Source organism: Pseudomonas sp. Root71 (assembly GCF_001429045.1).
In the GTDB taxonomy this organism is placed as follows: Bacteria; Pseudomonadota; Gammaproteobacteria; order Pseudomonadales; family Pseudomonadaceae; genus Aquipseudomonas; species Aquipseudomonas monachiensis.
Genome location: NZ_LMHY01000028.1, coordinates 173,014 through 230,684 on the forward strand (window position 1 = coordinate 173,014; position 57,671 = coordinate 230,684).

Below are 57,671 nucleotides of genomic sequence, written 5' to 3' on the forward strand. Positions count from 1 at the left end.
GGCGCATGATTTTCCTTTACCGTTACGGCCTTATCCGAAGGTTTTTTCGTAAAAGGCCAGGGGGTCAGCAACAGCATCGAAGCGCTGTAGCGCCTCGGCGCCGCCCTCCGCCTGCCGCGTGACCCGCAAGGCCCGGTCGATCAGCTTCTGCAATTCGAGGAACACACTGTTTCGGGTGAATTCATCTTCGGGAGTCCTGCCGTAGTATTCCTGCATCTGCCGCTCGAACTTACGTCGCTGCACCTGCCGCTCCAGCAACGGCTCGCGCTCGGAATTGATCGACTCCATTAGCTGGTTGTGCATATACGGTTGGTACTGCGACATGTAGTGGTCACCTATGCGCAGCATCCGACCCACTGCCGGGTTGCTGTACGGTGGAAAAAACCTGGCGCGGCTTTCGGCGTTGAGCGATGCATGCAGACGCTCCTGGGCTTGCATGGCCTGCTGTTCTTCAGCCTCACTCAAGCTGGGCACCAGGTACAACTTGGCCTTTTCCTGCAATTTGTAGGAGATGGTGCTGCGATAGGGCTGGCCCTGTGGGTTGCGGTAGGCGGGATATGGCGTGATGGGTTGTTCCTGATGTTGTTCGGTGCGGAAAAACATGGCGACTTCGCCGTGATGGCTGAAGGGGTCGTCGTGTTTGAACAATGCACTGACCAATGCCTGGCGGGCCGACCAGCTAAAGCCCAGCAATGTACCCATCGGTCCATAGAGGTCATACAGATGATTGTCCAGCGCCGCCTCGGGAGGGACACGGGGGACGACGTCGGTGTCGTTGACATGGCGGAAATGCCAGATCTCGTTCAGGGACTGAATAGCCTTGAGGGTGAAGGTGCGAGGCATGCCGTAGGTGTACAAGAGTGGGTTGCGTTGTTTGAGCGACGCGGCATGAATCAGACCAAGAGCGCCACCCAGGCTATGGCCACAGATAAACAGTTCTTTGTCGAACGCATGTTCCAATATCGTCTCGCCCAAATCATTCGCATAACGCCTTGTGGCCACTTCGAAGGCATCACGGAAACCCATGTGCACGCTGCCTGCTGGAGTCAGGTCGCCACAAGGCACCTTGGCGTCACACTGGGCCGCAACCTTCGGCTCGGTTGGGCGGAAGGTGACATCGGTAATGAGATCGGCGAGACCGTCGGTTTCGGTGCCGCGCCAGGCGACCAGCACCTGAGTGGCGCTGATGGCATAAAACAGCTGCGTGTTGCCTTCCGGCGGCTCAGCTTGAGCCGTATTTATGGGCTTAACCGTTCCATAACGATCACTGAACGGTACGTCCGTGACCAAACAGGGCCACGCTTGGCCGTTATCCCAGACCCGCGGTGTACGCGACAGATCCAGGCATTGCTCCTCAAAAAGCTCCTCAACAGATCCACGGTCCTTTTTGGGTCGGTTGCTGTACGCCAGAATACTCATCAACCCCAGGTTGTAAGCATTGGCCAGGCTGTACTCCGCCTGGTGATGCAATACCAGTGACCAGGCTCGGAACGGGCAAACTTCCAGCACATGACGACGATCCAGTTGCTCATCGTCAACGGTAAAACCACTCAATATCCGCTCGGGAAAATGGAAGGCCGGGAGCTCAGCCGGGGCCTGCAGAGGCGGCACGAACGTCGGAAGTTGACCGCACAGCTGCCCAATCCGCAGGTAGTGATAACTATGACCGTCCATCAACGCCTGTTGCTCGATCGGCGAAAACCCCGAGCGCTGCGGCCCATACAGTGGCGTGCGGTTACCTAATCCCGGTCGCGGTGGTTCCGGCCGTACGCCACGCAGGCGCCGACCTTGCAATTGCTCGGCCAAGGGATCGGCCTGCATTTGCAGGGTGATGGCTAACGGATGCAGCCCGTCAATGCGGATCACCCCTTGTTCATCGCTCTGCCCGGCATATTCGGTAGCGATGCCACATCGAGTGGCCTCATTCACGGCGTGCCAGGGCAGGTTTGCCAGCGGCTCACCCTGCTCGTCCAACAACTGAAACTCGATCCAGTGCTTTTTTTGGGGTCCGCAAATAACGGTCTTGACGGGATTAAGCGTGTCCGTACGGTGCAAGGTGTCGTTCATGTCCGTCCTTTTACATTGGGTTAGCAGTGAGCCCGGGGTCGCGCTCTGCCATTGCCCGTTCGCTGCCCTCGCCAGTGAGGACAGCGTCAACACCGTAAACGTGTCGTTAATTGCAGCAACGGTAGAAGAAGGAGCGCAGGGGGATTGAGATAATCCAAACGCCCTGGGTCTGCATGAGGGATAAGGGGAGACTGGGAAGCCACCCTCGTTCAAGCGCACGCAAGCTTTCCCGAGGATGACGAAAACCGATATAAGCTGTTTCTGATAAGTGCGTAGGGCATTTCTGCACACTAACCAGATGATGGAAAAACACTCGTTGTCAGTGCATCTCCGGCAACACCAGACACACCGCACTCACCACCAGCAGCAACGCCATGGCGCGATTGAACAACCGCATACCCGCCGGGTTGCTCAGAAAACCGCGCAAAAACGTCCCGGCATACGCCCAGCAACCGACCGACACATAACAGATCACCAGATAAATCGCGGCGAACTGCCAGACCAGGCGCGCCTCGCCATCGGCGACGAACGCGCCCATGCCGGCCACGCAGGCCAGCCAGGCCTTCGGGTTGAGCCATTGCATGATGGCGCCATACAGCATCGATGGCGACTGGGCCGACTCACTGGCCTGCACCTGCCCATTGTCGGCCGCCAGCTTGTAGGCCATGTACAACAGAAAGGCCACCCCCGCCCATTGCACCACCTGGGTCAGTGCCGGCCAGCGTTGCAACACCTCATGCAGGCCCAACCCCATCAGCACCAACAGCAAGACAAACCCCAGCGTCGCCCCGGCCACGTGACGCTGGCTGGCCCGGAAACCAAAGCGTGCGCCGGAGCTCAACGCCACAATGTTGACCGGCCCCGGCGTGATGGAAGCGACCAGCGCAAACGCCGCCATGGACATCATCAGATTCATTGCACACCTTCTTCCATCGGATTGAACAAGGCCCCCAAGGTAAAGAGCCGAGCGGCTCGCGTATTGAAGAAAACTGCCCTGCAGCGCTATGAGTAATAGCCAACGATCTTTTCAACCTTGCCCAGGGCAATACGCAGCGAATCCATGTCCACCGAACCCAGGGCCAGGCGTATCGCGTGCGGTACATAGGCCGAAATCGCAAAGGGCTCGGCCGGCGACACCGACACCTGCTCGCGCATCAGCGCCATGGCGATCTGGTCGGCCCGGGCGTCTTCCGCCAACGGCAGCCAGATGAAATAAGAGTTCGGGTGGCTGACGGTCCTGAGCCCCGCCAGCACCTCGCGGGCCAGGGTTTGCCGGGCCCGGGCATCCGCGCGTTTTTGCGCCTCCAACTGGCTGACGGTGCCGTCGTCGAGCCAGGCCGTGGCGATGGCGGTCATCACGCCCGGGGTGTTCCAGGTGGTCGCCATGATCGTGCGCTCGAAGGCGGCGACCCATTGCGCGGGTGCGGCGATGAAACCGACGCGCAGCCCGGTGGCGACATTCTTCGACAGGCCGGACACGTACACCGTTCTCTCCGGTGCCAGCTCGGCCAGCGGTGGCGGTACGTCTTCGGCCAGGAACGCGTAGGCAGCGTCCTCGATGATCGTCAACTCATGCCGACGCGCAATCGCTACCAACTGCTCGCGCTGATCCAGATCCATCACCCAGCCCAGCGGGTTATGCAAGGTCGGCATCGAGTACACGGCCCGTACCGATCGGCTGCGGCAGAGTTTTTCCAGGGCAGGCAAATCAGGCCCGGTATCGGTGACCGGAATCGGCAAGACTTCCAGATGCAGGGTTTCGGCCAAGGTCTTGAAACCGGGATAGGTCAACGCATCGGCGGCAATTACATCGCCGGGCTTGAGCAGCGTCATCATCGCCACCGCCAGGCCATGCTGGGCACCGCTGACGATCAACACCTGCTCGGCCGGCACGCTCAGCCCGCGGTCAAGCAGATGACGCGCGACCGAGGCCCGCTCATGCAGGCGTCCCGCGTGGGGCTGATAGCGCAGGAGCGATTCCAGGTCCCCGGACAACGCCAGCTGACGCAAGGCCGTGCGCAACAGGTCGGCCTGGCCCGGCAATGACGGGTAGTTGAAATTCAGGTCGATCATCCCCGCCGCCACCACGTGCTGCGAGATGCCCTGCCCCGGCGGCAGCGAGGTTTCCCTGACAAAGGTACCGCGCCCGGTTTCGCCGCTGACCAGGCCCATGCCCTCCAGCTCGGCATACACCCGGCTGGCGGTGACCAGCGCCAGACCGTGCTCGGTGGCCAGTTGCCGGTGAGTCGGCAGGCGCGTGCCGGGCGGCAGACGCCCGGAGCGGATGTCGGCGGCAAAGGCATCCACCAGGGTTTTGTAGCGGGATCGAGGCATGTCGAGATGTATCCATGACAATTTTTTGATTGTATCGATAGTCGCTCATAGGATGAGTTTCGTGCAATCAGACAATGAGCGTGAGCCAAATGGAACGGACTTCGAACCTGCAACACCGGACGCTGGAAAACAGCACCAGCGGCTGGATCAACGGCCTGATCGGCGTGGTGATCTTCAGCGGCTCGCTGCCGGCGACACGGGTGGCGGTGCTGGAGTTTGACCCGGTGTTCCTGACCGTCGCACGCGCGACCATCGCAGCGGTCCTGGCGCTGTGCCTGCTGTGGCTGTTCAAGGAAAAACGCCCGGCGCGCCAGCAACTGATACCGCTGCTCATCGTTGCCCTGGGCGTGGTCATCGGCTTTCCCCTGTTGACCGCGCTGGCGCTGCAATACGTGACGTCCGCGCACTCGATCGTCTTCGTCGGCCTGCTGCCCCTGGCGACAGCGGTGTTCGGCGTCCTGCGCGGCGGCGAGCGGCCACGGGCGGCGTTCTGGATTTTCTCGGTGCTGGGCAGCTTGCTGGTGGTCGGGTTTGCCCTGTCCCAGGGGCTGACCGCTTCCCCCCAGGGCGACATCCTGATGCTGCTGGCCATCCTCGCCTGCGGCCTGGGTTATGCCGAAGGCGCGAAGCTGTCGCGCACCCTCGGTGGCTGGCAGGTGATCAGCTGGGCGCTGGTGCTGTCGCTGCCGGTCGTGGCGGTGCTCAGCTGGATGCGCATGCCGGCTTCGTTCAGCGGCATCAGCATGCCGGCCTGGTTCAGCCTGGCTTACGTCTCGCTGTTCAGCATGCTGATCGGTTTCGTGTTCTGGTATCGCGGCCTGGCCCAAGGGGGCATCGCCGCCGTCGGGCAATTGCAGCTGCTCCAGCCGTTTTTCGGGCTGACGCTGGCCGCCACCCTGCTGCATGAACATGTCAGCATCGGCATGCTGGGTGTCACCGTCGCCGTGATCCTCTGCGTCGCCGGGGCGAAAAAGTTCGCCAGATAGCCCTGTGTACGGTGGTTTGCGCCCATGACTGTATGGGTCTGGCCACCGCTGAGCCGTGATAAAAATAGCGCTCTTGCTACAGGAGCCCACCATGGACCTCGCCACCCTCACCCTGTTCCTGCCGGCCTGCTTCGCCCTCAACATGGCACCCGGCCCCAACAACCTGCTGTCGGTCAGTAATTCGACCCGCTATGGCTACCGCACCGCGTGTGTGGCGGGGATCGGCCGGCTACTGGCGTTCGCCGGGATGATTGCCCTGGCCTCGGCGGGGCTGGCGGTGGTGTTGCAAACCTCCGAGCTGCTGTTCTACGCCATCAAGATCCTCGGCGCGGCCTACCTGTTCTACCTCGCCTGGCAATTGTGGCGCGCCGATCCGGGCGTGGAAAACGTCGTGGCCTCAGCCCCCGTGGGCACGCTGGCGCTGGCCCGGCAGGAGTTCCTGGTGGCGGCCGGCAACCCCAAGGCCATCCTGATCTTCACCGCGTTCCTGCCGCAATTCGTCGACTCGACCCACGCCATCGGGCCGCAATTCGTGGTGTTGGGCGCGCTGTTTCTGGTGCTGGAATGGATCGCCATCGGCGCCTACGCCTACATGGGCCTGCACATGCGCCGTTGGTTCGCCAGGCCGTCGGGCAAGCGGATGTTCAACCGTTGCTGTGCGGGGTTACTGTCGGCGGCAGCTTCGGTGCTTCTGATGGCCAGACGCGCCTGAAGTCGATATTTTCCCCATGTGAGCGCGCTTGCTCGCTCCCACATTGACTCGCAGTGATCAAAGGAGCGAAATTCACTGTCGATTCTCCGGTGGAGGTCGCCCATGACGCGATCTATGCTGCGCCCATGAACCTACAGAAAACGCTGCTTCCACCCCGTGCCGAGATGGTTCGCGCCATGCTCGAGCGAGACACCTCCTACGAGGGGGTGTTCTTCACGGCGGTCAAGACCACAGGCATCTTCTGCCGCCCCGGCTGCACCGCCCGCAGCCCGAAGCCTGAGAATGTCGAGTTCTTTGCCAACGCCGAACAATGCCTGGCGGCGGGCTATCGCGCCTGCCTGCGCTGCAAACCGCTGGACACCGCCGCCAGCGCGCCGGACTGGGTGCAGACACTGTTCAAATCGCTAGACGCCGACCCGGAGCAGCGCTGGACCGACGCCCAACTACTGGCCCAAGGCATCGAACCACTGAAACTGCGCCGTTGGTTCAAGCAGCATTTCGGCATGACCTTCCACGCCTGGCTGCGCGCCCGACGCCTGGGCATGGCGTTGGGCGGGATCAGACAGGGCGACTCCATCGACGACGTCGCGTTCGATTCGGGCTACGAGTCCCTGAGCGGATTTCGCGATGCCTTCCAGAAATCGTTTCACATCACCCCGGGCCGCGCGGCCAACAGCGAGCCGCTGCTGTTCACGCGCCTGACCACGCCGCTGGGACCGATGATCGCCATGGCCGAGCGGCGTGGACTGGTGCTGCTGGAGTTTCTCGGCCAGGCCTCGCTGAACCCAGCGGTCGAAGCGCTGCAAAACCGTTTCGGTTATGCCGTGGCACCGGGGCACAACGCGCATTTGCAGCAGATCGAAGAACAATTGTCCGCGTATTTCGCCGGCACGCTCACTGAGTTCAGCGTGGCCTTGCACATGCCCGGCAGCGAGTTCTCCCGCCGGGTCTGGGCCGAACTGGCGAAGATCCCCTACGGCCGGACCACCACCTACGGCGCCATCGCGGCGAGCCTGGGCAAGCCAGGTGCCAGCCGGGCGGTGGGTCTGGCCAACGGGCATAACCGCTTATCGATTGTCGTGCCCTGCCACCGGGTGATCGGCGCCGACGGCTCGTTGACCGGCTACGCTGGAGGCCAGCCACGCAAGGCGTTTTTGCTCAGGCTGGAGAACGCGGCGGTGCAGCTCACGGAGCAACTGGCGTTCTGATCCCCACGACTTTTTCAAAAGGAAGGAAACCCGATGGACAGGCTCGACAATCAATTGCACCAACTGCATCACGAGGGTTTGCTGATCCTCACCAACGTCGCCGATGCCGCCGGGGCGCGGTTGGTAGAACAACTGGGCAACAAGGCCGTAGCCACCAGCAGCGCGGCAGTGGCCTGGGTGCATGGTTATCCGGACGGCAACACCCTGCCCCTTGAGCGCCTGGTCTCGACGGTCGAGTCGATTGCCCGGGTCATTTCGGTACCGCTGACCGTGGACATCGAGGCCGGTTATTCCGATGACCTGGAACGGGTGACCCAGGTGGTTGATGCGGTGATCGCCGCCGGCGCTGTCGGGATCAACATCGAAGACGGTTCCTCACCGCCGGAGTTGCTGGTACGCAAGATCGAAATCGCGCGCCAGGTGGCCGACCGGCGCAACGTGAACCTGTTTATCAATGCGCGCACCGATGTTTACCTGCGGGGCCTGGTGCCCGCCGAAGATCGCGTCGCCGAAACCCTCAGGCGCGCCGCGCTGTATCAGGCCGCCGGTGCCAATGGCCTGTTTGCCGCCGGCGTTACTGCAGAGTACGAGATCAAGGCGTTGTGCCAAGGAACCTCGCTGCCACTGAATGTGCTGGGGTTCCCCGGCCTGCCGTCCCCCGAAGCGCTTGAGGCACTCGGTGTACGCCGCCTGACCGCGGGTTCAGGCATCGCCGAATTCCTCTACGGTGCCATGGCCGGCATCGCCAAAAGCTTTCTGCAAACCGGCAAGTTCGATAGCCACGACCTGAAGGCCTTGACCTACGGCGAAGTGAACGCCCTGCTGCAACCGTCCGGGAAAGCCTGAGCCCATGGTCGACGGCTATCAGGCGGCCAGTGCGTTCCTGGCGGCCATCGATGATGACTGGCGCCGCCACATCGACGCCATCGGCCCGTGCCTGCACCAGCCGCATGCGGCACATGATCCGTATGAGTCGCTGGTGCGGGCGATTGCCTATCAGCAACTGCATGCCAAGGCTGGGGATGCGATTGTCGGCCGGTTGCTGGCGCTGTTCGGTTCGGGTTCGTTTCCCAGGCCGGAACAGATCATCGCCACGGATTTCGACCGACTGCGCAGTTGCGGGTTTTCCGCGAGCAAGATCGCGACTATCCAGGGCATCGCACAGGCGTCGCTGGACGGCGTGGTGCCGGATTACGCCACGGCGCTGGCCATGGACGATGAAGCGCTAATCGAGCGCTTGATCACCCTGCGCGGCGTGGGTCGCTGGACCGTGGAGATGCTGCTGATCTACAGCCTGGAGCGGCCGGATATCCTGCCGGCCGATGATTTTGGTGTGCGCGAGGGTTATCGACGACTCAAGGGCCTGGAGATGCAGCCGACGCGCAAGCAGATGATCGAGATCGGGTTGGCGTGGAGTCCCTACCGGACGGTGGCCTCCTGGTATTTGTGGCGGGTGCCCAACCGTTAGACCACATCGCGGTCCCTGTAGGAGCTGCCGAAGGCTGCGATCTTTTGATCTTGATCCTGAAAAACAAAATCAAAAGATCGCAGCCTTCGGCAGCTCCTACAGGGGTCGGCTTGACCTCACAACCCCGACTTCAACCGACTGAACGCCCGGATCAACGCCCGGTTGAACGCCTTGCCATTGTCATTCTTGCTGTACAGCGAAGCCCTGACCGCCGCCGGCGGATACGTCCCCGGATCGTTGCGAATCGCCGGGTCGACCAGGGCGTCCGCCGCCGTGATCGCATTGGCGTAATGGATAGTGTCGGTGATCGGCGCGATCACTTGCGGGATCATCAGGTAGTCCATCAATGCCAGGCCGGCCTTCGGGTGCGGCGCATCCTTGGGAATGACCATGGCATCGAACCAGATCAACGTGCCCTCCTTCGGAATGCGGTACTTGAGCGAATACGGCTTGCCCGCCGCCTCGGCCTGGCCCGCCGCGATGGCCACGTTGCCGTTCCACGACATCGCCACGCAGGTGTTGCCGTTGGCCAGGTCGCTGATGTTCAGGTCGTTGTCGAAATAGCGAATGTACGGCCGAATCTTCGCCAGTTGCTGCTCGGCCAGCTTCAGGTCATCGAGGTTCTGGCGGTTGATGTCCAGGCCCATGTACTTCATGACCGCCGCAAACACTTCGTTGGGATCGTTGAGCAGGCTGACCCCGCAATCGGCGAATTTCGACACCACGGCCGGGTCGAACAGCATCGCCCAACTGTCGGTCGGCGCGTCGGGCAGCCGCTGTTTGACCGCCTGCTCCTGATAACCCACGCCCGTGGTGCCCCAGGCGTAGATCCCGGCATGGCGGTTGCCCGGATCGAACACCGCCATGTGCTGGCGGAACTCCTCGCCGACCCCGGCGAAATGCGGCAGTTGCTGCTTGTCGACCGGCTGCACCGCGCCACTCTCGATGGCCCGGGACAGATGCTGCCCCGCCGTCAGCACCAGGTCGTAGCCACTACGACCGGTCAGCAGCTTGGTCTCGACGGTTTCCAGGGAGTCGAAGTGGTCGACCACCACATGGATGCCGGTTTTCGCTTCAAAATTCTTCAAGGTGTCCGGGGCCAGGTACTCGCCCCAGATGTACAGGTTGACCACCGGTTTGGCGGTGTCGGCGGCCTGCACACACAGGGGTGCAAGCACCAGCAGTATTGCTTGAGTCAGTTTGTGCAGGCCCACGGTCACGCTCCTTTCTTGTTGGAGTGGGGGGCGGCGTACTGCGGCATGGTGATGCACGCGACGTTGCCGCCACCGAGAAGGATTTCCCGGGAGTTTTCGATGCCGACGATGCTGTGTTTCGGGAACAGCTCGGCCAGGGTCGCCAGCGCCACCTTGTCGTTGCGATCACCGAACAGCGGCACCACGATCGAACTGTTGCCGGCGTAGTAGTTGATGTACGACGCGCAGATCTTCGTCCCGGCCTGGCGGGTATGGGTGCTGTCCTGCTGGTCCAGGCCTTCGGCTTCTTCGGCGGTCCACTCCAGCACATCCGGCTGCGGCAGCTTGTGCACGATCAATTCGCGGCCGCGACTGTCGCGGGTGCTGCGCAGGATGTCGTAGGCCTCCTGATAGATTTCCCACTGCGGGTCGTCGCGGTTGTCGGTCCATTGCAGCACCACTTCACCGGGGCGCACGAAGCACGCGAGGTCGTCGACATGGCCGTCGGTTTCGTCGAACTTGCAGCCCCGTGGCAGCCAGATCACCTGCTCGGCGCCGAGGTAATCAGTCAGGCGACGGGTGACTTCGTCCTTGCCCAGGTGCTGGTTGCGATTACGGTTGAGCAGGCATTGTTCGGTGGTCAGGATGCTGCCCTGGCCGTCGCTCTGGATACCCCCAAGTTCGGCGATCAACGGCGCACGATAGCGGTCGAAGCGTTCGATTTCGAGGATCTTGCCGGCGATCTGGTCGTCCTTGTCCCACGGGTAGTACAGGCCGCCATCGAGGCCGCCATAGGCGTTGAATTCGAAGTCGACGCCGCGCACTTCGCCGCTCTGGTCATTGACCACGAAGCACGGGCCGCTGTCGCGGAACCAGGTGTCGTTGCAGGTCATTTCCACCACGCGCACTTGCGACGGCAGCTGGCGACGCGCAGTGGCGAACTGTGCCGCCGAGGCGCACACGGTGACCGGTTCGCTCATGGAAATGGCGGTGACGATCTGCACCCAGACTTTCTGCGCAGGCTTGGCCCCGTTGCGCCAGACGTCGGTGCGCTCCGGCCAGCCGAGCCAGCAACCGGACTTGGTTTCGAATTCGCCGGGCAGACGGAAACCGTCCTGTTTGGGAGTGGTGTCGAGCAAGCGGGCCATGGTCAAACCTCTTCAACGGGGATTGGAATGACCACAGGCTAAGGGCGTTGGCGACTGGCTCGCCAACGATGATTATTTCGGAATACTTGAATCTAACTCATCAATCGAGCAACTGATCGTTGAACCACTCCAGCATCTGCGCCACCGCCGGGCGCTCCAGCCGCAGCCGCTCGCACACCAGTGCGTATTGCCCCAGCGCAGTCATGCTCGACGTAAACGGCCGTACCAGCCGCCCACTGAGCAAATCTTCCTGGGCTGTGAGGTTGTCGCCCATGGCCACGCCCTGCCCTTGGGCCGCGGCCTCCAGTGCCAGCCCGGCGTGGGCGAAATACAGTTGCCGGTCGGGGCGCTGGTCACCGGCATGGCTGGTGAGCCACGCGGTCCAGGTCTTGCCGTCCTGGTCGTCGTGCAGCAGACAGTGGCGAGCCAGGTCCTTCGGGGTTTTCAACGTGCCCTGGTTGAACAGGCCGGGACTGCACACCGGGAAGAACTGCAACGCCGGCAGTGGCCGGACGAAATACGCGGTGCTGTCCACCGGGCCGGTGCCGTAGGTGATCGCCAGGTCGATGTCTTCCCCCGGCGCCGTGGCATCGATCGGCTGCTCGTACAGATGCAAGGTGATATGCGGGTAACGCGCGTAGAAATCCGTGAGCCGACTCATCAGCCACTTTTGCGCCAGCTCGGCGGTCACCGCCAGCCGCAACACCGCCAGGGATGACGGATCTCGCAGCTCGTCGCAGGCATCGCCGATCAGCTCGAAGGCCTGCTGCAAGCTCTGCATCAGGCGCCCGGCGGCCAGGGTCGGGCGAATCTGCCGGCCCTCACGCACGAACAGCGACACGCCGAGCTGCTCTTCGAGCTGGCGAATCTGGTGGCTGACCGCGCTGTCGGTGACACACAGCTCGGCCGCCGCCCGGCCGAAATGGGCATGGCGAGCGGCGCATTCGAAGGTTCGCAGGGCTGCCAGGGAGGGTAGTCGTCGCATCAGGTCGTGTCCCGGTTTCGAGGGGGACATGCTGACTTGGCCTTTGGTGGGCGTCCAGTGGGACCGCGTTATCGTTCATCGCAGGCAAGCCAGCTCCCACAGGTTTTGCGGTCGAACATAGAGATTGTGTTCACCACCACTCACTGTAGAAGCGAGCCTGCTCGCGATGAGGCCAGCCCATTCACCACCAACCAACCAGCCCATCACCTTCCCTTATGGACCATGACATCCACCCGCACCCGGCGCATGTTGATGCTTCAACCGGAGGGATTCGCCATGCTCAACACACTCAAACAGATCAACGCAACCTCGGCCTTCAACCGCTGGGCCGGCTTCGAAGTCACCCGCGCCGAAAGCGGCGAAGTCGAACTCACCATGGCTTTTCGCAAGACTGACATGGCGCAATACGCCGGTTTCCTGCATGCCGGCCTGATTGGCGCGATGCTCGACACAGCCTGTGGCTTCGCGGCTGGAACCGTGGCAGGCAACGTGCTGGCCTCGCACTTTTCAGTCAACTGCCTGGCGCCTGCGATCGGTGAAGTGTTCATCGCCCGGGGCCGGGTGGTGAAGGCTGGCAAGAAGCAGGTGTTCGCCCGCGCCGAGTTGTTCGCGCAAACCGGTGATCAACTGAAACTGGTGGCGACCGGCGACGCGATTCTGGTGCCGGTCGAGTAGCCCTGACGGTCTAGGCTGTCCGGGGTACGTTCAAGACAGCCGGAGGCTCCCATGCAACTCGAAGGTTCCTGCCATTGCGGCGCGGTGTCGTTCAGTTTGACCTGCGCCCACCCCTACCCTTACCAGCGTTGCTACTGCTCGATCTGCCGCAAGACCCAGGGCGGTGGCGGCTATGCGATCAACCTCGGTGGCGATGCCGCGAGCCTCAAGGTTCGCGGGCGCAAGCACATCGCGATTTACCATGCGCGACTCAAGGAAGACGGCGACAAACGCGCCCACAGCAGCACCGCCGAGCGGCATTTCTGCTCGGTCTGCGGCTCGGGTCTGTGGTTGTTCAGCCCGGAGTGGCCAGAGTTGATCCACCCGTTCGCCTCGGCCATCGACACCCCGCTACCGGTGCCGCCGGAGCACACGCACCTGATGCTGGGTTCGAAGGCAACGTGGGTGGAAGTCGAGGCGCAACCCGGGGATAAACAGTTCGATGTGTACCCCGAAGAGTCCATCGCGCAATGGCATGAACGGCTGGGTTTGAGCCGTTCATGACTGGGTGGTGCAGGATTACGCCGCCGGCACACCACTATGAAAACGGAATTCCACGTCCGGCGACTCGATCAGTTCCTGCTCGGCGGCGCGGACCCTGTCGATCACCTGGGCGATGTCCTTGGCGTCTCCATATTGATAAGCCAGCTTCAGGTAACCCTGGAAATGCCTGGCTTCGCTCTTGAGCAAGCCGAAATAGAACTTGCCCAGTTCTTCGTCCAGATGCGGCACCAGCGCTTCGAAACGCTCACAACTGCGGGCCTCGATGAACGCGCCCACCACCAATGTGTCAACCAGCTTCACCGGCTCGTGACTGCGTACCACCTTGCGCAGCCCCGACGCGTAACGCCCGGCGGACAGCTGGCGCAGTTCGATCTTGCGCCGTTTCATCAGGCGCATGACCTGTTCGTGGTGCACCAGCTCTTCCCGGGCCAGGCGCGACATCATGTTGATCAGATCGACGTGAGAGTGATACTTGGCGATCAGGCTCAACGCGGTGCTCGCGGCCTTGAATTCGCAGTTCTTGTGGTCGATCAGCAGGGTTTCCTGATCGGCCAGCGCGGCCTGGATCCAGCCGTCGGGGGTGCGGCAGCCAAGGAACTCGTGAATTTCGGGAAGGATCATGGGGCTCACGGAAAAATAGGTTCAAAACGAAGGGCGCCGATTATACCGGCCTGCCCGCAGACCACCAGTCGCCAACCGTTGATATGCATCAAGTCCCCGAATCGCAGACAGCAACTATAGTTGTGCAACGCCGTGCTTTTTTATTTTCAGGAGATCCCGCACATGCAAGCCATTCGCAGCATTCTGGTGGTCATCGAACCCGAGCACTCGGAAAGCCTGGCGCTCAAACGGGCCAAACTGATTGCCAGCGTGACCCAGGCACAGTTGCATCTGCTGGTGTGCGACCGCAAGCATGATCACAGTGGCATGCTGGGTGTGCTCAAGGCCGCATTAACGGAGGACGGCTACGTCGTCACCACCGAGCAGGCCTGGAACGAGAGCCTGCACGAAACCATCATTGATGTGCAGCAAGCCGAAGGCTGCGGTCTGGTGGTCAAGCAGCACTTCCCCGACAGCCCGTTGAAAAAAGCCCTGCTGACCCCAGAGGACTGGAAACTGTTGCGGTCCTGCCCGACTCCGGTGCTGCTGGTGAAAACCGCCGGTTCATGGAAAGACAAAGTGATTCTGGCAGCCGTCGACGTCGGCAACACCGATCTCGAACACCGCCACTTGCACGACACCATCATTGATCATGGCTATGACATCGCCACCCTGGCCAAGGCCCACTTGCACGTGATCAGCGCCCACCCGTCGCCCATGCTGTCGGCGGCCGACCCGACGTTTCAACTCAGCGAAACCATCCAGGCGCGCTATCGCGAACAGTGCAAGGCGTTCCAGGCGGAATTCGACATCGACGATGATCACCTGCACATCGAGGAAGGCCCGGCGGACGTGTTGATTCCGTTCATGGTGCACAAGCTGCAGGCGGCGGTGACAGTGATCGGTACCGTGGCACGTAGCGGGTTATCAGGGGCACTGATCGGCAATACGGCGGAAGTGGTGCTCGATTCGGTCGAGAGCGACGTGCTGGTGCTCAAGCCGATGGAAGTGGCGGATCATCTTGAGGAGATTACCGACAAGCATTGAGATCTTTGCTGTTTGGCCGGACGCCATCGCGAGCAAGCTCGCTCCCACAGAGGATTTGTGAACGATACAGATCCCCTGTGGGAGCGAGCTTGCTCGCGATGCTTTTAAGGGCTACCCACCAAAGGCATCTTTCAGGAACCCCGGCGCAATGTAGCGCTGGTAATGGGCTTCGGAGAGCAGGAAAAATTCCCGATCAATGGCGTCGCGCAATTCCGGCAGGTTCCACTCCCGAAACTCCGGCAGCAGCACCATCCCGTAGGCTTCCAGGTTGTTGATCACCCGCGCGCCTCGCGCAATCAACTGATAGGCCCAGCAATATTCCGACTGATGGGGCACGAAGCGGATCTTGCGTTGCTCCAGCTGCATTCTGAGCAGCGCCGGATCGAAAATTTCCACCTTGGCGGCCATCACCTGGGACAGCAACTGCTCAAGACGCAGCCATACCGCGCGCTTTTCTTCCTCGTTGTAACCGTTCCAGTGGATCACTTCGTGGTGGAAACGCTTGCAGCCACGGCACACCAGGTCACCGTAAACGGTGGAGCAGAGGCCGACGCAGGGGGTCTTGATGGTCTGATTGGGCATAGATAGGCAAAAACGCGAGAAAGCAGAACAGGCCCGCATGTTAGCCCTTTGTCGGCCATTGATCACCCCTCAAAGTTCAGGGCCCATGGAGAATCGGGCTCTGCTGAGCGCCTCCACCAAAGTCCAATAAACACTGACTTACCTTTAATTTTTTTTTGCCGTAGAATCAGCCTGCCTTTTTAGGCGCCAATGTCCGTTAGAAGCTGTTTTCAAAGCGTCACGAGCACAGTCGTTCCTTCAGAGCGGTGTTGGCGAGGGGTTTTTCCAGCGGGGAAAAGCCCAACGCCAACCCTCATCAGCTCCCGTTCTGCAGGCGTAAAACTTTGAAAGCAGCTTCTGTAAGGAATTGCCGGTAATTCTGGCTAAGTGGCTCACAACGCCATGCAGCGCATGAGTACGGCAATTTCGGGATGAGCGTCCCGGACACCCATTTGGGACCACTGATGAGGGTAATAACTGTGCTTGAAGCCTACCGCAAACATATCGAAGAGCGCGCAGCACTGGGTATCGTTCCCCAGCCGCTAAACGCCGAACAAACTGCAGGCCTGGTCGAGCTGCTGAAAAATCCCCCGGCTGGCGAAGAAGCATTCCTCGTTGACCTGATCACCAATCGCGTTCCGCCTGGAGTGGACGAAGCTGCCTATGTAAAGGCCGGCTTCCTGTCCGCCATCGCCAAAGGCGAAGCCAAATCCCCCCTGATCGACAAGAAGCGCGCTGTTGAACTGCTCGGCACCATGCAGGGCGGCTACAACATCGTGACTCTGGTTAACCTGCTGGACGACGCCGAACTGGCTCCAGTAGCGGCTGAAGAACTCAAGCACACCCTGCTGATGTTCGACGCCTTCCACGACGTCGCTGAAAAAGCCAAGAACGGTAACGTTCACGCCCAAGGCGTGCTGCAATCCTGGGCTGACGGCGAGTGGTTCGTGAAGCGCCCGACCCTGGCCGACAAGATCAGCCTGCGCGTGTTCAAGGTCACCGGCGAAACCAACACCGACGACCTGTCCCCTGCGCCTGATGCCTGGTCCCGTCCAGACATCCCGCTGCACGCCCTGGCCATGCTGAAAATGGCTCGCGACGGCATCGTGCCTGACGCACAAGGCGTCACCGGTCCGATGAAGCAGATCGAAGAAATGCGCAACGCCGGCTTCCCTATCGCCTACGTCGGCGATGTGGTCGGTACCGGTTCTTCGCGTAAATCGGCGACCAACTCCGTACTGTGGTTCTTCGGCGACGACGTTCCTTACGTGCCGAACAAGCGTGCCGGCGGTTTCTGCTTCGGCAGCAAAATCGCTCCGATCTTCTACAACACCATGGAAGATGCCGGCGCACTGCCAATCGAATTCGACGTTTCCAACATGCACATGGGCGACGTGATCGACCTGTACCCGCATGCTGGCAAAGTCTGCAAGCACGGCACCGACGAAGTCCTGACCACCTTCGAAATGAAGACTCCGGTACTGTTGGACGAAGTTCGTGCTGGCGGCCGTATTCCGCTGATCATCGGCCGTGGCCTGACCGAGAAGGCTCGCACCGAGCTGGGTCTGCCACCTTCGACCCTGTTCAAGAAGCCTGAAGCTCCGGCTGAAAGCACCAAGGGTTTCACCCTGGCGCAGAAAATGGTCGGCAAGGCGTGCGGCGTAGCTGGTGTGCGTCCAGGCACCTACTGCGAACCGAAGATGACCACCGTCGGTTCCCAGGACACCACCGGTCCAATGACCCGTGACGAACTCAAAGACCTGGCGTGCCTGGGCTTCTCGACCGACCTGGTGATGCAGTCCTTCTGCCACACCGCGGCTTATCCAAAGCCGATCGACGTGACCACCCACCACACCCTGCCTGACTTCATCATGACCCGCGGCGGCGTTTCCCTGCGTCCGGGCGACGGCATCATCCACTCGTGGCTGAACCGCATGCTGCTGCCAGACACCGTCGGTACCGGTGGTGACTCCCACACCCGTTTCCCGATCGGCATCTCGTTCCCGGCCGGTTCCGGCCTGGTTGCTTTCGCCGCTGCCACCGGCGTCATGCCGCTGGACATGCCTGAGTCGATCCTGGTTCGCTTCAAAGGCGAACTGCAACCAGGCGTCACCTTGCGTGACCTGGTTCACGCCATTCCTTACTACGCGATCCAGGCTGGCCTGCTGACCGTAGAGAAGAAAGGCAAGAAGAACGCCTTCTCCGGTCGCATCCTGGAGATCGAAGGTCTGCCTAAGCTGACCGTCGAGCAAGCGTTCGAACTGTCTGACGCCTCGGCTGAACGTTCGGCTGCCGGTTGCACCATCCAGCTGTCCAAAGAGTCGATTGCCGAATACCTGCAGTCCAACATCACCCTGCTGCGCTGGATGATCGGCGAAGGCTACGGCGATGCACGTACTCTTGAACGTCGCGCTCAAGCGATGGAAGCCTGGCTGGCCAACCCTGAGCTGCTGCAAGCGGACAAAGACGCCGAATACGCTGAAATCATCGAGATCGACCTGGCCGACATCAAGGAGCCTGTGCTCTGCGCGCCAAACGACCCGGACGACGCCCGCCTGCTCTCCAGCGTTGCTGGCGAGAAGATCGACGAAGTGTTCATCGGTTCGTGCATGACCAACATCGGTCACTTCCGCGCTGCCGGTAAGCTGCTGGAACAGGTCAAGGGTCAGCTGCCAACCCGTCTGTGGCTGTCGCCGCCGACCAAGATGGACGCTCACCAACTGACCGAAGAAGGCTACTACGGCATCTACGGCAAGGCTGGCGCGCGCATGGAAATGCCGGGTTGCTCACTGTGCATGGGTAACCAGGCACGTGTAGAGCCGAACTCGACTGTGGTGTCGACTTCGACCCGTAACTTCCCGAACCGTCTGGGTGACGGCGCGAACGTCTACCTGGCTTCGGCTGAACTGGCGTCCGTGGCTTCCATCCTGGGTCGCCTGCCGACCGTCGAGGAGTACATGGAATACGCCGGCAAGATCGACAGCATGGCGGCCGATGTCTACCGCTACCTGTCCTTCGACCAGATCGCCGAGTTCCGTGAAGCTGCTGCGAACGCCAACATCCCGGTCGTTCAAGCCTAACGTAGCAACGCAATGAAAAACGCCGCCCATCGTGAGATGAGCGGCGTTTTTTTATGCCTTCAATTTGAACACCGCCCACACAGAGGGTCATGCATTCAACTGGAGGGCCTGCTGCACCGCCCCATCCACACTCAACCCACTCAGCACCACCCCACTAACCTCCGCCTGCGGCAACACCGCCAACGCCGCTTGTGCGTCGTCTTTCAGACGCGCCAGAATCAGCTGTTTGCCCCCCTGATGCACCCGCACAAAAAACTCCTGCAACGCCTCAATGCTGGTGCCATCCAGATCGGGCGATTCCTCAAGACTGAGGATCACCGTATGAACCGGCGTTTGCGAATGCCGGATCAAGTGCAAGGCACCGCCAAGAATCCGCTCGACGTTGGCAAAAAACAACGCCTCACCCGGCCGCACAATCAACACGCCCGGCACCGTTTGCGCCGTTGGATGGCGCTGCAGGTCGACAAAGTCGTGACCGCTATCGATGCGCCCCAGGATCTGGATATCCGCCGCCGACATCTGCTTGAGCATCAGCAACACACTGATCGCCACCGCCACCAGCAAACCGTCCAGCACCCCCAGCAGCAACACAGCCCCCACGGCGCAGATCACCAGCAAGCGGTCTCGGCGCCAGATGAAATAGCGTCCCAGCGGCTGCAGGCTCAAGCCCCGCCCCAGGGCATGAATGACGATGGCGGCGAGGATCGGTTCCGGGGTCAGGGCGATGTAAGGCAGCACCGTCAGGACAATGACCAGCACCACCAGCGCCGCCACGATACCGGCCAGGCGCGAAGTGGCACCGGCTGCCTCATTGGCCGACGTCGCCGAATACCCCGCGCCCGCCGGCATGCCGTGGAACAGGCCGGACAACAGGTTGGAAGCCCCCAGCGCCAGCAGGTCGCGGTTCGAGTTGACGCGGTCGCCATGCTTGAGCGCATAGGCACTGATCGAGCCATAGGATTCCGCATACAGAATCAACACCATGGCGAACGCCAATTCCCCCAGACGCAGCCAGTCGGCAAACGGCAGCACCGGCAGTTTCGGCACCTCCAGGCTCAGGTCGATCACGCCGATCAGCTTCACGCCATAGGCCGGCAGGTCCAGCCACTGTCCTGCCGCAATGCCGATCACCACCACCAACAAACCACCCGGCAAACGCCAAAACCGCGCAAACAGCCATAACAGGGCCAACGCCACGGCACCGACCACCGCTGCGGTCCGGTTCCATTGCGGCAATTGCTCCAGCAGTTGCGGCAGAAACCCCACCAGATTGGCATCGGTCAAATGCACGCCGACCACGCTGGCGACCTGCTTGAGGATGATGGTCAGCGCCAGGCCAAAGGCAAAGCCGCGCAGTACCGGCTTGGCAATGAACGAGGTCACGCCGCCGAGCTTGAACATCCCGGCCAGCAAAAAAAACACCCCGGTCACCAGCACCAGGCCGAAGGCCAGGGTCGAGCGAAGCCCGGGGTCGCCATTGGCCAGGGTGGCGGTCGCCGCAGCCAGTACGGCGGCGGAGGATGAAGTGGCCGAGACAATCGCAAAGCGGCTGGTGCCGAACAGGCCATAACACAGCAGCCCGGCAAACAAGGCGATCACCCCGGCCTGAGGCGCCAGTGCGGCGATGCTTGAATAGGCGACCGCTTCGGGCAGCAACAGGCCGGCAATCGACAAACCGGCCAACAGGTCCTGCCAGCGGTTGGGTTGCTCGGTGGGATTAGCCTTTGGGGCGTTCGACAATCCAGTGCCTCCAGGCGAAAAAAAACCGCTGCACGTATCACGTGCAGCGGCCACTGTAGCTGTCAATCCGGCACTGCGCGAGCAGGCCGGTCGATCATGCGGTCAGCGAGTAGATCAACGCCGTGATCGCCACCAGGCCCACCGCCGTCACGAAGACGTTGGATGCCTGACCGCGATAGCGTGCCATCGCCGGCACCTTGCGGATGGCGTACATCGGCATCAGGAACAGGATCGCCGCGATCACCGGGCCGCCGAGGGTTTCGATCATGCCGAGAATGCTCGGGTTCAGCGTGGCGACGATCCAGCACACCACCAGCATGAACGCGGCAGTCATGCGGTCCAGGGCCTTGGCGGACGGACGCTTGCCGCTCTTGACGATCAGGCCCTTGAGGCCTTCGCTGGCGCCGATGTAGTGCCCCAGGAACGACTTGGAAATGGCCACGAAGGCAATCAACGGCGCCGCAAAGGCGATAGTCGGGTTGCTGAAGTGGTTGGCCAGGTACGACAGGATCGACAGGTTCTGCGCCTTGGCTTCAGCCAGTTGCGCTGGCGACAGGGTCAGCACGCAACTGAAGACGAAGAACAGCACCATCACCACCATCAGCAGATGGGCGCGGGACAGGATCTGCGAGCTGCGCTCCTCGGCGTGTTCACCGTAGCGACGCTTCTGGTCCACGGCGAACGCCGAGATGATCGGCGAGTGGTTGAACGAGAACACCATCACCGGAATCGCCAGCCACAGGGTATGCAACAGCGCCGACGGCGCCGGCACGCTGCTCGCGGTGGTGAGGATGCCGCCGTTCCAGTGGGGAACCAGGTACACCGCCAGGAACAGCAGCGCGACGATGAACGGATAGACCATCAGGCTCATGGCCTTGACGATCAACTGCTCACCACAACGCACCACCGCCAGCAGGCCGAGGATCAGCACCAGCGACAGCACGGCGCGCGGTGGCGGCATGATGTGCAGTTGATGTTCCATGAAGCTGCCGACCGTGTTGGTCAGGGCCACGCTATAGATCAGCAGGATCGGGAAAATCGCGAAGAAGTACAGCAAGGTGATCAGCGCGCCGGCCTTGATGCCGAAATGCTCTTCCACCACCTCAGTGATGTCGGCGCCTTCGCGACCGGACAGCACGAACCGGGTCAGCCCGCGGTGCGCGTAGAACGTCATCGGGAACGCCAGCAACGCCAGGATCAGCAGCGGCCAGAAGCCGCCCAGGCCTGCGTTGATCGGCAAAAACAGGGTTCCGGCACCAATCGCCGTGCCAAAAAGGCCCAGCATCCAGGTGGTGTCCTGGCGATTCCAGCTTGAAAGCGTCGCGGGTGTCGCTTCTACATAGCGTTCGTTAACGCTATTGGCCTGATCATTCATCCGGTGGGATCTCCACATTCCGGTCACTTGCCACCCGGCCAGGACGCGTCGGAATACCCGACAGGCGGCGTCCGGCCGAAACAGGGGCGGCATTCTGGGGGATTAGTGAGCAGAAGCAAAGACTTAGGTGAGGAACGGTGGTACCAGATAGACGAAAATCCTCTGTGGGATATCCCCTGTGGGAGCGAGCTTGCTCCGGGCGGCGTTCCGACGATAGCGGTGTATCAGTCGGAGAATAGGTTGCATGTGCCGCAGCCATCGCGAGCAAGCTCGCTCCCACAAGGACCTGCGGTGCAACTGCGCGTCATCGCCAAAACGCAATGCGCGCTTGATAAAGGTCTACCATCATGTATTTATAACCGACCAGCATTCCTTCCGGAGTCTTCCCATGCCACTGGTTCGCGTCGACATCAAAAAACACCGGGACCCCACCCACGCCAAACGCATCGGGCAACTGATCTATGCCGCCATGCGCCAGACCATTGGCGTACCGGAACACGACAACTTCCAGATCCTGGCCGAACACGACGAGCAGCATTTCATCTTTGATCCCGAGTATCTGGGCATCAACCGCAGCGACAACCTGGTCGTCATCCAGATCACCCTCAACGAAGGGCGAACCCTGGAGCAGAAAAAAAACCTCTACAAAACCATCGCCGAAAGCCTTAACGCAGAGCTGGCGGTGCGCCTGGAGGACGTTTTCATTAATCTGGTGGAAGTGAAAAAAGAGAATTGGTCATTCGGCAACGGAGTTGCCCAATACGCCCTCTGATGTCCAACCTGCAAACCGAGAATGACCCATGCCCCGAGTTTCCCGCAAACAAGCCGACCTCAACCGCGAGACCATAGTCGATGCCGCCACACGGCTGTTTCGTGAACGCGGCTTGCACGGGATCAGTGTGGTCGATGTGATGGCCGCCGCGGGCCTGACCCACGGCGGTTTCTACGGGCACTTCGAATCCAGGGAAGCCCTGGCGCAAGAGGCCAGTGGCCGGGCTTTCGATCAGGCCGCGCAACGCTGGCTGGGACGGGTGGCCGAGCATGACAGCAAGGACGCCGCCCGCCGCGCCGTGCTCGAAACCTACCTGTCCAACGAAAGCCGGGACAATCCGGGCGACAGCTGCCCAGTGGTGGCGTTTGCCGGGGACATGTGCCATGAGGCCGCCGAGAGCGGATTGCGCCAAACCTATCTGCAAGGCCTGAACAACCTGCTTGATTCCCTCGGCTCGCTGCTGGACGCAGAGGACGAAGCCGGCAAACGGCAGCAGGCGCTGGTGCAGTATTCGCTGATGTTCGGCGCGCTGATGCTGTCCCGGGCCACCCGCGGCGATCCGCTGTCGGATGAAATTCTCGAAGCTGCCCGGGCCGCCCTCACGCCGTCGAAGTAAATCGCCCGCCCCCACGCAATAAAAAGATCGCAGGCTTCGCCAGATCCTACACTCAGCGCAGTGCCCTCAACGGCGCAGGAGCTGCCACGGGCCGCGATCGCTGGTGGTTGCCAAGCCACCCTGAAATCAGCAATCTCAAGTGACGTTCGAACCGATTTTTCGATGCCCAGGGAGCCAAGCATGCCCGTAACCGTTCTGGTACTGGTTGAAACCATCAATGATTACCTGCCTATCCTTGAACATCAGGGCTTTCACCTGATCCTGGCCCCGACGCCCACCGAGCGCGCCGAAGCCATCGCCCGCCACACCGGGCAGATCGACGCCGTCCTCACCCGTGGCCCTCTGGGGCTATATGCCGATGAAATCGCCGCCCTGCCCAACCTCAAGATCATCTGCGTGATCGGCGCCGGCTATGAACACGTCGACCTGCAGGCCGCGGCGAACCGGGGCATCACCGTCACCAATGGCGCCGGGGTCAACGCCTCGTCCGTCGCCGACCATGCCATGGCGCTGCTGCTGTCGCTGGTACGCGACATTCCTCGCTGTGACGCCGCCGTACGGCGCGGCGAGTGGCCGAAGATCATGCGCCCTTCCCTGGCCGGCAAACGCCTGGGCATCCTCGGCCTCGGCGCGGTCGGCATGGCGATTGCCAAACGCGCCAGCGCCGGTTTCGACATGGACATTTGCTACCACAATCGCCAGCGTCGCAGCGATGTGTCCTACACCTTCTGCTCGACCCCGACCGAACTGGCACGGGCCTCGGACTTCCTGATCGTCGCCACCCCCGGCGGCGTGGGCACCCGGCAACTGATCAATCGCCAGGTGCTGGACGCGTTGGGCCCCAACGGGTTTATCGTCAATATCGCCCGGGCCAGCGTGATTGCCACGGCCGACCTGATCGCCGCCCTGGAGCAACGCCGGATCGCCGGTGCCGCGCTGGATGTGTTCGACGCCGAGCCGAAGGTGCCGGATGCACTCAAGACCCTGAGCAACGTGATCCTCACTCCCCATGTCGCCGGGCTGTCCCCGGAAGCCACCCAGGGCACCGTCGAACTGGTGGGCAAGAACCTCGTGGCGTTTTTCTCCGGCCAACCGGTGCTCACACCGATCGAACTACCGTCGGCCGAGAGCCAGCTCGCCCATTGATGGCGAGTCAAACAGCTGTATCAAAAACAATGATTGGCCGGCAACACGCTCACCTATAAGAGCCGTTCGCGGTTGTAGGTGCGCAGTGTGCGCATTAGATTAGCCAATAGTTCAAGGCCTCCAGAATAAGCAGAAGGGATAAGCATGGCGCTTAACGACCAGTCCACCCGTATCCGCACCGGCGAAGAGCTCGATGCCAGCCTGATCGATCCGTATCTCAAGGCCCATATTCCGGGGCTCAGCGGCTTGCCACGGATCAGCCAGTTTCCGGGCGGCGCTTCAAACCTCACCTACTTGCTGGAATACCCCGAACAGGAATTAGTCCTGCGTCGCCCGCCCTTCGGCCACAAGGCCAAGTCGGCCCACGACATGGGCCGGGAGTTCCGCATCCTCAATCAACTGCGCGACGGATTTCCGTACTGCCCGAAAGCCTACGTGCACTGCACCGACGAATCGGTGATCGGTGCCGAGTTCTATGTCATGGAACGGGTCAACGGCATCATCCTGCGCTCAGACCTGCCGCCGGAACTGGGCCTGGACTCGGCGAAAACCGAAGCCCTGTGCAAGAGCTTCATCGACAAGTTCGTAGAGCTGCACCGCGTCGACTACAACGCCTACGGCCTGGGTGACCTGGGTAAACCCGAAGGTTACGTGGCGCGGCAAATCAAAGGCTGGAGCGATCGCTACGAAAAGGCCCTGACCCCCGATGCGCCACATTGGGACACGGTGAAGGCCTGGCTCAACGACAAGATGCCGGCCGACCATCCGACCTCCAGCATCGTGCACAACGACTACCGCTTCGACAACGTGATCCTCGACCCGAACAACCCGATGCAGATCATCGGCGTGCTCGATTGGGAACTGACCACCCTGGGCGATCCGCTGATGGACCTGGGCAACACCCTCGCCTACTGGATCGAAGCCGATGATCCGGCGCCGGTGCAGATGATGCGCCGCCAGCCGAGCCATGCACCGGGCATGCTGACCCGCCGCGAATTCGTCGACTACTATGCCGAACGCTCGGGCATCCGCATCGACAACTTCGACTTCTACTACACCTACGGCCTTTTCCGCCTGGCCGGCATCGTGCAGCAGATCTACTACCGCTTCTACCATGGCCAGACCCAGGACAAACGCTTCGCGCAGTTCATTCACATGAACAAGCTGCTGGAGCAGATGAGCTTGCAGGTCATTTCGAAATCCAGCCTCTGATCAGCTTCATCACAAGGCTTAATAACAAGGGAATCCCATGTCCAAGACTCAGTTGTTCGACCTCGACGGCAAGATCGCTTTCGTCTCCGGCGCCAGCCGTGGCATCGGTGAAGCCATCGCCAAACTGCTGGCCCAGCAAGGCGCCCACGTGATCGTGTCGAGCCGCAAGTTCGAAGGCTGCCAGCACGTCGCCGACGCGATCATCGCCGCCGGAGGCAAGGCCACCGCCGTTGCCTGCCATATCGGCGAAATGGAACAGATCAGCCAGGTCTTCGCCGGCATCAAGGAACAGTTCGGCCGCCTGGACATCCTGGTCAACAACGCCGCGACCAACCCGCAGTTCTGCAACGTGCTGGACACCGACCTCGGCGCCTTCCAGAAAACCGTCGACGTGAACATCCGCGGCTACTTCTTCATGTCCGTCGAAGCCGGCAAGTTGATGCGCGAAAACGGCGGCGGCAGCATCATCAACGTGGCCTCGATCAACGGCGTTTCACCGGGCATCTTCCAGGGCATCTACTCGGTGACCAAGGCGGCGGTGATCAACATGACCAAGGTGTTCGCCAAGGAATGCGCGCAGTTCGGGATTCGCTGCAATGCCTTGCTGCCGGGCCTGACCGACACCAAGTTCGCCTCGGCACTGGTGAAAAACGAAGCCATCCTGAACACCGCGCTGCAACAGATCCCGCTCAAGCGCGTAGCCGACCCGAGCGAAATGGCCGGCGCAGTGTTGTACCTGGCCAGCGATGCTTCCAGCTACACCACCGGCGTTTCGCTGAATGTGGATGGCGGTTTCCTGTCCTGATCGTCTGAACAGCACAAATCCCTGTAGGAGCGAGCCTGCTCGCTCCCACAGCGTAAAAACCCGATTTACTGCGTGACGCAACGCGTCGTGGTGGTGACTCGGGTCACCTGCCCGTCTTCAGCCCGTACATCGCCCAGGACATCGGTTTTATCCATGGCCTGGCAGGTGCGTTCAGGAGGGGGTGGAGTGACCACAGGCGGGGGTGGCGGACTGGAGCAGCCGCCGAGGATCGCCACGCACAATGCCAGCGACAAGGGTGAGATAACGCGTTTCCCAAGAGTTTTCATAGGTTGACCCGCGATAAGTGATAGACACATTTTTTGTGACAACAAAACCGGCGCGCAAAGTCCATACACCTGTCAAAAAAAATAAATATCTGCGAATCACTCATAGCGCAGCCCGTGGCCAACACCCGTAAAAGCTGACAGTTCTTACATCGCCGTATCAGGCCGTTGCAAGGAATTACTGTCCAGTTCGTAACGCAGTTCTTCGATCAATACAGTGACCGACTGCGCCGTCTGCAACGTGCTCATGTGCAGGCCACTGACCACCAGGTCCACCTGGCCCGACACCGGGTGGTAGAGCTTTACGGTCAGCGAATGGTCGCCGGTGACACTGCATTCGCAAGCCAGGGGTGAAAAACTGCGCTCGATCAGCATCCGCAGTTGCGCCTGGGTAATCATTGCAGCGAGGCCTGGCGGGTTGAAGCATCGGGTAACTGGCTCATGAGGCTGTTCCTTTTGGCGGTTTACCAAGGCGGCGCCGACGACTTGGAGCCATCTGCCGCACCTCCTCAGCCTAAAAACCACCACACCGGGTCGACACATGAATTTGCACCCTGCGCTCTAGTGCATTTGCACCTTAACGCTACCCCCTGGGTCGCCATTCACTGGAGAACAGTCCCCGCTCCCTCGCCCAGACAATCGCCTCGCTGCGGCTGTGCACACCGAGCTTGGAATACACCGTCGCCACATGGTTGCGCACCGTGTTCGGCGCCAGCTTCAGGCGCGCGGCGATTTCCTTGTCGGCCCGGCCTTCGCAGATCAGCCCCAGCACATCGCGCTCCCGGGCGGTCAGGTCGGCGAAGGACACACCGGGCAGTTCCGGTGAGTTGAAGCGCTTCACGTTGGCCAGTTTTTCAATCAGCGTGCGGCTGAACCATGAGGCGTCCTTCATCACCTCCTCGATGGCCGACACCAGTTCCAGCTCGGTGCGCTTGCGCTCGGTGATGTCCATCAGCACCAGCAGATAACAGGGGATGCCCTGAATGTTCACGGTGTCCGCCGACACCGCGCAATCGATCAGCCCGGCGTCTTTCCTGCGCAGGCGCACGTCGATGCGATCCAGGCTGCCGGTTTTCTCCAATGCGGCGAACAACCGAGTGCGTGCGCCCTTGTCGTCGATGAAATCGATCTGCGCGATGTTCTCGCCCAGCACCTCTTCACCCGGATAACCGAGCGTATCGAGGAACGCCTCGTTGACGTCCAGCACCACCTGGTCACCCGCGCCACACACCAGTATTGGCACCGGAGACAGCCGAAACGCCTTGGCAAAGCGTTCTTCGCTTTGGCGCAGAGCCACTTCGGCCTTGTGTCGAGGCTCCATGTCGACGAAGGAAAACAGCATGCAGGCCTCATCGTTGAGTTCCAGCGGCTGGCCGGCGACGATGACCTGCTTGCTGCCGCCATCCGGTAGCCGCAATTCGGCCTGCATCTGCGCGATGGTCCCCCCTTCGCGCAAACATTGCTTGGCCAATGCCTTGTTTTCGGCTTGCTCCAGTACATCCAGTTCATAGGTGGATGTGCCGATCACCTGATCGCGAGAGTAGCCGGTCATTTCAAGGAAGCCGGGATTGACCTTGATGTAGCGCAGATCACTGAGGCGACAGATCACCGCTGGCGCGGGGTTGGCAGCGAAGGTTTTCTCGAAGCGCTGCTCGGCGCTGGCCCACTCGGTGACATCGTCCATGATCAGCACCAACGACTCTGGTTCGCCCTGGCTATCGGCCAGTACCAGGCTGCGCACGCGATGGACCCAGCTGTGCTCTTCTTCATCGGCCGCCGATGCCACCACCACCAGCACGTCACTAAACGTCTCGCCACGGGCCACACGGTTGATTGGATAGCTGTCGACCGGCACCAGGTGATTGTTGCGATAGCGCAGGACGAAGCGCTTGGCGTAGGCCTTGGCATCGGGCCCCAGATCGCTGACCTGCGAGACGCCGTGCATGGCCAGGGCAGCCTCATTGGCCCAGCGAATGGTCTGGTCGGGGTCGAGCAGGATCACCCCGTCGGACAGCCCGGCGATGATCTGCTGCAACTGGCGACGATTGGTTTCGGTGGTCAGGACGTCCTGGCTCATTGCGACCCCACAAGTATGGTGACCCTGTGAAGAGTACGACCTTCGAGCTTAAGGTTAGTGCAACGAACCCTGTGGGAGCGGGCTTGCCCGCTCCCACAGGAATTAGTGTTCAGTTGGAGTTTTGCAACACCAGTTCGCGCAACGTATCGAGAAACAGCTTGAGCACCGGCGAATCATCGTCCGCGCGGTACGTGGCGTACAGCGGCACCTCCGGCAACGCCGGGGTCAGGCGCCGGAACACCAGGCCCGCCGGCGCCAATTGCTCGATGGATGCCGGCAGCAACGCCACGCCGAAACCTGCCCGCACCAGGCTGAGCAAGGTTTGCACCTCGATCACCTGCTGGCGGATCTGCGGGGTGAACCCGGCCTGGATGCAGCACTGGAAGAGAAAATCGGCGAACCGCGATTGCTTCAACTCCAGGGCGACGAATGGCTCCTGAGCCAGATCCGACGGCGCCAGGGTTTCACGCTTTGCCAACGGATGATCGACCGGCATGACCACCCGGATCGGCTCGTAGATCAGCAGTTCATTGCGCAACTGCGGGTCGTCATACCCGACCCGGAACACACAGGCGTCGATGCGTTTTTCCTTGAGCGCCTTGACCTGCGCCGCCGGGGTCATCTCATGCAGGCGCCAGTTTACTTGCGGATAACGCTCGCGAAACAGGTGCAAAGCCCGAGGCAGCACCCCGACCATCACTGAGCTGATCATGCCGATTTCCAGTTCGCCCAACTGGCCACGGCCGGTCTGGCGCGTCAGGTCCAGCGCGCGGTTGAGTTGTTCGAACACCAGCGGCGCCTGTTCCTTGAGCATCTGCCCGGCGGCGGTCAACTCGACCCGGTGATGGCTGCGCTCGAACAATGGCGTGCCCAGTTCCTCCTCCAGCAGACGGATCTGCTGGCTCAGGGGTGGCTGGCAGATATGCAAGCGGGTGGCGGCCCGGCCGAAATGCAGCTCTTCAGCCAGGGCCATGAAGTACCTCAGCAAGCGCAAGTCCATGCCCGTTATCCCAGGTTCAGCGGTGTAGAGCGCTGGCGCACGCCGATCAGGCTGAACAGGGCATTGGCAATGGCCGGGGCCACCGACGGGCTGCCCAGCTCACCGACACCACCGGGCTTGGCCGGATCGCCGTCGACCAGCAGGATGTCCACCGCCGGCATGTCCGACATGCGCGTCACCCGGTAATCATGGAAGTTGCTCTGCACCACCCTGCCTTGCTTGATGTCCATCCGATCGAACAACGCGTGGCCGAGCCCCCACATCAAGCCGCCGTAGATCTGCTCTTCAACGCCGCCGGGCGACACCGCCAGGCCGCAATCGACCACGCAGGTGAGCTTCTCGACCTTGATCACGCCGTCCTTTTGCGACAGGCGCGCGACCACCGCAATGAAGCTGGTGTAACCCTGGTTCGTGGCGATTCCCAGCGCCGTGCCTTCGGGCAGCGGCTGCCCCCAGCCGGCACGCTCGGCAGCGCTTTTCAAAACAGCGACATGCCGTGGCCGGTCCTGCATGTTGGCCAGGCGAAAAGCCAACGGGTCTTGCCCGGCGCCATGGGCCAGTTCATCCATGAAGCTTTCCACGGCGAACACATTGGGGATGAAGCTCACCGAGCGATACCAGCCACTGGGCACCTGGCTCTCGTGCCTGACCCATGTCAGGTCGAGGTTGGCCGGGCGATAGGCGAAATCCCAAGCGGTGATGGCTTCGGTGGTGCTGTAGTCCATTTTGTCGGGGCGCTCGAAATAGCCCGGCTCCCACTGCTCCGGCGAGGCCGGCGACACCGCGTCGAGCTGCAGCGCGGTCAAGCGACCCTGCGCATCCAGCGCACCTTTGGCCCGGTGCAGCGTGGCCGGGTGCATGAACAATGAACGCATTTCGTCTTCGCGGCTGTTCATCAGTTTCACCGGCACCCTGGCTTGCTGCGCCAGGTAGGCCACTTCGAACAACCAATACTTGGCTTCCCGCGCTCCGAAGCTGCCGCCGGACACCCGTTCGTTGATGGTGACTTTGTCCTTGGTGAACTTGCATATGACTTGCGCCGCTTCCAGCGCCGACGAAGGCACCTGCACCCCGCCCCAATAGGTGATGGCGTTGTCCTTGACCTGCGCGGTGACGCAGATAGGTTCCAACGGATTCTGCACCTTGTAGGGCATGCGGTAATCGGCTTCGAGCAGCTTTGCCGCATTCGGCCATTGTGCGTTCACATCACCCGCAGCCATGGCGGACACCCGTTGCGCGCCTTTGTCCGCCAGCGCCGCTACCTGGGCCTTGGCCAGTTCATCACTGTCGAAACCCGCCAGCGGCGAGTCGCTCCACTGCACCTTGAGCAATTCGCGCCCCTGATGCGCGGCCCAGTAACTATCCGCCAATACCGCCACGCCTTCGACGTTACCGCCGAGGACATCGGGACGCCCCGGCACCTTGATCACCTTACGCACGCCCGGTACCTGCAGCGCAGCCGCGCTGTCCACCGACACAACGGTCGCCCCCAGCACGGGAGCGCGTTGAATCACCGCCACCAGCATGTCCGGCAACACCACGTCGATGCTGTATTTGAAGCGCCCGCAGACCTTGGCCTGGGCATCGCGCTTGTGCCGCAGCTTGCCGATGTACCTGAACTGCGCCGGGTCCTTGAGCGTGACCTTGGCCGGTGCCGGCAGATGCGCGGCGACACCCACCAGTTCGCCATAACCGAGGCTGCGCTTGCTCGCCCCATGAACCACGCGGCCTTCTTCAGTGATGCAACTGTCGGGGCTGACTTTCCACTGTTTGGCAGCCGCCGTGATCAGCAACGCCCGGGCCGTGGCACCGGCCATGCGCAGGCGGTCGTATTCCAGCGAGACGCTGGTGCTGCCGCCGGTGGAGAAGACTTTCCAGATCGGGTGAATGTAGGTTTCGAAGAACGGATCTTCCGGCGAGATCACCTGCACGGTCATCGGATTGACGTCCAGTTCCTCGGCCACGCAGGCGGCCAGGGCCGTGTGTGTTCCAGTGCCGGAATCGTGTTTATGCACCACCAGCTTTACCGTGCCGTCGGGCAGGATACGCACCCAGGCGTTGGGTTCGAATTCACCGGCAGGTGCCGGGGCTTTCGGGTCAGTCGCGGCAAGGCTCGAAGGCAGGTAAAACGCAATGGCCAGGCCGGAAGCAACAGTCGCGGTTTGCTTGAGAAACACCCGTCGCGAAACATCCATCGGGGAGATCGTCATCACGCCTCCTTCGGCGCGTTGGCCGCGCGCTTGATCGCTTTGTTGATCCGCCCGTAAGTGCCGCAGCGGCACAGGTTGCCGGACATGGCATTGCGGATCGAATCGTCGGTCACCACGGCACCAGTGTTGAGCAACGCGGCGGCGGACATGATCTGACCCGATTGACAGTAACCGCATTGCGGCACATCTTCGGCAACCCAGGCCAGTTGCAGCGGATGCTGCTCAGTCGGCGACAAGCCTTCGATGGTGGTGATGCTGTGCCCCGCCACGGCGGCGACCGGCAGTTGGCAGGAGCGCACCGCGACGCCGTCCAGGTGAACGGTGCAGGCACCGCACAGGCCCATGCCGCAACCAAACTTGGTGCCGGTGAGTTTCAAGTGGTCACGCAGCACCCATAACAAGGGCATGGAGGGCGATGTCTCTGCCAGCTCGCGTCGTTCGCCGTTTACCGTGAATTCGATCATTGTCAGGCTCCAAGAGAGCGGCCCGTCTTTGTGCAGGCCTGGTGATCGATTATTGGAAGCCTTGGGAAAAACGGGCCAGCGACGATTTCTGCCATCCTGTGTAAGTAGGACTAACAGCATGTACAAGCGATACCCGTCGGTGCAGTCCATGAGCGCGTTCATCCAGGCGGCGCGCAGCGGCAGTTTCTCCAGCGCGGCGCGCAAACTCGACCTGACCCACAGCGCCATCAGCCAGCAGATCCGCTCGCTGGAAGACTTCATCGGCCAGCCGCTGTTCGTGCGCGAAGGCGGCGGCAGCAACCTGACCGATGCCGGGCAACTGTTCGCCAGTGTGTTGTCCGACGGCTTGGCGCAGATCGACCGGGCGCTGTCTTCGGTGAAGAACCGCAGCGTGGCCCAGCGCCTGACCCTCGACATCGACAGCGAACTGGCCCAGAGCTGGCTCAATCCGCGCCTGCCGCAGTTGCTGGACCTGTTGCCCGACCATGAGGTGGTGCTGTTGTCGATGCCACGCTCGGACCGCAGTGCATTCGAACGGGTGGACCTGGCCTTGCGCTACGGTTATGGCGACTGGGACGACTGCGAGATGACGCAGATTTGCGGGGACCGGGTGATGGCGGTGGCTTCACCGGAACTGCTGAAACGTCATGGTCTGGAACTGCCGTTGAGTCCGGCGCAGATCCTTCAACTGCCATTGCTGGGGTATACGCGACGGTCATGGATTCCGTGGCTGGATGCGGCCGGCATGCCTCCCGTCGAACCTGCGGCGCGGGTGGTGTTCGATAACGCAGCGAACCTGATTGCCGCTGCCGAGGCCGCCGTCGGTGCGGGACTGGTGCGTGGTTTGCTGGCCGCAGATGCCTTGCGCAGCGGTCGGCTGGTGGTGCTGAACGAGGCGCAGATTGCGGCGCATTACAACCTGTATGCGGTGTGGCCGCCGGGGCAGGCCGAGCGGGTGGCACCGGTGGTTGAGGCGGTCAAGCAGTTGGCTGAAAACACATTGCTTTAGGGTCAAAAGATCGCAGCCTTCGGCAGCTCCTGCACTCGTCTCCCGTAGGAGCTGCCGAAGGCTGCGATCTTTGATTTTCCTTCCCCCATATCGAACGCATATCAACCCCTCGCCCAATTAATATTGTACGAACCCGACACCCCCTTCCAATACTTGCCCCCAAGCAGCCAGCGTCCCGAGCCGGATGCGACCAGGCGAGGGAATGCGTGATGCTTTGCGCATAGAAATGGCCGATTACCCGGGACGTGGCTGCTGTGAACCGCAAGGTTCCCTTCCCCGCTATCAGGAGATCGACTTCAATGATCATCGATATCAGCTGCTATCCCACCGATCTGGTGGACCTCGCCTGGAGGCATGACGGTGACCCGTTCACCGGCGAGCGTCTGCTGGAGATGATGGATGGCCCGTACATGGTCAACGGCAAACCTCGCCGCATCGACAAAGCCTTCATCCAGCCACCCCAGGGCAACACCATCTACACCTGGACCGACGGCGATCTGACCGGCCGCGAGTCCATCGACGCCTACATGGCCTACACGCTGAAAATGGTCCAGACCTACCCGGACCGTTTCATCGGCTGCTTCGTCTACAACCCGCGCTGCGGCGTGGAGAACGGCGTCGAGGCCATCGAGCGCTATGTCAAGGAACACGGCTTCAAGATGGTCCAGATGCAGGCCAATATGCACGCCTACCGTCCGGACCGCGCCCTGGACTGGGTGCGCCCCGCCTTCGAGAAATGCGCCGAGCTGGGCATCCCGGTCAAGCTGCACACCGGCGACGGGCCTTACAGCATCCCGTCGGAATGGGTGCCGATGATCAAGGAATTCCCCAACGTCGATTTCATCATGGCCCACTTCGGCGTGCAGACCGGCGGGGTCTACGTGTTCGAGCCGATGCAATGGGCGATGGAATTGCCCAACGTCTACTGCGAATCGGGCTGGTGCCTGCAGTCGCGGATCGTCGAGTTCGCCAAGGTCCTGCCGACCCACAAGATCCTGTTCGGAACCGATACGCCGCCGAACGAACCCGGCATGTGGCTGCGCCTGCTGGAAGTGTTGTGCCACGAACCGCCGCAGGGCCTGAACCTCGACGAGGACACCCTCGAAGAGTACCTGGGCAACAACACCGCACGGATGATCGGCCTCGAACCGACCCCGCCACCTCGTTCCGTTTGCGAAGCAGAGGCGCAGCTCAAGCGCCCCGTCACCACGCAACTGGCCAGGAGCTGAACCGATGATTATCGATACCCATCTGCACCCTACCAACCTGGTCGACGAGGCCTGGCGCCACACCGGCGAACCCTTCACCGGCGAGCGCATGCTCAAGCTGATGGACGGCCCGTACATGATCAACGGCAAGCCGCGCCGCATCGACATGGGCTTCATCCAGCCGCCACCAGGCAACACTGGTTATCGCGACGGCAACCGCCGGGGTCGTGAGGGTGTGCGTGACTACATGTCCTACGTCGCCGAACTGTGCGTGAAATACCCGGACCGCTTCATCGGCAACTTCAACTTCAACCCGCGCTGGGGACCGGAAAACGGTGCGGCGGAGCTGGAATTCCACATCAAGGAATACGGCTTCAAGATGCTCAAGCTACACGCCAACATGCACGGCTATCGCCCGGACCGGGCGCTGGACTGGTTGCGTCCGGCGATGAAGGTCTGCGCCAAGTACAACATCGTGGTGCTGATCCACACCGGGGACGGGCCGTACACCATCCCGACGATGTTCTACCCGATCATCCGCGAGTTTCCGATGGTCAATTTCATCATCGGCCACTTCGGCATCCAGACCGGCGGCAACTACTCGTTCGAAGCGTTCTGGATGGCGATGGACACGCCGAACGTCTATTGCGAATCCGGTTGGTGCTTCCAGTCGCGGATCGTCGAGTTCGCCAAGGACCTGCCGCGTAACAAGATCGTGTTCGGCACTGACTCGCCGCCGAATGAACCGGGCATGTGGCTGCGCGAACTCGAAGTGTTGTGCTCGCCTGCGCCGCAAGGCCTGGGCATCGATGAGGATCACCTTGAGGACTACTTGGGCAACAACATCGCCCGGTTGTGCGGCATCGAACCGACACCGCCGCCCAAGGACCTGATCGAGGCGGACATTCGTCTGACCACGACTTACCTCTAGCGCCTCGGAACCTGTGGGAGCGAGCTTGTTCCGGGCGGCGTTCCGACGATGACGGCGTCACATTCAACACTGACGTCAACTGACCCTCTGCTATCGCGAGCAAGCTCGCTCCCACAGGGTTCTCGCTAGCTTCAAGAGTTACTTGAACGCACAGCATTGCTTTTCACGAGGTGAAACCATGACCCTCTCGACGCTCGGCGATACCCAGGATTTTCACGATTTTCTAGACGCCTATCGCCGGCAATACCCGGACGATGTGCTCACCGTCCGGCAATCCCTTTCAGCCGACCAGGACGTCACCGCCCTGGTCGACACCCTCGCCACCCAGGGCCGCGATCCGCTGCTGATCTGCGAAAAAGTCGGCAACTTCGGCGCGCCGGTGGTCACCAACCTGTTCGCCTCCCGCACCCGCATCGCCCGGATGTTCGGCGTTGCCCCGGCGCAATTGCACGAGACTTTCCAGAAGCGCGCCAACAACCCCATCGCCCCGCGCTACGTGGAAACCGGCCCGGTGCTGGATGAAATCTTCGAAGGCGAAGCCGTGGACCTTGCGCTGCTGCCAATGCTCAAGCACTTTGACAGTGACCGCGGCCCCTATATCACCAACGCGATCATCATTGCCGAAGACCCGGTCACCGGCATTGCCAACATGAGCTATCACCGCTCGATGCGCCATGCACGGCAGACCCTCGCCACCAGCCTGCATTCACGCGGTCACCTGTGGCGCATGCTGCAAACCGCCCGGGAGCGCGGCGAAGAATTGCGCGTGGCCATGGTGGTCGGCGCGCACCCGCTGTTCATGCTGGCGGCGGCGGCACGCTTGCCGTTCGGTAGCGATGAGCGCGCGGTGGCCGGCGGCTTGTTCGGCGCGCCGCTGGAGCTGGTGAAAACCCCGCGCTACGGCATCGGCGTGCCGGCCTTTGCGGAGTTTGTCCTGGAAGGCGCCATCGATCCGACGGCCTATGCCGAAGAAGGCCCGTTCGGTGAGTTCAGCGGCTATTCCTCGGATCGTTCGACCAACAATGTGCTGCGGGTCGACACCCTGATGCGGCGCAAGGATGCCTGGCTGGTGGACGTGGTCGGTGGGCGATATGCCGAACACCTGACCCTGGCGCGGCTGCCCCGGGAAGCGGAAATGAGCGAGAAACTCAAAGCTCGCTTCCCCGCCGTCACCGCCGTGCACTACCCCAATTCCGGCACCCATTTCCACTGCTACGTCGCCCTGGACCAGAGCCGCGACGGCGAGGCGCGGCAGATCATGCTCGCCCTGCTCGGCTGGGACCCGTACCTGAAGACCGTGATCGCGGTGGACAGCGACATCGACATCGGCGACGACAGCCAGGTGCTGTGGGCGCTGGCCACGCACTTCCAGCCGCATCAGGACATCTTCGTCATCGATGGCCTGCCCGGCAGCCCGCTGGACCCGTCGTCCTCGGTCAACGGCACCACCTCGCGCATGGGCCTGGACGCCACTCGCGGCTCTGGTTTCGACGGGATCAAGGCGCAGCTGGACCAGGAAGTGGTCGAGCGTGCCCGCCAACTGCTCGCAGGCCTGCAATCATGAACCGCCAGCGCATGGTGGTCGGCATCAGCGGTGCGTCGGGCTTTATCTACGGCGTGCGCCTGCTGCAATTGCTCGCCGAGTTGAACATCGAAACCCATCTGGTCATCAGCCGCGCCGCACTGCTGACCATGGCCCACGAAACCGACTACAAACTGGCCGACGTCACCGCGCTGGCCAGCCATTACCACCGTGCCGACGACGTGGCCGCCGGGATCGCCAGCGGTTCGTTCCGTTGCCTGGGCATGGTGGTGGCGCCCTGCTCCATGCGCACCCTGGCGGAAATCGCCACCGGCACCTCTTCGGGCCTGATCGGCCGCGCCGCCGACGTCACCCTCAAGGAACGTCGCACCCTGGTGCTGATGGCCCGGGAAACCCCGCTGACCCTCGCCCACCTGCGCAACATGACGGCAATCACCGAGATGGGCGGGATCATCGCCCCGCCCGTGCCGGCCTTTTACGCCCGCCCGCAAGACCTTGCGCAAATGGTCGACCACAGCCTCGGCCGTGTCCTCGACCTGTTCGGCCTCGACGCCGGGACAGCGCGACGCTGGAGAGAACACCCAACCCCCTGTGGGAGCGAGCTTGCTCGCGATAGCGGTGGGTCAGTCCGCATCAATGCCAGCTGATATGGCCTCATCGCGAGCAAGCTCGCTCCCACAGTTGAAAGCACTCCGACCGATCGTTACCAAGGAGCATCACATGAACACCCCATTCAACGCCCCGACCCCGAACACCAAAATCCCGGTGACCATCCTCACAGGCTTCCTCGGCGCCGGCAAAACCACCCTGCTCAACTACATCCTCAAGGAAAACCACGGACGCAAGATCGCCGTGATCGAAAACGAATTCGGCGAAGTCGGCATCGACGGCGACCTGGTGCTCAGCTCCGAAACCGAAGAAATCTATGAGATGGTCAACGGCTGCGTGTGCTGCACCGCCGAGGTCCGCGAGGACCTGGTGCGCATCGTCCGCGAACTGGTGGCGCGGCCCGTGCGGCTAGACCACATCCTGATCGAAACCAGTGGCCTGGCCGACCCCTACCCGGTAGCCCAGAGCTTCTTCATCAACGACCCGATTGCCGATGAAGTGGAACTGGACGCCATCGTCACCATGGTCGATGCCAAGCACATCGCCCAGCACCTGGAAGACCTGCAACTCGACGGCGTGGACAACCAGGCGGTGGACCAGATCGTCTGCGCCGACCGCATCGTCATCAACAAGGTCGACCTGGTCAGCGCCGCCGAAGTGGCGTCCCTGAGCGACAAAATCCGGGGCCTGAATGCCACGGCGGACCTGGTGACCTCGAGCTACGCCGAGATCGATCTGTCGAAGATCCTTGGTATCGGTGCCTTCGAGTCCACGCAGAAACTCATGGAAATCGGCGCCGAACACGACCACCACGCCGATGAGCATCATCACGACCATGACGAGCCCGACCATGAGCACGACCCGAGCGTGTCGTCGGTGGGCATCGCCGTGGACGGCGCGGTCAACCTCGGTGATTTCCATCGCTGGATCACGAAACTGCGTACCGAGCAGGCCGACAACCTGTACCGCATGAAGGGCGTGCTGGCGGTGGCCGATCAAGACCAGCGCTATGTGCTGCAAGGGGTGCACAGCCTCGTCGAGTTCCGGGCCTCCACTTCATGGGGCACCGAACCGCGCTCCAGCAAGATTGTGTTCATCGGCCGCGACCTGGACCGCGCGGCCCTGAACCAGGGCTTTGCCGCCTGCCTGGCAGGCTGAAAAAAGGCATCGGAGCCGGTGGATGGCGGTTCCGGGCACACGAATGACTGATGCCAATCGGTCAAGGCAACACAGAACCTGTGGGAGCGGGCTTGCTCGCGAAGAGGCCGTCACACTCAACATCTTCGTTGACTGACACACCGCTTTCGCGAGCAAGCCCGCTCCCACCGGGATCACTGTGAACCTGAACTCTCCGGCATCAGAACGAATACCCCTCTCTACAGCATAAAAACAGCAAGAGGTGATTCCCCATGTCGTCAGCCAATACCCCTGTAACGTCCACCATCCACCCCGTCGACCGGATTCTGCCGGTACGGCAAATGCTCACCCTCGGCCTGCAACACATGGCCGTCTCGTACATCGGCGCCATCGCCGTGCCGTTGATTGTCGCCAGCGCCTTGAAGATGTCCCAGGCCGATACCGTGGTGCTGATCAGCACCACGCTGTTCTGCTCGGGCATCGCCACCCTGCTGCAAACCGTCGGTTTCTGGAAATTCGGCGTGCGCCTGCCGATCCTGCAGGGCGTGGCGTTCAGCAGCGTGGGGCCGGTGATCGCCATCGGCACCAACCCGCAAGTCGGTTTCGCCGGAGTCTGCGGCGCGGTGATCGGCGCGGGGATTTTCACCATGCTGATGGCACCCTTCGTGGGTCGACTGCGGCGCTTCTTTCCACCGGTGGTCACCGGTTGCATCGTCACCGTGATCGGCTTGCAGTTGTTCCCGATTGCCTATGAGTGGGTCGGCGGCGGGCGGCATGCCAGCGACTTCGGGGCACCGGCGTACCTGGCTGTTGCGGCAGTGGTATTGCTCAGCATCCTGCTGGTCAACCGCTACGGCAGCCCGATGCTGCGCAATATGGCGGTGCTGGTGGGCATGCTGGTGGGCGCGGCGCTGGCCTACGGGCTGGGCATGGGCAGTTTTCACAGTGTGCAGGAGTCGCCATGGCTCACCGTGCCGTACCCCTTCTACTTCGGCTTGCCGACCTTCAGCCTGATCCCCATCGCCACCATGGTGGTGGTAATGATCGTGCAGATGGTCGAGTCCATGGGGCTGTTCGTGGCCATCGGCGACATCGTCGACAAACCGGTGGAAGAAAAACAGGTGATCAACGGTCTGCGCGCCAATGGCCTGGCCAGCACCATCGCCGGGATGTTCGCGGCGTTTCCGTTCATTGCCTTCATGGAGAACGTCGGGCTGGTGATCCTCACCGGCGTGCGCAGTCGCTGGGTCGTCGCGGTCAGCGGCCTGCTGATGTGCTCGGTGGCGCTGGTGCCAAAGGCCGGCGCGATCATCGCCTCGATGCCGACCGCAGCCCTCGGCGGTGCCGGGATCGCCATGTTCGGCGTGGTCGCGGCGGCGGGGATCCAGACCCTGGCCAAGGTCGACTACGAGCGCAATCGCTACAACGTGCTGATCGTCGGCTTCACCATCGCCGCCGCCCTGGTGCCGGTGCTGGCCCCGGCCCTGTTCAAGCAACTGCCCGAGTGGTCGCAGCCGTTCCTGCACAGCAGCGTGGTCATCGCCTGCCTGGTGTCGGTGTTGCTCAACGCCACCCTCAACGGTGTCAGCGTGCCTGATGCCGCCGCCAGCAAATCCGCCACCCACAGCCTCTGACCGGAGCCGACCATGACTGAACTGCAAAACATCCTGATCAAGAACCCGCTGGCGGTAATGACCGGCCTGCGCGGCCCACGGGCCCGGGCCGGCGCCGTGGATATCCGCATCGTCAACGGTCGCATCGCCGAAATGGCCGCCGGCCTTGACGCGCAACCCGGTGAACGGGTGATCGATGCGCGCAACTCGGTGGTGTATCCGGGCTGGATCAACACCCACCATCACCTGTTCCAGAACCTGCTCAAAGCCGTGCCCGAAGGCTTGAACCAGGACCTGCAAGGCTGGCTGGCCAGCGTGCCCTACCCGCGCCTCAACCGCTTCACCCCACAATTGGCGCGGATCGCCGCACAACTGGGCATGGCCGAGTTGCTACTGTCGGGGGTGACCACCTGCGCCGATCACCATTACCTCTACCATGCCAACGGCAGCACCGAGACCGGTGACCTGCTGTTCGACATGGCCGGGGAATTCGGCCTGCGTTTCGTGCTGTGCCGGGGCGGCGCGCTGGAGTCGGCCAGCGCCCATCCGGGTTTCTCGAAGACCGCGCTGCAACCGGAAACCCTGGACCAGATGGTCGGTGACATCGAACGACTGAAATCCCGTTATCACCAGGACACCCCGGACGCCTTGCGCCGGGTGGTCGTCGCACCGACCACGCCGACTTTTTCCCTGCCGCCGACGCTGCTGCGGGAACTGGCCCACACCGCCCGGGGCCTTGGCTTGCGCCTGCACACGCACCTGTCGGAAACCCAGAACTACGTGAATTTCTGCCGCGAGAAATATAACTGCCTGCCGGTGGAGTTCGTCGCCGAACACGAATGGCTCGGCCCGGACGTGTGGTTCGCCCACGCGGTGCACCTGCAACCCGGTGAAATCCGCATGCTCGCGCAAACCGGCACCGGCATTTCCCACTGCCCGGTGAGCAATGCGCGCCTGGGTAGCGGCGTGGCACCGGTGCCGCAGATGTTCGAAGCCGGGGTGCCGATTTCCCTCGGCGTGGATGGCGTGGCGTCCAACGAATCCGGAAGCATGGTCGGTGAAGCGAACACCGCGTGGTTGATTCACCGGGCCGGGCAAGGCGCCTCGGCCACCACCGCCGAAGATGTCATCCACTGGGGCACGGCGGGTGGTGCACAGGTGCTGGGGCTGGGTGCGGTCGGCACCCTTGAAATCGGTCAGGCGGCGGACCTGGTGATCTACGGTCTGGACCATCCGCGCTTCTTCGGCTTCCACGACATTGCCGTGGCGCCCGTGGTGGCGGGCGAACCGATTGCGGTGAAGTACAGCCTGGTCGGTGGCCGGGTGGTGGTCGATAACGGCGTGATTCCGGGGCTGGATGTGCAGCGGATGCGGGCCGAGGCGTGGGATGGGGTGCGGCAGTTGATGAGCGTGGACGACTGACCCACCACCAACACAAATCCCCCTGTAGGAGCTGCCGAAGGCTGCGATCTTTTGATTTTGCTTTTTTTAAGATCAAGGTCAAAAGATCGCCGCCTTCGGCAGCTCCTACAGGATCGCGTTCATTTTCAGGAAGAGATGCCATGTCCGGCCTCAATGATCTTCTACAAGCCATCGACACCGGCGCCCAGGCCGGCGAAGAAACCATCCTCGCCACCGTGGTCAAGGTCGAAGGCTCGGCCTATCGCCGCCCCGGCGCACGAATGCTCATTCCTCTGCACGGCCGCACCGTCGGCACCGTCAGCGGCGGTTGCCTGGAGCAGGACCTGGCGAAAAAAGCCTGGTGGCTGACCGACTCCGGCGAACCCGTGGTGCGCCGCTACAGCACCGGCGCCACCGAGGATGAGGACGATGAGCAAAGCGCCCTGACCTTTGGCCTGGGTTGCAACGGCACGGTATTCGTCATGCTTGAACGCCTGCACGCAAAGTCGCCCTCACCTGCAATCGAACTGCTGCGCCGTGTACGTGACAGTCAACAACCGGCCGCCATGGCCACGGTGATCGCCACGTCTCGCAATGCCTCGGCGCGGGTCGGTGACCGTCTGCTGTCCGACACCGATGGCACCCTGCGCAACCTGCCATTGAAAATCGCGATTCGCCAGGACCTGCGCAAGACACTGGCGCAAAAAAAATCATCGATACGCCTCTACACCGACGCCCGTGGTGAAGTCGAAGTGTTTTTCGAATACATCGCCCCGCCACCTCGTTTGGTGATCTTCGGTGCCGGCCACGACGCGCAGCCCTTGGTGCGCATGGCCAAACTGCTGAACTGGCACGTCTCGGTGATCGACAGTCGCAGCCACTTCGCTCGCCCCGAACGCTTCCCCCAGGCCGATGCGGTGATCTTCGCCAGCCTCGACAACCCGTTCGACCTGCGCCCCCTGACCGACGGCGCCGCCGTGACCGTGATGACCCACAGCTATTGCCAGGACCGGCACTGGCTCGGACAACTGTTGCAAGCCGCGCCCGCCTACCTTGGCCAACTCGGTCCGAAGGAGCGCACGGAGCGCTTGCTGGCTGAAATCGGTCCGGGTACGTGCGCCCTGCATTACCCGATGGGCCTCGACCTGGGTGGCGATGCACCGGAAAACGTGGCGCTGTCGATACTCGCGGAGATGACGGCGGTGATGAATCAACGCCAGGGCGGGATGCTCAGGCATCGGCGCAAACCGATTCACCCGGCGGATCTGTCGATCAGTGAAAAGCTTGAGGTCGTAGCGGTGGGTTGAAGATCAAAAGATCGCAGCCTGCGGCAGCTCCTACGGAGAATGCATCCCCTGTAGGAGCTGCCGCAGGCTGCGATCTTTTCAAGTTACTCGAAACAAACCGAAAAACCTCGGGCAAATGGAGCGAAAACTCTCGGCTAGTGTTCAATGATCCACTCGTTCAAAGAGGGCAACGGAATGCCTATCGCTGCAAAAGGATGCCGTCTGCGTAAAGCTCGGGTTTCCGAATCAGGGCGTATCTATCTGCTGACCGCAGTCACTCATCAACGTCGACCGGTGTTCTCAGACGTTCATTTGGGACGTCAGCTTGTCAGTCAACTGCGCAGTGCCGATGAAAGCGCCACCGTAAATTCCTTGGCCTGGGTAGTGATGCCGGACCATTTGCATTGGTTGGTCGAACTGAACCAAGGCACATTGGCCGAGCTTATGTGTCGCATCAAATCCAGAAGCAGCCGGTCGATCAATCTGATGTTGGGAGACTTAGGCCAAGTGTGGCAACGCGGCTACTACGATCGGGCACTGCGCAAAGAGGAAGACATCAAAGACGCTGCCCGCTACATCGTTATGAATCCCTTGCGCGCAGGGCTGGTGAAGCGAATTGGGGATTATCCGTTGTGGGATGCCATTTGGGTTTGAAGAATCACGATCAAAAGATCGCAGCCTGCGGCAGCTCCTACGGAGAATGCGTCCCCTGTAGGAGCTGCCGCAGGCTGCGATCTTTTGCCGATCAAGCAGCCAATGCCGCCGAAGCCGCCAGCATCGCCCGCAACAACACCGCACAACCGGCCGCGAGGTCATCCGGCGCGGCGTTTTCGATTTCGTTGTGGCTGATGCCGCCTTCGCAGGGCACGAAGATCATCCCGGCCGGGCCGAGTTCGGCGAGGAAGATTGCGTCGTGGCCTGCGCCGCTGACGATGTCCATGTGCGACAGGCCCAGGCCTTGGGCGGCGCCGCGCACGGCTTCGACGCAGCCTTTGTCGAAGTACAGCGGCGGGAAGTCGGCCGTTGGCGTGAGTTCGAAGGTCAGGCCGTGTTCTTCGCAGGTGGTTTCGATGACTTCGCGCACTTCGGCGATCATCGAGTCCAGGCGCGCCGGTTCCAGGTGCCGGAAGTCCAGGGTCATGCGCACTTCGCCGGGTATGACGTTGCGCGAGCCGGGATAGGCTTGCAGGCAACCCACGGTGCCGCAGGCATGAGGTTGGTGGCTCAGGGCGGCGCGATTGAGCGCACCGACGATTACCGCGGCGCCGACCAGGGCGTCCTTGCGCAGGTGCATCGGGGTCGGGCCGGCGTGGGCTTCGACACCGCGCAACTTGAGGTCAAACCATTTCTGCCCGAGGGCGCCCATGACCACGCCTATGGTCTTGTGTTCGTCTTCAAGGATCGGGCCTTGCTCGATGTGAGCTTCAAAGTAGGCACCGACTTTGTGGCCGCTGACGTTGCGTGGGCCGGCATAGCCAATGGCATTCAGTGCTTCACCCACGGTCACACCCTCGGCATCGACCTTGGCCAGGGTTTCCTCGAGGGTGAATTTTTCCGCGAACACGCCGGAACCCATCATGCACGGGGCGAAGCGCGAGCCTTCCTCGTTGGTCCAGACCACCACTTCCAGCGGCGCTTCGGTTTCGATGTTCAGATCATTGAGGGTGCGCAGCACTTCGACGCCCGCCAGCACCCCGAAGCAGCCATCGAACTTGCCGCCGGTGGGCTGGGTGTCGATGTGACTGCCGGTCATCACCGGTGGCAGGTCGGGATTGCGCCCGGGACGACGGGCGAAGATATTGCCGACAGCGTCGATGCTGACGGTGCAGCCGGCCTCCTCACACCACTTGACGAAGATGTCCCGGGCCTGGCGGTCGAGGTCGGTCAGGGCCAGGCGACACACGCCGCCCTTGACCGTGGCGCCGAGCCTGGCCAGTTCCATGAGCGATTGCCACAGGCGGTCGCGGTTGATGTGCTGATGGCTGGACTGCAGAACGTCTACGGCCGCGTTCATGATGATCTCCTCAGGCTGTTCTTGTGTGTTTCTTCAGGCAATTTGTTGGTGTTTGTGCGGCCGTCTTCGCGAGCAAGCCCGCTCCCACAGGGTTCTCGGGTGTTCACAAGACCTGTGGGAGCGAGCTTGCTCGCGATGGGGCCGGTGTTCACACCGCAGATTTCGCAACAGACGGGCTGGGCCGCATCACACTCAACCCGTAATAAATAATCCCACCCAGCGCCGAACCGGTAAACCAGCCATAGCTGTAGAACCAGCTGAACGCATCGCTGCCCAGGGACAACAACGTCAGCACCACCGGCACACCAAACGCGATGAACCCGCTCCAGTTCCACGCCGGATACACGTCATCGCGATACAGGCCCGCAAGGTCCAGTTGCTGTTTCTTGATCAGGAAATAGTCCACCACCATGATCCCGGCGATCGGCCCCAGCAGGCTGGAATAGCCAAGCAACCAGTTGGAATAGACGGTTTCAAGACTGACGTCCGAGACAATCAGGCCCAGTTTTTTCAGCAGCTCATGGGCCATCAATGCCAACCCGACAAACCCGGTGAGCAATACTGCCTTGGTGCGGTTGATCGCCTTGGGCGCGATGTTCTGGAAGTCATTGGTCGGCGACACGATGTTGGCTGCGGTATTGGTCGACAGCGTGGCGATGATGATCAGCGCCATTGCCAGTGCGACCCAAACGGGGCTCTGGATATGGCCGATCAAGGTCACCGGATCGGACACCGTCACCCCCACCAGTTTCACCGACGCGGCGGTCATCACCACGCCGAGGGACGCGAACAGGAACATGGTCAGCGGCAAACCGATGATCTGCCCGACGATCTGGTCCTTCTGGCTTTTCGCGTAGCGACTGAAGTCCGGGATGTTCAGTGACAGCGTGGCCCAAAAGCCGACCATCGCCGTCAGCCCGGCGGCGAAGTAGCTGGCCACGCCGGCGCCTTCGGGACGCTTGGCCGGAATTGCCAGCAATTCGGTCATCGACACGTTGGGCATGGCCCAGACCAACAGGCCTACGCCCACCAGCACCAGTAGCGGAGCCGACAGGGTTTCCAGCCATTTGATCGACTCGGCGCCGCGAATCACCACCCACAGGTTCAGCGCCCAGAACACCATGAAGCCGATGACCTCGCCGGTGCCGCCCAGGGACTTCCAGCCCTCGAACACCGAGCCGAGGAACAGGTGAATCGCCAGCCCGCCGAACATGGTCTGGATGCCGAACCAGCCGCACGCCACAAGGGCGCGAATCAGGCACGGAATATTGGAGCCGAGCACGCCGAAGGACGAGCGCAGCAACACCGGAAAGGGAATGCCGTACTTGGTGCCGGGAAAGGCGTTAAGCGTCAGGGGAATCAGCACGATGATGTTGGCAAACAGAATCGCCAGCAGCGCTTCACCGACGGACAGGCCGAAGTACGCGGTCAGCACGCCACCGAGGGTGTAGGTCGGCACGCAGATCGCCATGCCGACCCACAGCGCGGTGATGTGCCATTTGTTCCAGGTGCGTTCGCGCACCTTGGTCGGTGCAATGTCGTGGTTGTAACGGGGACTGTCGAGGACATCGCTGCCGGCTTCGAGCTCGAACAAGCCGTCGCGCTCGGTCACTTGCGATCTGATCTGTTGCATGGCCGCTCCACTGTTCTTTTGATTATTGTTGCTCATCGGGGGCTGGCGACATCAATAAACGTGCCGTGTACCCCGAATACGCATCGGGCAGTTCCATAAACACATTGCAACCCACTGATGTTTATCAGTTTTATTCGCTGACTCGACTATTTGTCAGGCCACTCAGGCCGAATGCCAGGCAAGTTGTCGAAACAGTCAGGACTCAAACTGGTGCATTGATCTTTTTTTCAATGGCTGCGCATCAACCATAGACCATACTCAAACAGCTGATTTCACATAAGAAATCTTGACTATTTTTCGATCCTGTCAAGTGCGTCAAAATGGTGAACAGCCTCACCATTTTGGTGATTCTTAAATTTAATACTTAAATATCAATTAGTTAGTAACAGAATAAGCTTATAAAAAATATTCTTGCCGATTCGTAAAACTGCAGCTAGCGTTTAATCCTGACAGCACTGACAGGAATCAATCTGGCCGGGCTGTTTTTTAAATAGAACATCTAGAACCGGCATAAGCCGGTCATTGCCTGCGAGGAACTCGGAATGTCTCTGTTGATCCGTGGCGCCACCCTTATTACCCATGATGAAAGTTATCGCGCCGATGTGTATTGCGCAGACGGCGTGATCAAGGCCATCGGCGAAAATCTCGATGTACCCGCAGGCGCCGAAGTGCTCGACGGCAGCGGCCAATACCTGATGCCCGGCGGCATCGACCCGCACACCCACATGCAACTGCCCTTCATGGGCACAGTGGCCAGCGAAGACTTCTTCAGCGGTACGGCGGCGGGACTGGCCGGCGGTACCACCTCAATCATCGACTTCGTGATTCCCAACCCGCAGCAATCCTTGCTCGAAGCCTTCCATCAGTGGCGCGGCTGGGCCGAGAAGTCGGCGTCGGACTACGGCTTTCACGTCGCCATCACCTGGTGGAGCGAACAGGTCCGCGAGGAAATGGCCGAGCTGGTCAGCCAGCACGGCGTCAACAGCTTCAAGCATTTCATGGCCTACAAGAACGCGATCATGGCCGCCGATGACACCCTGGTGGCGAGTTTCGAACGCTGTCTGGAATTGGGCGCGGTGCCGACCGTTCACGCGGAAAACGGTGAACTGGTGTATCACCTGCAACGCAAACTGATGGCCCAGGGCATCACCGGGCCGGAAGCGCATCCCCTGTCGCGTCCTTCCCAGGTTGAAGGCGAAGCCGCGAGCCGGGCGATCCGCATCGCCGAAACCCTGGGCACGCCGCTGTACCTGGTCCACGTCTCGACCAAGGAAGCCCTGGACGAAATCACCTACGCCCGGGGCAAGGGCCAGCCGGTCTACGGCGAAGTGCTGGCCGGGCACCTGCTGCTGGACGACAGCGTCTACCGCGATCCGGACTGGCAAACCGCCGCCGGTTACGTGATGAGCCCGCCGTTCCGTCCTCGCGGCCATCAAGAGGCGCTCTGGCATGGCCTGCAGTCAGGCAACCTGCACACCACCGCCACCGATCACTGCTGCTTCTGCGCCGAGCAAAAAGCCGCTGGCCGCGACGACTTCAGCAAGATCCCCAACGGCACCGCCGGCATCGAAGACCGCATGGCCGTGTTGTGGGAGGAAGGCGTGAACAGCGGACGCTTTTCGATGCAGCAATTCGTCGCGCTGACCTCCACCAACACAGCGAAGATCTTCAACCTCTACCCACGCAAAGGCTCGATACGCGTGGGTGCCGATGCCGACCTGGTGCTATGGGACCCGCAAGGCACGCGGACCATTTCCGCCAAGACCCACCATCAGCAGGTGGACTTCAACATCTTCGAAGGCAAGACCGTGCGCGGCGTGCCCAGCCACACCATCAGCCAGGGCCGAGTGGTCTGGGCCGACGGCGACCTGCGGGCCGAGCGTGGCGCCGGGCGCTACATCGAACGGCCGGCGTACCCGGCGGTGTTTGATTTGCTGAGCAAGCGGGCTGAGTTGCACAAGCCGGTTGCTGTGAAACGCTGAGAACGACCCATCCCTCTGTAGGAGCTGCCGAAGGCTGCGATCTTTTGACTTTGATCTAAAAAAGCAAAATCAAAAGATCGCAGCCTTCGGCAGCTCCTACGGGGGGGACTGAGCAAGATTCAAATAATGCCCATTCAGAGGCAGCACCTCAAATAACCGTGAGGCCAAAACCGTGATCAAGACCCTGGACCACCTCCCGCATCCCCAAGAGAATGCGGCCGCCCTCGCCGGCCACTTCACCGATCTGGCGCCGCCGCTCAACGAGCGCCAGGCGCACCTGGAAGCCTCGCGCTGCCTGTATTGCTACGACGCGCCCTGCGTGAATGCCTGTCCGAGCGAAATCGACATTCCCTCGTTCATCCGCAACATTGCGCAGGACAACGTGCAAGGCGCCGCGCAGAAAATCCTCTCGGCCAACATCCTCGGCGGCAGTTGCGCCCGGGTGTGCCCGACGGAAATTCTTTGCCAGCAAGCCTGCGTGCGCAACAACGCTCACGAATGCGCGCCGGTCATGATCGGCCTGTTGCAACGCTACGCCGTGGACAACGCCCACTTCAGCACGCACCCGTTCCAGCGTGCTGCCGCCACCGGCAAACGCATCGCCGTGGTCGGTGCCGGTCCGGCCGGTTTGTCCTGCGCCCACCGCAGCGCCATGCACGGGCATGACGTGGTGATCTTCGAGGCGCGGGAGAAGGCTGGCGGCCTCAACGAGTACGGGATCGCCAAATACAAACTGGTGGATGACTACGCGCAAAAGGAACTTGAGTTCCTGTTGCAGATTGGCGGGATCGAAATCCGCCACGGGCAAAAACTCGGGGACAACCTGACCCTCAGCGAACTGCACCAACAGTTCGACGCGGTGTTCCTCGGCCTCGGGCTCGATGCCAGCAAACAACTGGGCCTGGCCCACGAAGACGCGCCCGGCCTGCTCGCCGCCACCGATTACATTCGCGAACTGCGCCAGGCCGATGACCTGAGCCAACTGCCCCTGGCCGACCACTGCATTGTCCTAGGCGCGGGCAACACCGCCATCGACATGGCGGTGCAAATGGCCCGCCTCGGTGCCCACGATGTGAATCTGGTGTATCGCCGTGGCGTCGAGGACATGGGGGCCACCCATCACGAACAGGAGATTGCCAAGGCCAATCAGGTGCGGCTGATGACCTGGGCACAACCCGAAGAAGTGCTGCTCGATGACCAGGGCCGCGTGCGCGGCATGCGTTTCGCCCGCACTCATCTGCTGGAAGGTCGCCTGCAAACCACCGGTGAAACCTTCGAACTGGCCGCCGACGCGATCTTCAAAGCCATCGGCCAGGCCTTCGACGGCAGCGCCCTCAGCGATCCGCTGGCCCGGGAACTCAAGCGTCAGGGCGAGCGCATCGAAGTCGATGAAAACCTGCGCACCAGCATCCCCGGCGTGTATGCCGGCGGTGACTGCACCAGCCTCGATCAAGACCTCACCGTGCAAGCCGTGCAGCATGGCAAGCGCGCCGCCGAGGCGATCAATGCTCAACTGATGCTCAACGTGGAGGCTGCGTAAATGGCCGATCTGTCGATTGTCTTCGCCGGCATCAAAGCACCCAATCCATTCTGGCTGGCCTCCGCGCCGCCGACCGACAAGGCCTACAACGTGGTCCGCGCCTTCGAGGCCGGCTGGGGCGGCGTGGTCTGGAAAACCCTGGGTGAGGACCCGGCGGCGGTGAACGTGTCGTCGCGCTACTCGGCGCACTTCGGGGCTAACCGGGAGGTACTGGGCTTTAACAACATCGAGTTGATCACTGACCGCTCGCTGGAGATCAACCTGCGGGAAATCACCCAGGTCAAAAAGGACTGGCCGGACCGCGCGCTGATTGTGTCCTTGATGGTGCCTTGCGTCGAAGAGTCCTGGAAACACATCCTCCCACTGGTGGAAGCCACCGGCGCCGACGGCATCGAGCTGAACTTCGGTTGCCCCCACGGCATGCCGGAGCGCGGCATGGGCGCAGCGGTCGGCCAGGTGCCGGAATACGTGGAACAGGTCACCCGCTGGTGCAAGACGTATTGCTCGTTGCCGGTGATCGTCAAGCTCACGCCAAACATCACCGACATCCGCGTCGCCGCCCGTGCCGCCCACCGAGGCGGTGCCGATGCGGTGTCGTTGATCAACACCATCAATTCGATCACCAGCGTCAACCTCGAACGCATGGTCGCCAACCCCATGGTCGGCAACCAAAGCACCCACGGCGGTTACTGCGGCTCGGCGGTCAAGCCGATTGCCTTGAACATGGTCGCCGAAATCGCCCGCGACCCGCAGACCCAGGGCCTGCCGATCAGCGGCATCGGCGGTATCGGCAACTGGCGCGACGCCGCGGAATTCATCGCCCTGGGCAGTGGCTCGGTGCAGGTGTGCACGGCAGCGATGTTGCATGGTTTCCGGATTGTCGAAGAGATGAAGGACGGTTTGTCACGCTGGATGGACAGTCAGGGCTATGCCAGCATTTCGGAGTTTTCCGGCCGCGCGGTGGCCAACACCACAGACTGGAAGTACCTGGACATCAACTACCAGGTGATCGCGAAAATCGATCAGGAGGCGTGTATTGGTTGCGGTCGTTGCCATATCGCGTGTGAGGACACCTCGCACCAGGCCGTGGCCAGCCTCAAGCAAGCGGACGGCACCCACAAGTATCAAGTGATCGATGAGGAGTGCGTAGGCTGCAACCTGTGCCAGATCACCTGCCCGGTACAGGACTGCATCGAGATGGTGCCGGTGGAGACCGGCAAGCCGTTCCTGGACTGGAATCATGATCCGAGGAATCCGTATCACGTCGTGGTTTGAATTATAAGATCAAAAGATCGCAGCCTTCGGCAGCTCCTACAGGGGACGCATTTCTTTGTAGGAGCTGCCGAAGGCTGCGATCTTTTCTGCCTGTAAGATCTCAAGGCTCCAACCCGATCCCCCGCAAAATCACACTGGTCACCGTCTGCACCGCCTTTTCGAACTGCATGTCCGACAGCGGCTGATGATCGTTGAGAATGTTCACCTGGTGATCGAAGTCGGCGTAGTGCTGGGTCGAGGCCCAGATCATGTACAGCAGGCTCGAGGGTTCCACCGGCAGGATGCGTTTGTCGTCCACCCACTGGCGGATTTTCGCTTCCTTCATCTTGGCCCAGTCGTACAGGCTCGCATCCAGCGCTTCGCCGAGGGTCGGCGCGCCATGGATGATTTCGTTGGCCCAGACTTTCGAACCGTACGGCCGGCTGCGGGAATGGTTCATCTTGGCGCGGATGTAGCTGCTGAGCACCACACGCGGGTCATCGAACATCTCGAAGCACAGCGCGTCCTGCTTCCAGACTTCCAGCAAGTCGAACAGCACGGCGCTGTACAACTCGGTCTTGGTGCTGAAGTAGTAGTGCAGGTTGGAACGCGGCAGTTGCACTTCAGCGGCGATGTCGGCCATGGCGGTGCTGCCGAAGCCCTTTTCAGCGAAGACTTTTTCCGCCCCCAGCAGGATTTTTTCGACGTTACTGCGACGTATCTCGATCTTGTGATTGCCCATGCGGATCCCCGACCCCAACGTTGAGCAAGACTAGCATCCGCTCTAGCTCGCGGCGACAGAGTCAAACCAAACATTTCACTCCCCATCTGCCAGACAGGTCATCGTATAACTTCCGATTGACAACACTGAAGCGGCCTGTAAATAATCGCCGCCAATGTTGTACGACGACGTATGACAAACAATAAAAACAAAAAAGAAAGGGAGCGTCACAGTGAGCAAGCTCGCCCGCAATTCGTCAATCCGTAGTTCACGGCCTACCCTCACCCGTCGCCATTCTCTCAGCCTGATCGGCTGCAGCGGCCTGGCCCTCGTCCTGCCCATCACCTGCCAGGCCGAAGGTTTCACCGACGACGCCAAGGCCACGTTGAACCTGCGCAACGCCTACATCAACCGCAACTACACCAACCCGGCCTACCCCCAGGGCAAGGCTGAAGAGTGGACGCAGAACTTCATTCTCGATGCCCGCTCCGGTTTCACCCAGGGTCCTGTGGGCTTCGGTGTCGATGTGCTTGGCCTGTACTCGCAGAAGCTCGATGGCGGCAAAGGCAGCGGCGGCACCCAACTGTTGCCGATCCACGACGACGGCCGCCCCGCCGACAATTTCGGCCGGCTCGGCGTGGCGCTCAAAGGCAAGATCTCGAAAACCGAATTGAAGGTCGGTGAATGGATGCCGGTGCTGCCGATCCTGCGTTCCGACGATGGCCGCTCGCTGCCGCAGACCTTCCAGGGCGCTCAGGTGACCTCCAGCGAAATCAGCGGCCTGACGCTCTATGGCGGTCAATTCCAGAAAAACAGCCCGCGTAACGACGCGAGCATGGAAGACATGTTCATGAACGGTAAAGCGGCGTTCACTTCGGACCGTTTCAACTTCGGCGGCGGTGAATATGCGTTCAATGAAAAGCGCACGCAGGTCGGTGTCTGGTACTCGGAACTCAGTGACATTTACCAGCAGCAATACTTCAACCTGACCCACAGCCAGCCCCTGGGCGACTGGACCCTGGGCGCCAACCTCGGCTACTTCATCGGCAAGGAGGACGGCAGCGCGCTGGCCGGTGACCTCGACAACAAGACCGCGTTCGCCCTGCTCTCGGCCAAATATGGCGGCAACACCTTCTACGTCGGCCTGCAAAAACTCACCGGCGATGACGTCTGGATGCGGGTCAACGGCACCAGCGGCGGCACCCTGGCCAACGACAGCTACAACTCCAGCTATGACAACGCCCGGGAGAAATCCTGGCAGGTGCGCCACGACTACAACTTCGCAGCCCTGGGCGTCCCCGGCCTGACCCTGATGAACCGCTACATCAGCGGTGACAACGTGCACACCGGGAAAATTACCGACGGCGAGGAATGGGGCCGCGAATCGGAGCTGGCCTACACCGTGCAGAGTGGTGCGTTGAAAAACCTCAACGTGAAATGGCGTAACGCAACGATTCGCAAGAGCTTCAGCACCAACGAATTCGATGAGAACCGGATTTTCATCAGCTATCCGATCAGCCTGCTGTAACCCCACCCTGGTATTTCAGTGCGTGCGGCTTGGTTCAGCCAAAGGAAACGACCCTCCGTCATTTTCAACCAATGTCGCGTTGACAAGAGCCGGAAACCCTAATGATACTCAGCACAGTCATACGATAACCTACAACGAACCAATAACAACAACTGTTTGTCCAGGATTCCCATGACGACCACTGCAACCACCCGCCCTCCTTTCAATCGCCTGCTGCTGACCGGCGCCGCCGGTGGCCTCGGGAAAGTCCTGCGCGAAAGCCTGCGCCCCTACGCCAATGTGATTCGCCTGTCGGACATCGCCGACATTGCGCCAGCCATCGATGACCGCGAAGAAGTCGTGCCGTGTGATCTGGCCGACAAGCAAGCCGTACATCAACTGGTCGAAGGCGTGGATGCGATCCTGCACTTCGGCGGGGTGTCGACCGAGCGCTCGTTCGAAGAGATCCTCGGCGCCAACATCTGCGGCGTGTTCCATATTTACGAAGCCGCGCGCCGCCACGGTGTGAAGCGAGTGATCTTCGCCAGCTCCAACCATGTGATCGGTTTCTACAGCCAGGACGAAGTCATCGATGCCCACTCCCCTCGCCGCCCGGACAGTTACTACGGCTTGTCCAAGTCCTACGGCGAAGACATGGCCACCTTCTACTTCGACCGCTATGGCATCGAGACCGTCAGCGTGCGTATCGGCTCGTCGTTCCCGGAACCGCACAACCGCCGGATGATGAGCACCTGGCTGAGCTTCGGCGACCTGACCCAACTGCTCGAGCGCGCCCTGCACACCCCGAATGTCGGCCACACCGTGGTCTATGGCATGTCCGACAACAAGGAGATCTGGTGGGACAACCGTTATGCCACGGCCCTGGGTTTTGCCCCGCAGGACAGCTCCGAAGTGTTCCGCGAAAAAGTCGAAGCCCAGCCGATGCCCGCCGCCGATGACCCGGCGCGGCTCTATCAGGGCGGCGCCTTCTGCGCAGCCGGGCCTTTCGGTGACTGAGCCTTCGCGCGTTGCTTGCCCCCCGACAAAAACCAAGGGAATGAGTTGCCATGCAAGCTGAACTGATTGTCGACGCCCGCAACGCGGTCGGTGAAAGCCCGGTCTGGGTGTCTGAGGAAAACGCGCTGTACTGGGTCGATATTCCCGCTGGCGGTTTACAGCGCTGGAGTGCCGACACCGGGCAAGTGGATGCCTGGAAAACCCCGCAGATGCTCGCTTGCATCGCCCGTCACCGGGACGGCGGCTGGGTCGCCGGCATGGAGAGCGGGTTCTTCCGCCTGCATCCGCGCCACGACGGCAGCCTCGACAGTGAACCGCTGGCCCAGGTCGAGCATGCCCGCACCGACATGCGTTTGAACGACGGCCGCTGTGACCGTCAGGGACGTTTCTGGGCCGGCAGCATGGTGCTGAACATGGGCGCCAACGCTGCCGAGGGGGCGTTGTATCGCTACAGCGCCGGGCAACCCGGGCCACTCGACGCGCGACTGAGCGGTTTCATCGTGCCCAACGGCCTGGGCTTCAGCCCGGACGGACGCACCCTGTACCTGTCCGACTCTCACCCTCAGGTCCAGCAGATCTGGGCCTTCGACTATGACATCGACACCGGTACGCCTTCGAATCGCCGCGTGTTCGTGGACATGAACCAGTATGAAGGTCGCCCCGACGGCGCAGCGGTCGACGCCGATGGCTGCTACTGGATTTGCGCCAACGACGCTGGCTTGATCCACCGTTTTACCCCCGCCGGCCGACTTGACCGTTCCCTCGCCGTACCGGTGAAAAAACCCACCATGTGCGCCTTCGGTGGCCCTCGACTGGACACGCTGTTCGTGACCTCGATCCGCCCCGGCGACGACCATGACCGGCAATCACTGGCCGGTGGCGTGTTCGCCCTCGACCCCGGAGTAAAAGGCTTACCCGAACCCCTGTTCAACGACTGACCTTCTCGAAAGAAAAGCGCTCCCGCTGCATCGCTGTGCCTTGAATAAAAAAAAACAATAAAACTGGAGACACCCCCATGGACTTCAAACGCACCTTGCTCGCCGCTGCACTTCCATTAGCCTTCTCCCTCAGCAGTGCCACCCAGGCACTGGAAATCAAATTCGCCGACATCCACCCCGCCGGTTACCCGACCGTGGTGGCTGAAGAGCAACTGGGCAAAACCCTGGTGGCCGACAGCAATGGCGCGCTGACCTTCAAGATGTTCGCCGGTGGCGTGCTCGGCTCGGAAAAAGAAGTGGTCGAACAGGCCCAGGTCGGTGCCGTGCAGATGGCCCGGGTCAGCCTCGGCATCGTCGGGCCGGTGGTGCCGGACGTGAACGTGTTCAACATGCCGTTCGTGTTCCGTGACCAGGCGCATATGCGCAAGGTCATCGACGGTGCGGTGGGCGATGAAATCCTCGACAAGATCACCAACTCCGAATTCAACCTGGTCGCCCTGGCCTGGATGGACGGCGGTACGCGCAACCTCTACACCAAGAAACCGGTACGAAGCCTTGAAGACCTCAAGGGCATGAAGATCCGCGTGCAAGGCAATCCGATGTTCATCGAAACCATCAACGCCATGGGCGGCAACGGTATCGCGATGGACACCGGCGAAATCTTCAGCGCCCTGCAGACCGGCGTGATCGACGGCGCGGAAAACAACCCGCCGACCCTGCTCGAACACAACCACTACCAGAATGCCAAGTACTACAGCCTGACCGGCCACCTGATCCTGCCCGAGCCGATCGTCATGTCAAAAATCACCTGGGAAAAGCTCACCCCCGAGCAGCAAGCCCTGGTGAAGAAAACCGCCAAGGCGGCCCAGGCCCAGGAACGCACCCTGTGGGATGCGAAATCGGCCAGCAGCGAAGAGAAACTCAAGGCCGCCGGCGTCGAGTTCATCACCGTCGACAAGAAACCTTTCTACGAGGCCACCGCCTCGATCCGCGAGAAATACGGCGCGCCCTACGCCGACCTGATCAAGCGCATCGAAGCCGTTCAGTAACCCTCCCTGCATTCAAGAAAGGCCCGGCGCCGCTGACGTTGGTGTACGTCAGTGCGCGCCCGGTTACGGTGGAACCCGATGAAGAATCTGCTGCTGCGTATCAACGACAGGATTTACATGGCCTGCATCTGGATTGCCGGCCTGTCGGTCCTGGCCATTTCCCTGATGATCCCCTGGGGCGTTTTTGCCCGTTATGTGCTCGGTACCGGCTCCAGTTGGCCGGAGCCCACCGCCATCCTGCTGATGATGGTGTTCACCTTCATCGGCGCCGCCGCCAGCTACCGGTCCGGTTCGCACATGGCGGTGGCGATGCTCACCGATCGCCTTGCGCCGAACCTGCGCAAGGCCGCGGCCATTGCCGCGCAACTGCTGATGGCGACCATCTGCCTGTTCATGGCCATCTGGGGCAGCAAGCTGTGCATGTCCACCTGGAACCAGTTCATGAGCGCCCTGCCGACCCTGCGCGTGGGCATCACCTACATGCCGATTCCGATTGGCGGCGTGCTGACGCTGGTGTTTGTCCTGGAAAAACTCTTGCTCGGTGACCAGAGCAACCGTCGGGTCGTGCGTTTCGACCTCGTTGAAGAAAACGAAGGGGCTGCCTGAATGGACGCTTTTATTCTGTTGGGCAGTTTTATCGCGTTGATCCTGATCGGCATGCCGGTCGCCTACGCCCTGGGGTTTGCCGCACTGATCGGCGCGTGGTGGATCGACATCCCGTTCCAGGCCCTGATGATCCAGGTGGCCGGGGGCGTGAACAAGTTCTCCCTGCTGGCGATTCCGTTCTTCGTCCTGGCGGGCGCGATCATGGCCGAGGGCGGCATGTCCCGGCGCCTGGTGGCGTTCGCCGGGGTGCTGGTGGGCTTCGTGCGTGGCGGCTTGTCGCTGGTCAATATCATGGCCTCGACCTTCTTTGGCGCGATCTCCGGTTCCTCGGTGGCGGACACCGCCTCGGTCGGTTCGGTGCTGAT

Annotated in this window: 52 protein-coding genes (1 of these 52 running past the window's edge); 33 read left to right on the forward strand and 19 right to left on the reverse strand. The window is 61.6% G+C overall.

Annotation, left to right across the window (positions count from 1 at the left end):
- Positions 1–30: 30 nt before the first annotated feature.
- From ASD95_RS23145 to ASD95_RS23155, 3 genes are all read right to left on the reverse strand, one after another.
- A complete protein-coding gene (locus ASD95_RS23145) occupies positions 31–2,067 on the reverse strand; it encodes a lipase family protein (RefSeq protein ID WP_056727679.1) in 2,037 nt (678 codons plus the stop codon).
- Between the two features lie 319 nt (positions 2,068–2,386).
- Positions 2,387–2,983, reverse strand: a complete 597-nt coding sequence (locus tag ASD95_RS23150) for a LysE family translocator (RefSeq protein WP_056727681.1) — start codon at positions 2,981–2,983, stop codon at positions 2,387–2,389.
- 86 nt (positions 2,984–3,069) lie between these two features.
- Positions 3,070–4,401 carry an aminotransferase-like domain-containing protein gene (locus ASD95_RS23155; protein ID WP_056727683.1) on the reverse strand — a complete coding sequence of 444 codons (1,332 nt, stop codon included), beginning with the start codon at positions 4,399–4,401 and terminating at the stop codon, positions 3,070–3,072.
- An 89-nt stretch (positions 4,402–4,490) separates the two neighbouring features.
- Here ASD95_RS23155 and ASD95_RS23160 point away from each other — a divergent pair, with 89 nt between their 5' ends.
- From ASD95_RS23160 to ASD95_RS23180, 5 genes are all read left to right on the forward strand, one after another.
- Positions 4,491–5,387 carry a DMT family transporter gene (locus tag ASD95_RS23160; RefSeq protein ID WP_056727685.1) on the forward strand — a complete coding sequence of 299 codons (897 nt, stop codon included), beginning with the start codon at positions 4,491–4,493 and terminating at the stop codon, positions 5,385–5,387.
- 91 nt (positions 5,388–5,478) lie between these two features.
- Positions 5,479–6,099, forward strand: coding sequence for a LysE family translocator (locus tag ASD95_RS23165; protein WP_056727687.1), 621 nt, complete (start codon positions 5,479–5,481; stop codon positions 6,097–6,099).
- Positions 6,100–6,224: 125 nt separating this feature from the next.
- Positions 6,225–7,307 (forward strand): bifunctional transcriptional activator/DNA repair enzyme AdaA, encoded by a 1,083-nt coding sequence (locus ASD95_RS23170; protein WP_056728092.1) that lies wholly within the window; start codon positions 6,225–6,227, stop codon positions 7,305–7,307.
- Between the two features lie 33 nt (positions 7,308–7,340).
- The gene (locus tag ASD95_RS23175; RefSeq protein ID WP_056727689.1) at positions 7,341–8,153 is read left to right on the forward strand and encodes an isocitrate lyase/PEP mutase family protein; all 813 of its coding nucleotides are present in this window, start codon (positions 7,341–7,343) and stop codon (positions 8,151–8,153) included.
- Between the two features lie 4 nt (positions 8,154–8,157).
- The gene (locus ASD95_RS23180) at positions 8,158–8,775 is read left to right on the forward strand and encodes a DNA-3-methyladenine glycosylase family protein (protein ID WP_056727690.1); all 618 of its coding nucleotides are present in this window, start codon (positions 8,158–8,160) and stop codon (positions 8,773–8,775) included.
- A gap of 116 nt (positions 8,776–8,891) precedes the next feature.
- Here ASD95_RS23180 and ASD95_RS23185 read toward each other — a convergent pair whose 3' ends face one another.
- From ASD95_RS23185 to ASD95_RS23195, 3 genes are all read right to left on the reverse strand, one after another.
- The gene (locus ASD95_RS23185; protein WP_056727692.1) at positions 8,892–9,989 is read right to left on the reverse strand and encodes an extracellular solute-binding protein; all 1,098 of its coding nucleotides are present in this window, start codon (positions 9,987–9,989) and stop codon (positions 8,892–8,894) included.
- Positions 9,990–9,991: 2 nt separating this feature from the next.
- A complete protein-coding gene (gene aguA, locus ASD95_RS23190) occupies positions 9,992–11,116 on the reverse strand; it encodes an agmatine deiminase (protein WP_056727694.1) in 1,125 nt (374 codons plus the stop codon).
- 100 nt (positions 11,117–11,216) lie between these two features.
- A complete protein-coding gene (locus tag ASD95_RS23195) occupies positions 11,217–12,101 on the reverse strand; it encodes a LysR substrate-binding domain-containing protein (protein ID WP_056727695.1) in 885 nt (294 codons plus the stop codon).
- A 276-nt stretch (positions 12,102–12,377) separates the two neighbouring features.
- Between ASD95_RS23195 and ASD95_RS23200 the strand changes: the two genes are divergently transcribed.
- Both ASD95_RS23200 and ASD95_RS23205 read left to right on the forward strand, forming a co-directional pair.
- The gene (locus ASD95_RS23200) at positions 12,378–12,776 is read left to right on the forward strand and encodes a PaaI family thioesterase (RefSeq protein ID WP_056727697.1); all 399 of its coding nucleotides are present in this window, start codon (positions 12,378–12,380) and stop codon (positions 12,774–12,776) included.
- Between the two features lie 51 nt (positions 12,777–12,827).
- Positions 12,828–13,319: a GFA family protein gene (locus tag ASD95_RS23205; protein WP_056727699.1), complete on the forward strand. Its 492-nt coding sequence runs from the start codon at positions 12,828–12,830 to the stop codon at positions 13,317–13,319.
- A gap of 15 nt (positions 13,320–13,334) precedes the next feature.
- Here the strand turns inward: ASD95_RS23205 and ASD95_RS23210 are convergent, their stop codons facing one another.
- Complete coding sequence (locus ASD95_RS23210) at positions 13,335–13,940, reverse strand: tRNA-(ms[2]io[6]A)-hydroxylase (protein WP_056727701.1); 606 nt, start codon at positions 13,938–13,940, stop codon at positions 13,335–13,337.
- A gap of 162 nt (positions 13,941–14,102) precedes the next feature.
- On the opposite strand from ASD95_RS23210, the gene ASD95_RS23215 reads away from it, so the two are divergent.
- Positions 14,103–14,966 (forward strand): universal stress protein, encoded by an 864-nt coding sequence (locus tag ASD95_RS23215; protein ID WP_056727703.1) that lies wholly within the window; start codon positions 14,103–14,105, stop codon positions 14,964–14,966.
- Between the two features lie 111 nt (positions 14,967–15,077).
- Here ASD95_RS23215 and ASD95_RS23220 read toward each other — a convergent pair whose 3' ends face one another.
- The gene (locus tag ASD95_RS23220; protein WP_056727706.1) at positions 15,078–15,548 is read right to left on the reverse strand and encodes a DUF1289 domain-containing protein; all 471 of its coding nucleotides are present in this window, start codon (positions 15,546–15,548) and stop codon (positions 15,078–15,080) included.
- A gap of 458 nt (positions 15,549–16,006) precedes the next feature.
- Here ASD95_RS23220 and acnB point away from each other — a divergent pair, with 458 nt between their 5' ends.
- Positions 16,007–18,607, forward strand: a complete 2,601-nt coding sequence (gene acnB, locus ASD95_RS23225; protein ID WP_056727708.1) for a bifunctional aconitate hydratase 2/2-methylisocitrate dehydratase — start codon at positions 16,007–16,009, stop codon at positions 18,605–18,607.
- 87 nt (positions 18,608–18,694) lie between these two features.
- Here the strand turns inward: acnB and ASD95_RS23230 are convergent, their stop codons facing one another.
- Positions 18,695–20,347, reverse strand: a complete 1,653-nt coding sequence (locus ASD95_RS23230; protein WP_056727710.1) for a SulP family inorganic anion transporter — start codon at positions 20,345–20,347, stop codon at positions 18,695–18,697.
- A gap of 94 nt (positions 20,348–20,441) precedes the next feature.
- Positions 20,442–21,722 carry a serine/threonine transporter gene (locus tag ASD95_RS23235; protein ID WP_056727712.1) on the reverse strand — a complete coding sequence of 427 codons (1,281 nt, stop codon included), beginning with the start codon at positions 21,720–21,722 and terminating at the stop codon, positions 20,442–20,444.
- Positions 21,723–22,110: 388 nt separating this feature from the next.
- On the opposite strand from ASD95_RS23235, the gene ASD95_RS23240 reads away from it, so the two are divergent.
- The 5 genes from ASD95_RS23240 (at position 22,111) to ASD95_RS23260 (ending at position 26,273) form a co-directional block, all read left to right on the forward strand.
- Complete coding sequence (locus ASD95_RS23240) at positions 22,111–22,494, forward strand: tautomerase family protein (RefSeq protein WP_056727714.1); 384 nt, start codon at positions 22,111–22,113, stop codon at positions 22,492–22,494.
- A 28-nt stretch (positions 22,495–22,522) separates the two neighbouring features.
- Positions 22,523–23,110, forward strand: coding sequence for a TetR/AcrR family transcriptional regulator (locus ASD95_RS23245; protein ID WP_056727716.1), 588 nt, complete (start codon positions 22,523–22,525; stop codon positions 23,108–23,110).
- 180 nt (positions 23,111–23,290) lie between these two features.
- Complete coding sequence (locus ASD95_RS23250) at positions 23,291–24,256, forward strand: 2-hydroxyacid dehydrogenase (RefSeq protein ID WP_056727718.1); 966 nt, start codon at positions 23,291–23,293, stop codon at positions 24,254–24,256.
- 144 nt (positions 24,257–24,400) lie between these two features.
- Positions 24,401–25,468, forward strand: coding sequence for a phosphotransferase family protein (locus tag ASD95_RS23255; RefSeq protein ID WP_056727719.1), 1,068 nt, complete (start codon positions 24,401–24,403; stop codon positions 25,466–25,468).
- A 37-nt stretch (positions 25,469–25,505) separates the two neighbouring features.
- A complete protein-coding gene (locus ASD95_RS23260) occupies positions 25,506–26,273 on the forward strand; it encodes an SDR family oxidoreductase (RefSeq protein ID WP_056727721.1) in 768 nt (255 codons plus the stop codon).
- Positions 26,274–26,338: 65 nt separating this feature from the next.
- On the opposite strand, the gene ASD95_RS29250 is transcribed toward ASD95_RS23260, so the two are convergent.
- From ASD95_RS29250 to ASD95_RS23285, 6 genes are all read right to left on the reverse strand, one after another.
- Positions 26,339–26,560 carry a hypothetical protein gene (locus ASD95_RS29250; RefSeq protein WP_156385868.1) on the reverse strand — a complete coding sequence of 74 codons (222 nt, stop codon included), beginning with the start codon at positions 26,558–26,560 and terminating at the stop codon, positions 26,339–26,341.
- Positions 26,561–26,704: 144 nt separating this feature from the next.
- Entirely contained in the window at positions 26,705–26,956 is a 252-nt protein-coding gene (locus ASD95_RS23265; protein WP_056727723.1) for a DUF1652 domain-containing protein, read from the reverse strand.
- Between the two features lie 184 nt (positions 26,957–27,140).
- The gene (locus ASD95_RS23270) at positions 27,141–28,634 is read right to left on the reverse strand and encodes a helix-turn-helix transcriptional regulator (RefSeq protein WP_056727724.1); all 1,494 of its coding nucleotides are present in this window, start codon (positions 28,632–28,634) and stop codon (positions 27,141–27,143) included.
- 109 nt (positions 28,635–28,743) lie between these two features.
- Positions 28,744–29,634 carry a LysR substrate-binding domain-containing protein gene (locus ASD95_RS23275; protein ID WP_056727727.1) on the reverse strand — a complete coding sequence of 297 codons (891 nt, stop codon included), beginning with the start codon at positions 29,632–29,634 and terminating at the stop codon, positions 28,744–28,746.
- Positions 29,635–29,639: 5 nt separating this feature from the next.
- On the reverse strand, positions 29,640–31,844 hold the full coding sequence (locus ASD95_RS23280; protein WP_056727729.1) for a xanthine dehydrogenase family protein molybdopterin-binding subunit: 2,205 nt from the start codon (positions 31,842–31,844) through the stop codon (positions 29,640–29,642).
- Positions 31,844–32,308 carry a (2Fe-2S)-binding protein gene (locus ASD95_RS23285; protein WP_056727731.1) on the reverse strand — a complete coding sequence of 155 codons (465 nt, stop codon included), beginning with the start codon at positions 32,306–32,308 and terminating at the stop codon, positions 31,844–31,846. The genes ASD95_RS23280 and ASD95_RS23285 overlap by 1 nt, the downstream gene beginning before the upstream one ends.
- A gap of 118 nt (positions 32,309–32,426) precedes the next feature.
- On the opposite strand from ASD95_RS23285, the gene ASD95_RS23290 reads away from it, so the two are divergent.
- The 10 genes from ASD95_RS23290 to ASD95_RS23335 all read left to right on the forward strand — a co-directional run bounded on the left by ASD95_RS23290 (position 32,427) and on the right by ASD95_RS23335 (position 43,699).
- A complete protein-coding gene (locus tag ASD95_RS23290; protein WP_056727733.1) occupies positions 32,427–33,317 on the forward strand; it encodes a LysR substrate-binding domain-containing protein in 891 nt (296 codons plus the stop codon).
- Positions 33,318–33,616: 299 nt separating this feature from the next.
- Positions 33,617–34,546, forward strand: a complete 930-nt coding sequence (locus tag ASD95_RS23295) for an amidohydrolase family protein (RefSeq protein WP_056727736.1) — start codon at positions 33,617–33,619, stop codon at positions 34,544–34,546.
- Positions 34,547–34,550: 4 nt separating this feature from the next.
- A complete protein-coding gene (locus tag ASD95_RS23300; RefSeq protein ID WP_053158646.1) occupies positions 34,551–35,456 on the forward strand; it encodes an amidohydrolase family protein in 906 nt (301 codons plus the stop codon).
- A 178-nt stretch (positions 35,457–35,634) separates the two neighbouring features.
- The gene (locus tag ASD95_RS23305) at positions 35,635–37,020 is read left to right on the forward strand and encodes a UbiD family decarboxylase (RefSeq protein ID WP_056727738.1); all 1,386 of its coding nucleotides are present in this window, start codon (positions 35,635–35,637) and stop codon (positions 37,018–37,020) included.
- On the forward strand, positions 37,017–37,646 hold the full coding sequence (locus tag ASD95_RS23310; RefSeq protein WP_056727739.1) for a UbiX family flavin prenyltransferase: 630 nt from the start codon (positions 37,017–37,019) through the stop codon (positions 37,644–37,646). Before ASD95_RS23305 ends, ASD95_RS23310 begins: the two co-directional genes overlap by 4 nt.
- A gap of 73 nt (positions 37,647–37,719) precedes the next feature.
- On the forward strand, positions 37,720–38,766 hold the full coding sequence (locus ASD95_RS23315; protein ID WP_056727741.1) for a CobW family GTP-binding protein: 1,047 nt from the start codon (positions 37,720–37,722) through the stop codon (positions 38,764–38,766).
- Between the two features lie 251 nt (positions 38,767–39,017).
- The gene (locus ASD95_RS23320) at positions 39,018–40,379 is read left to right on the forward strand and encodes a nucleobase:cation symporter-2 family protein (protein WP_056727743.1); all 1,362 of its coding nucleotides are present in this window, start codon (positions 39,018–39,020) and stop codon (positions 40,377–40,379) included.
- A 12-nt stretch (positions 40,380–40,391) separates the two neighbouring features.
- The gene (locus ASD95_RS23325; protein ID WP_056727745.1) at positions 40,392–41,780 is read left to right on the forward strand and encodes an amidohydrolase family protein; all 1,389 of its coding nucleotides are present in this window, start codon (positions 40,392–40,394) and stop codon (positions 41,778–41,780) included.
- Positions 41,781–41,920: 140 nt separating this feature from the next.
- A complete protein-coding gene (locus ASD95_RS23330) occupies positions 41,921–43,066 on the forward strand; it encodes an XdhC family protein (RefSeq protein WP_056727747.1) in 1,146 nt (381 codons plus the stop codon).
- A gap of 174 nt (positions 43,067–43,240) precedes the next feature.
- Positions 43,241–43,699 carry an REP-associated tyrosine transposase gene (locus ASD95_RS23335; RefSeq protein WP_056728094.1) on the forward strand — a complete coding sequence of 153 codons (459 nt, stop codon included), beginning with the start codon at positions 43,241–43,243 and terminating at the stop codon, positions 43,697–43,699.
- A gap of 91 nt (positions 43,700–43,790) precedes the next feature.
- Here the strand turns inward: ASD95_RS23335 and ASD95_RS23340 are convergent, their stop codons facing one another.
- Positions 43,791–45,059: a Zn-dependent hydrolase gene (locus tag ASD95_RS23340; protein ID WP_056727749.1), complete on the reverse strand. Its 1,269-nt coding sequence runs from the start codon at positions 45,057–45,059 to the stop codon at positions 43,791–43,793.
- 148 nt (positions 45,060–45,207) lie between these two features.
- The gene (locus ASD95_RS23345) at positions 45,208–46,692 is read right to left on the reverse strand and encodes an NCS1 family nucleobase:cation symporter-1 (protein WP_056727751.1); all 1,485 of its coding nucleotides are present in this window, start codon (positions 46,690–46,692) and stop codon (positions 45,208–45,210) included.
- 542 nt (positions 46,693–47,234) lie between these two features.
- On the opposite strand from ASD95_RS23345, the gene hydA reads away from it, so the two are divergent.
- From hydA to preA, 3 genes are all read left to right on the forward strand, one after another.
- Entirely contained in the window at positions 47,235–48,674 is a 1,440-nt protein-coding gene (hydA, locus tag ASD95_RS23350; protein ID WP_056727754.1) for a dihydropyrimidinase, read from the forward strand.
- Between the two features lie 172 nt (positions 48,675–48,846).
- Positions 48,847–50,214: an NAD(P)-dependent oxidoreductase gene (locus ASD95_RS23355; protein WP_056727757.1), complete on the forward strand. Its 1,368-nt coding sequence runs from the start codon at positions 48,847–48,849 to the stop codon at positions 50,212–50,214.
- Positions 50,215–51,489: an NAD-dependent dihydropyrimidine dehydrogenase subunit PreA gene (preA, locus tag ASD95_RS23360; RefSeq protein ID WP_056727758.1), complete on the forward strand. Its 1,275-nt coding sequence runs from the start codon at positions 50,215–50,217 to the stop codon at positions 51,487–51,489.
- 100 nt (positions 51,490–51,589) lie between these two features.
- Here preA and ASD95_RS23365 read toward each other — a convergent pair whose 3' ends face one another.
- Complete coding sequence (locus ASD95_RS23365; protein WP_008046717.1) at positions 51,590–52,210, reverse strand: TetR/AcrR family transcriptional regulator; 621 nt, start codon at positions 52,208–52,210, stop codon at positions 51,590–51,592.
- Between the two features lie 211 nt (positions 52,211–52,421).
- Here ASD95_RS23365 and ASD95_RS23370 point away from each other — a divergent pair, with 211 nt between their 5' ends.
- From ASD95_RS23370 to ASD95_RS23395, 6 genes are all read left to right on the forward strand, one after another.
- The gene (locus ASD95_RS23370) at positions 52,422–53,717 is read left to right on the forward strand and encodes an OprD family porin (RefSeq protein WP_056727760.1); all 1,296 of its coding nucleotides are present in this window, start codon (positions 52,422–52,424) and stop codon (positions 53,715–53,717) included.
- Between the two features lie 171 nt (positions 53,718–53,888).
- The gene (locus ASD95_RS23375) at positions 53,889–54,713 is read left to right on the forward strand and encodes an NAD-dependent epimerase/dehydratase family protein (RefSeq protein WP_056727762.1); all 825 of its coding nucleotides are present in this window, start codon (positions 53,889–53,891) and stop codon (positions 54,711–54,713) included.
- Positions 54,714–54,763: 50 nt separating this feature from the next.
- Positions 54,764–55,651: an SMP-30/gluconolactonase/LRE family protein gene (locus ASD95_RS23380; RefSeq protein WP_056727764.1), complete on the forward strand. Its 888-nt coding sequence runs from the start codon at positions 54,764–54,766 to the stop codon at positions 55,649–55,651.
- Between the two features lie 77 nt (positions 55,652–55,728).
- On the forward strand, positions 55,729–56,700 hold the full coding sequence (locus tag ASD95_RS23385) for a TRAP transporter substrate-binding protein (protein WP_056727766.1): 972 nt from the start codon (positions 55,729–55,731) through the stop codon (positions 56,698–56,700).
- A gap of 78 nt (positions 56,701–56,778) precedes the next feature.
- Positions 56,779–57,306 (forward strand): TRAP transporter small permease, encoded by a 528-nt coding sequence (locus tag ASD95_RS23390; protein ID WP_056727770.1) that lies wholly within the window; start codon positions 56,779–56,781, stop codon positions 57,304–57,306.
- Positions 57,307–57,671 carry the start of a TRAP transporter large permease gene (locus ASD95_RS23395; RefSeq protein ID WP_046037280.1) on the forward strand. The gene runs 916 nt beyond the window's last position, so the window shows 365 of its 1,281 coding nt (coding positions 1–365); it begins with the start codon at positions 57,307–57,309; the stop codon falls past the right edge of the window.

Coding starts and splice junctions, on each gene's coding strand:
- ASD95_RS23275 (WP_056727727.1), bottom strand. CDS start 29,634: ATGGACTTGCGCTTGCTGAGGTACTTCATGGCCCTGGCTGAAGAGCTG.
- ASD95_RS23285 (WP_056727731.1), bottom strand. CDS start 32,308: ATGATCGAATTCACGGTAAACGGCGAACGACGCGAGCTGGCAGAGACA.
- ASD95_RS23205 (WP_056727699.1), top strand. CDS start 12,828: ATGCAACTCGAAGGTTCCTGCCATTGCGGCGCGGTGTCGTTCAGTTTG.
- ASD95_RS23295 (WP_056727736.1), top strand. CDS start 33,617: ATGATCATCGATATCAGCTGCTATCCCACCGATCTGGTGGACCTCGCC.
- ASD95_RS23310 (WP_056727739.1), top strand. CDS start 37,017: ATGAACCGCCAGCGCATGGTGGTCGGCATCAGCGGTGCGTCGGGCTTT.
- ASD95_RS23195 (WP_056727695.1), bottom strand. CDS start 12,101: ATGCGACGACTACCCTCCCTGGCAGCCCTGCGAACCTTCGAATGCGCC.
- ASD95_RS23330 (WP_056727747.1), top strand. CDS start 41,921: ATGTCCGGCCTCAATGATCTTCTACAAGCCATCGACACCGGCGCCCAG.
- ASD95_RS23375 (WP_056727762.1), top strand. CDS start 53,889: ATGACGACCACTGCAACCACCCGCCCTCCTTTCAATCGCCTGCTGCTG.
- ASD95_RS23160 (WP_056727685.1), top strand. CDS start 4,491: ATGGAACGGACTTCGAACCTGCAACACCGGACGCTGGAAAACAGCACC.
- ASD95_RS23150 (WP_056727681.1), bottom strand. CDS start 2,983: ATGAATCTGATGATGTCCATGGCGGCGTTTGCGCTGGTCGCTTCCATC.
- aguA (WP_056727694.1), bottom strand. CDS start 11,116: ATGGCCCGCTTGCTCGACACCACTCCCAAACAGGACGGTTTCCGTCTG.
- ASD95_RS23390 (WP_056727770.1), top strand. CDS start 56,779: ATGAAGAATCTGCTGCTGCGTATCAACGACAGGATTTACATGGCCTGC.
- ASD95_RS23380 (WP_056727764.1), top strand. CDS start 54,764: ATGCAAGCTGAACTGATTGTCGACGCCCGCAACGCGGTCGGTGAAAGC.
- ASD95_RS23245 (WP_056727716.1), top strand. CDS start 22,523: ATGCCCCGAGTTTCCCGCAAACAAGCCGACCTCAACCGCGAGACCATA.
- ASD95_RS23290 (WP_056727733.1), top strand. CDS start 32,427: ATGTACAAGCGATACCCGTCGGTGCAGTCCATGAGCGCGTTCATCCAG.
- ASD95_RS23300 (WP_053158646.1), top strand. CDS start 34,551: ATGATTATCGATACCCATCTGCACCCTACCAACCTGGTCGACGAGGCC.
- ASD95_RS23345 (WP_056727751.1), bottom strand. CDS start 46,692: ATGCAACAGATCAGATCGCAAGTGACCGAGCGCGACGGCTTGTTCGAG.
- ASD95_RS23145 (WP_056727679.1), bottom strand. CDS start 2,067: ATGAACGACACCTTGCACCGTACGGACACGCTTAATCCCGTCAAGACC.
- ASD95_RS23170 (WP_056728092.1), top strand. CDS start 6,225: ATGAACCTACAGAAAACGCTGCTTCCACCCCGTGCCGAGATGGTTCGC.
- ASD95_RS23305 (WP_056727738.1), top strand. CDS start 35,635: ATGACCCTCTCGACGCTCGGCGATACCCAGGATTTTCACGATTTTCTA.
- ASD95_RS23250 (WP_056727718.1), top strand. CDS start 23,291: ATGCCCGTAACCGTTCTGGTACTGGTTGAAACCATCAATGATTACCTG.
- ASD95_RS23235 (WP_056727712.1), bottom strand. CDS start 21,722: ATGAATGATCAGGCCAATAGCGTTAACGAACGCTATGTAGAAGCGACA.
- ASD95_RS23155 (WP_056727683.1), bottom strand. CDS start 4,401: ATGCCTCGATCCCGCTACAAAACCCTGGTGGATGCCTTTGCCGCCGAC.
- ASD95_RS23365 (WP_008046717.1), bottom strand. CDS start 52,210: ATGGGCAATCACAAGATCGAGATACGTCGCAGTAACGTCGAAAAAATC.
- ASD95_RS23325 (WP_056727745.1), top strand. CDS start 40,392: ATGACTGAACTGCAAAACATCCTGATCAAGAACCCGCTGGCGGTAATG.
- ASD95_RS23270 (WP_056727724.1), bottom strand. CDS start 28,634: ATGAGCCAGGACGTCCTGACCACCGAAACCAATCGTCGCCAGTTGCAG.
- ASD95_RS23385 (WP_056727766.1), top strand. CDS start 55,729: ATGGACTTCAAACGCACCTTGCTCGCCGCTGCACTTCCATTAGCCTTC.
- preA (WP_056727758.1), top strand. CDS start 50,215: ATGGCCGATCTGTCGATTGTCTTCGCCGGCATCAAAGCACCCAATCCA.
- ASD95_RS23340 (WP_056727749.1), bottom strand. CDS start 45,059: ATGAACGCGGCCGTAGACGTTCTGCAGTCCAGCCATCAGCACATCAAC.
- ASD95_RS23280 (WP_056727729.1), bottom strand. CDS start 31,844: ATGACGATCTCCCCGATGGATGTTTCGCGACGGGTGTTTCTCAAGCAA.
- ASD95_RS23260 (WP_056727721.1), top strand. CDS start 25,506: ATGTCCAAGACTCAGTTGTTCGACCTCGACGGCAAGATCGCTTTCGTC.
- ASD95_RS23335 (WP_056728094.1), top strand. CDS start 43,241: ATGCCTATCGCTGCAAAAGGATGCCGTCTGCGTAAAGCTCGGGTTTCC.
- ASD95_RS23315 (WP_056727741.1), top strand. CDS start 37,720: ATGAACACCCCATTCAACGCCCCGACCCCGAACACCAAAATCCCGGTG.
- hydA (WP_056727754.1), top strand. CDS start 47,235: ATGTCTCTGTTGATCCGTGGCGCCACCCTTATTACCCATGATGAAAGT.
- ASD95_RS23255 (WP_056727719.1), top strand. CDS start 24,401: ATGGCGCTTAACGACCAGTCCACCCGTATCCGCACCGGCGAAGAGCTC.
- ASD95_RS23175 (WP_056727689.1), top strand. CDS start 7,341: ATGGACAGGCTCGACAATCAATTGCACCAACTGCATCACGAGGGTTTG.
- ASD95_RS29250 (WP_156385868.1), bottom strand. CDS start 26,560: ATGAAAACTCTTGGGAAACGCGTTATCTCACCCTTGTCGCTGGCATTG.
- ASD95_RS23220 (WP_056727706.1), bottom strand. CDS start 15,548: ATGCCCAATCAGACCATCAAGACCCCCTGCGTCGGCCTCTGCTCCACC.
- ASD95_RS23200 (WP_056727697.1), top strand. CDS start 12,378: ATGCTCAACACACTCAAACAGATCAACGCAACCTCGGCCTTCAACCGC.
- ASD95_RS23215 (WP_056727703.1), top strand. CDS start 14,103: ATGCAAGCCATTCGCAGCATTCTGGTGGTCATCGAACCCGAGCACTCG.
- ASD95_RS23180 (WP_056727690.1), top strand. CDS start 8,158: ATGGTCGACGGCTATCAGGCGGCCAGTGCGTTCCTGGCGGCCATCGAT.
- ASD95_RS23320 (WP_056727743.1), top strand. CDS start 39,018: ATGTCGTCAGCCAATACCCCTGTAACGTCCACCATCCACCCCGTCGAC.
- ASD95_RS23210 (WP_056727701.1), bottom strand. CDS start 13,940: ATGATCCTTCCCGAAATTCACGAGTTCCTTGGCTGCCGCACCCCCGAC.
- ASD95_RS23265 (WP_056727723.1), bottom strand. CDS start 26,956: ATGATTACCCAGGCGCAACTGCGGATGCTGATCGAGCGCAGTTTTTCA.
- ASD95_RS23165 (WP_056727687.1), top strand. CDS start 5,479: ATGGACCTCGCCACCCTCACCCTGTTCCTGCCGGCCTGCTTCGCCCTC.
- ASD95_RS23240 (WP_056727714.1), top strand. CDS start 22,111: ATGCCACTGGTTCGCGTCGACATCAAAAAACACCGGGACCCCACCCAC.